The organism is Holdemania sp. (assembly GCF_986127675.1).
Genome location: NZ_CFQZWI010000003.1, coordinates 1 through 57,671 on the forward strand (window position 1 = coordinate 1; position 57,671 = coordinate 57,671).

Below are 57,671 nucleotides of genomic sequence, written 5' to 3' on the forward strand. Positions count from 1 at the left end.
GTGCTCTTCCGATCTTCGCTTTTTCCACTTTTATGGAGATGTCCGCATCATTCCGGGGACGTTGACGCTTTTTATTCTTATAGGAATGTCGATTCTGGGAGCGGTCTTATTTATCCTCAGCGATTCCATACACGCTTTGGCAGGATTCGCTGCGGGATTGGTATTGGAGCTCGTTTTATTAACGGTGGCAGTCTACGATGATGGACTTTTAGGTGCTCTTCTGATCTGTACCTTACCAGCACTTCCTTATTTGATAATTTTAAAGATCATTAAAGTGATTACCGGTCTTATCATCCCCATTTCAGCGGTCACAGGAATTCTATTTTTACTTCAGTTTGTTTTGATTGGGCTGAGTTTCAAATATATTAAAAAGCTCCATTGGGGATGTATCGCATCCCGGCTGGTGGTGATCAGCGGTTATGCGCTGTTCTGTTTTTACGACAATGTCCTTGAAACCTGGATGCTCAGCTTCTTCAGCATGCTGACGCTGGTCAGACTGGCGGAAATTCCGTGGATTTGGGTGGACACTCCTGCAAAGCGGAGTTTGAAAGCAGAAAAGGGATCAACAGATGAATAATTCGCGATACAGAATGATCTTATACCGGGCGGGCAGCTGGCTGCTGATCTATTTGTCGCTGTCGCTGGGCTATTGGCTGAGCTGGGGACCGGAACTTCATTCCCTGCGATTCTATGGCGAGCCGTGGGTTCAGCCGGGGATTTCTTTTATCATGATTTCGGTCGGGTTGATGATCGTGGGCCTTTATTTATTCTGGATCAGCGATGCAAAATACCACATCGCAAGCTTTGCGGCTGGACTGGCAGTTCTCCTGTTTTTAATGACGCTGATGCCGCTGGATGACGGTTATTTTGCGGCGTCGCTGCTGCTGGAGATCCCCGGAATTCCACATACGCTGATTCTGAAATTTTTGAAGAGAATGCTGGGCCTTGCATTGCCGATCGGACTTGTGCAGTCCGCCGCGTTTCTTTTTCAGGCAGGATTGGCGGCGTTGTATTTAAACAAGGCAAAAAACATCCGCTGGGGATTTGTTGCGGTCAAGCTGGCAATCGTCAGCGTTTATGGGCTATTCGTTTTTTATCCTGAATTAAACGGCGAATGGATGCTTAGCTTTTTCGATCTGCTCAATCTGATCTGGCTGGCGGAGCTTCCCTGGCTGGGACTGGACTTCTCCGCAAACCCAAAGCCGTAAAAAACCAGCGCCCAACTTAATCACTGCTTTATAACGCCTTTTTCAAGCCTTTTCATGATACAATCAAAACGAGGTGATCGTCGTGAAAAACGGTTGGTTTACGATCAAGGAAGTTTCCGATTTGTTTGATAATACGCGCGGAGCCATTCGCTTTTATGAAGAGAAAGGCTTGATTCATCCGCGTCGGGACGAACATGATTTCCGCTGGTACAGCGTCGACGATATCTTTCAGCTGTTCTATTTAAGACGTTATGCGTTGATGTCGTTTTCGCTGGATGAAACATTGCATACCTTTGTCAAAGAAGCCCAACTGACGCTGCCGGAAATTCAGGCTCAGATCACGAAACGCGAACAGGAACTGGATGTGCAGATTGAACGGCTGATGCGTCAGCGGGAAGAGCTGCGAAAATACCAGCGGGTTCTCCGGGAGTGCCAATTCCCGCGCACGGTGATTGAGGAATGTCCGAATTATTATGTTCTGAGCGCGGATGCTTTCGCAAAGATGACAGCTGCCGATCTGCCGACGCTCAAAGCGCTGATCGCGGCAATGCCTCTGACCAGCGTGCATGCCGATCTGATCGAAGGACCTTCCGGCTGGCGGTCAGTCACCAGTCTGGGGATCATCGAAGCCAATGCCCGGGCGGCAGGGATTCCATTGCATCCGAAAATGCGCAAGCTGCAAGCCTCAAAAGCAGCGGTTCGCTGCGTGTGCTGCGAATGGGACGCGATGCCGGGGCAGCTGATCGAAAAAGCGCTGGCGTTTCGGGACGAGGTGATCGCCTCCGGCAAGACGGTGCATTCGTTTGTCAGCACCAGTCTGATTCTGGTCCATACCCAGGAGGGCAAGACCATCGAATATCACAAATGTTACGTTCCGTTTCAGGATTGTTAAAAATATCACTTGCCTGTACAGTACCTGTATACCCTACAATGGTTCCAGAAACGTTAGGAGGGAATCAGAGATGAACTTATCTCGCAGAGAGTTTCTGAAAAGCTCCCTGGCCGCGGCCGCGGGCATGGGCGCACTGGGGTTGCTGGGGGCTTGCAGCACCAATGAAAACACAACATCGACACCATCGCCGGAAGCCACGGGGGACACCATCGCCACTGCATTAGATGCGCCATATACCGCACTGTCCGCGGATGCGATCACAGAGAAAACCGTGGATTTTGTGATTGTCGGAGCCGGGCCGGCCGGCCTGTGCGCCGCCGTGAAAGCTGCGGAAAACGGCCTGTCCGTCGCTGTGGTAGAGAAAACCGGCGCGACCGGAGGCTGTGCAAAATTCGGCATGGGCATCCTCGCGATCGGCACTGAGCTGCAGAAAGCGCAGGGAGAAGAACTGGATCTGGACGCGATGTACAACATGTTCACGGAGTACACGCACTACCGCACCGACTGCGTGCTGATGCGCCGGTACTTCGAGGAATCGAAGGAAACGCTGGAATGGATCGAATCAATGGGCGTCGAATTTGAAGAAGCTGCGCGTTATTTTGAAAAATCCTATCCGACCTGGCACATTGTCAAATCGGAAACGGGTGTGATCGGCGGCGGTCAGGCGAAGACCATGACCGATCATCTGGAAGCTCGGGCCCGCGAACTGGGCGTGGAGTTCTACCTGGAAACCCCGGCCTGCCGTCTGGAAACGGAAAACGGCAAGGTCAGCGGCGTCTGCGCCGTCAGCACGGATGGCAAGCAAGGCTATCATTTCCTGTGCAATGCGGCCTTGATCGCCACCGGCGGCTTTGGCAACAACGAAGAATGGGTTAAGGAACAATTCGCTTTGAATCTCGATCAGGACTTCTTCGGCATGCGCTTCCCGGGACATGAAGGCGACGGCATCCAGATGGCGTGGAATGCCGGCGTGAAGCAATCGGAGATGATCGAGGAAATGATCTTCGATATCTTCCAGCCAGGCTCGACCGGAGCTTATACCAACGATATCAAGCTTGTCATGCAGCAGCCGAACCTGATGGTCAATCAACAAGGCAAGCGGTTCTTCAACGAGGAACAGGTGCAGAACACGACCTATACCGGCAACTCGCTGCGCAATCAGACGGGCAACACCGGCTTCATGATTCTTGACGAGGCGATCAAACAGAGCTATGTCGAAGCGAATCGCGTCGATTTTACCAGCCGTGTATGGAATACCGATGACTTCACGCAGTTTGACGCGAACTTCAAGACGATGGAAGAATCCGGTTACACGGCGATCGTCAAAGCTGATACGTTGGAAGAACTGGCGAACAAGATGGGCATTGATCCGCAGGGCTTAGCGGCAACGGTTGCGGAATACAACCAGCTGTGCGCCGACGGTTACGATCCGTTAGGCAAGGGTGCGGCGTATCTCAAGCCGATCACGACCGCTCCGTTCTATGCGGCGCAGTATTATCCATCCAGCTATGGCACGCTGGGCGGCATCAAGGTCAATTCCAATCTGGAAGTGCTCGATCAGAACGATCAGGTCATCACTGGTCTGTATTCGGCGGGCACCGATTCCTGTACGGTTTACGGCGACAGCTACATGTTCCTGCTTCCAGGCAACACGATGGGCTATTCCGTCAACACTGGCAAGTTTGTCGGCGAAGCGGTCAGCGAACTGCTGAAAAAATAAGTGTTATCCCAATGATCAAACGAACTGGAGTCCATGTGATTCCAGTTTTTATTTTATCTTTCCGTGAATTTTGTTTGTCTAAATGCTCCCTCTCTTGCTTTCCTTGCGTTTCCCATCCCAATCAGATCAAACAGGCTGATGTTGATCTGATCGGATATCCCATGTCCCTCAGGCTGGGCAAGCTGCGATCTTTTTGCGGCCGAAACGAAAACCCGGGGGACATCAGTGCCCACAGCCAGCTGCGTATAAGCGGAAATCGCTGAAAAAAAGTTGGATTCCGTGAGAAATCCAACCGGTAAAATCGGGAGCGGAGAGGGTTGTGATCAAGCCGGCATCCTGTTTTGAAGCTTACGGATGCGATTAATCCAGCTTGTCGATCTGACGTATAGCGGCACAGAGAACATCGGCTCCTTTGGCCAGATTTCCATAGTCTGTCCATTCTTTCGGGCAGTGGGTCAGTCCGTTATGGCTCGGCACAAAGATCATGGCCGCAGGCCAATGTTTGGCGAAGATCATCGCGTCATGGCCTGCTCCGGAATCCATCCTGAGCGTGCTGAAATGCAGGGCTGCCGCCTGTTCTTCCAAGATCTTTGAAAATTCTGCGCAGCAAGGCGTCGGCGGAACGTCCGAATACAGCGTCAGCTCCGTTTTAACGCGGAACCGGGATTCCATCGCTTTGAGCTTCTCTTTTAACAAAGCTTCCAGTTCATTTAGAATTTCCGGTTTTCCACTGCGGAAATCAACGGAGAACACAGTGCGTCCGGGCACGGCATTGATCTCGTTTGGATGATTTTCAAATTTTCCGAAGGTGACCGTCGCCCGGTTTGGATAATGTTCTTCAACCAGCGCGGCCAGTTCGCTGATCAAGGTGCAGGCGGCGATGCCCGCATCTTTTCTTAAATTCATCGGAGTAGAAGGGTGAGAAGTCGCACCGTTCACCGCGACTGTGAACCAGCGGCAGCCATAGATCGTTTCCACGATGCCCAGATCGGTGTGCGTGCTTTCCAATCGAATTCCCTGTTCGAGATGCAGCTCCAAAAATGCCTTGATCGAATCCGCTTTTCTGCAAGTCATTTCCAGATTGCCTGAAAAGCCGCATTGCCGGATTGCTTCCCGCAGTGTAACGCCATCCTGATCCCGCAAGGTATCCAGCTGAGCTTCGCCATTTTCACCGGCGATATAGCGGCTGCCGGTCAGATTCGGGAACCGGGCGCCTTCCTCCATGATTGTCGCCAGAACCTGAAAGGAGCTTCTTAACGGTTTTCCGCTTTCCTTCAACATTCTTGCGGCTTCCAAAGCACAGACGATGCCGGCCTGACCGTCGAAATAACCGGAACAGCGGACGGTATCGAGATGGGAACCGGAGAGAATTACCGGGGCGGTTTCATCGGTTCCCTTCAATTCGCCATAGACGTTGCCGACGCCATCTTCCCAGGTCCGCAATCCGGCAGCTTCCATTTCTTTTTTCAGATAATCGACGGCCTGCCGGTAAGCCGGGGTATAGCTCAGCCGGGTCGTCCCTTCCTCACCCGGTGCGCTGAAATCACGGAGTGTTTCCAGATTGTTTTGAATACGGAATCGATCAGCCATAGATAAACCTCCTGTTTTTATGATAATGTCAAGAAAAAATTGACAATATCAACTTTTGGTTTTATTATAACGATAAGCCCAGGGAAAGTCAATGTCGTTTATCAGCCCTGGAACAAGGATAAAGATTTGAAGATGAGGTGTGTTATGAATCAGGAGAATGGCAAGACGATTCAGTCCGTTGAACGGGCGCTGAGCATCATTCAGTGCATTGATCAATCCGCCAACGGATTGACGTTGACAGAATTAAGTGAAATGTTGAATCTGAACGTCGGCACGGTGCGGGGTCTGGTGATGACGCTGCTGAATAACGGTTATCTGATCAAGAGTGAGAAGAACAACCGCTTTTTCCTCGGTTATGAATTTCTGATGAAGGCCAATCGGGTCAGCGAAGGTTATGTCCGTTATCTCAGGACCTGTGCGTTTCCATATATGGATCGCATCGCGGCAAAGCATCAGATGAATATCTGGCTTCAGATTGTTCTGCACAACCGGATCTATACGGTAGACGTCGTGGAACCAACCCAAACGTTTTATACTTACAGTCCTAAAATGGGGGCAGATATTCCGCTGCACGCTTCAGTGTCCGGCAAGCTGTACGTCGCATCGCTGGCGGAAGCGGAACGGAATCTTCTGGTTTCGGCGCTGGATCTCAGAGCGATTGTGCCGAATACAATCACGGACCGCGCGGTTTTCCGGCAGGAAATCGAGAAGATAGTCCGTCAGGGCTATGCGACGGTCAATGAGGAAACCGATATCGGCATGAGCGCTGTGGGCGTACCGATCATCACGGCGAGGCAGCATCTGGCGGGGACGCTGAGCACGGTGGCGCCGACACCGCTGTTACGGATGAAGCAGGAAGACGTTTTGCTGGAGCTGCTCGCTGCGTGTCAGGCGATCGCTGCTCATCTCTCGCAACAGGAAGTTGATTCGTTATTTTAATCCATAAGGATGAGCTTTCTTTTATAAAAGGAAAAGAAAGAAAAACCGTCAGATTCGAATGAAACATCAATTCAAAGTCTTGTGTTTAAGCCAGCCCAACAGGCGGGGCAAAGAATAAACAGGAGCAGAAAGTGGGAAAGCAAAGCCACTTAGCTTGCTTTCATGCAATATTTGCAACCGCATTATGCGCGGTAATGGAGGTAATCATGAAAAAAGAAGATTTTCTGTGGGGATCCGCAACTGCGGCCTATCAATGTGAAGGCGCGGAACGAAGGAGGAAAAGGGGAAAGCAACTGGGACGCGTTTGTCCACGATCCGGATAAAAATCCCAAAGGCATCACCGGCGACGTCGCCAATGATTTTTATCATCGCTATAAGGAAGACATCGAACTGCTGGCAAAGGGAAATCAGAACACCTTCCGTTTCTCCCTGTCCTGGAGCCGGATCATCCCGTCGTCAAATTGGCAGATCAATCCTCAAGGCGTGGCGTTTTACCGCAGCGTGCTGGAAGAATGCCGCAAGCACGGCATTGCCGCCAATGTGACACTGCTGCACTACGATATTCCGCAATGGATCGAGGCGGAAGGCGGATATCTCAACGATCAGTTCCCGGCCTATTTCGCCCGCTATGCCGGGATGGTTTTCGATCTGTTCGGCGATTCCATTCCGTATTACGTCACGATCAACGAAATAACGCACAATGCGAACTGTGCTTATCTGCAGGGAAAGTATCCGCCGAATCATCACAGCGTGCAGGAGCTTTGCCACGTCGGCTACAATCTGGTGATCGCGCATGCCCGGGCGGTTGCGGAATTCAGAAAACGGAAGCTGAACTCTAAAATCGGCATAGTGCATACGACCAATACCGTTCAGACGCTGCTGGACACCGAGGAATATCGGATTGCCCGTCATCGCGGCGACCTGTTTAAAAATCTGTGGGTGACCGATCCGGCGATTCTGGGACATTTCCCGGAAGATTTACCTGGTTTGTTAGAGGAAGCGGGCATTGATCTGAGCTTTGTTAAAGCGGAAGACCTGAAACTTCTCAGCGAGAACACGATTGACTTTCTGGGTCAGAACTGTTATACCCGGACGCTGGTTAAGCCGTATGTCAGCGGCGAAACGAACTATTACCGCGATTATGAAGGAAAAGGCGAAGTGCTGGAAAGACTGGTTGTCAAAAACTGGTTTGAAAGCGACTATGATTTCTCTCTGCCGCGGGATGAATGGGGCCGGGAAATCTATCATAAAACGGTCTATGACATGCTTAAGGGGATTCAGAAGCGGTATGGCGATATTCCGGTATTCATCACGGAAAACGGCTGCGCGCTGTACGACGAGGTCGATGAAAACGGCGAGATCCACGATGACAAGCGAATCGATTTCATGAAAAATGTTTTCCATTGGATGTTGAAGGCCCGGGAGGAAGGCTGCAATGTGATCGGCTATTATGCCTGGAGCAACGTCGATGTGTACAGCTGGATTAACGGTTATAAAAAGCGGTATGGTCTGGTCTATGTCGATTTTGATCACGATCTGAAGCGGATTCCAAAGAAAAGCTGGTTTTGGTACCGCGACTTTATCGCTCACAGCGACCGGGATTAACGCTGCAATTCGCCGTGTCCAGCGGCAAGCAACCGGCTATTTGCAGGGATCGGCGTGCGGATTCAGAAAGCAATGGGTTTGCGGCGCTGTCCAAGACGGATTAGACCCAGCTCATTTCCGGGCACCTTGAGAAATCAGGCGGATGCCAGAAGCCGTAAAGGATTTCGGGCAGTATCAGGCAAGCGTGGCGAAGGACTCTGAAAATGGCCGGCGCTCTGCCTGAAAATCATTTCACGTCATTCAAAACGGTCAGTACCTGAGACGGCAGGGGATTGACCGTTTTCTTTTGCACAGAAGGAAGAAACATCCCCGGTGTTGTGCGGAAACGGCGCGGCGTCTTTTCAAACAGAAGGATTTCAGGGAATGACGATTCGCCCCCATTGTTTTGTAAAAAGTGAATATTTTGGTCTTCAGACTCAGCCGGACAAAGAGGGAATGGAATCTTAAAAAGTTCTTAAATCGTCGGAAATAATTTCCAAAAGATCTTAAGAATCCCTTATTTTAAAGGGAGATTGAAGGATTTCACTAGGCAAATCCAAAAAATATGGTAAACTGTACCATGAACATTTCGGAGGTGAGAGAATGCTGAACGATACGATAGCGGCGATCTCTACCGCATTGCAGGACGGCGCGATTTCGGTGATCCGGATCAGCGGCCCGGACAGTCTGGCGATTGCCGGACGACTGTTCAGCCGCCGGGTGGACGATCAGCCGACACATACCGTCCGGTATGGCTATATCATTGATCCCATCAGTAAGGAAGCTGTCGACGAGGTGCTGCTGACGGTTTTCCGTGCACCGAAAACCTTTACACGCGAAGACGTTGTGGAAATCAGCGGGCATGGCGGACGCTACATCACCCGGCGGATTCTGGCGCTGGTACTGGCGGAGGGTGCACGGCTGGCTGAGCCGGGTGAGTTCACCCGCCGGGCCTTCTTAAACGGCCGCATTGATCTGACGCAGGCCGAAGCGGTCATGGATATGATCGACGCCGATTCTTCCCAACAGGCGCAGCTGGCGATTCAGGGCATCCGCGGCAGTATCCGCCGTCTGATCGAGCCGCTGAGCGAAGCGCTGCTCAATATCATCGCCAACATCGAGGTCAATATCGACTATCCGGAATACGAGGATGCCGAACAATTAACCTGGGAAAGCGTTCTGCCCCAGGCGCGGTCCTGGTTAATCCGGATGGATGAAATCCTGCAGCGCGCCGAGAGCGGCCGCATCATGAAAAAAGGCGTAAAGACGGTCATTCTGGGCAAGCCAAACGTCGGCAAGTCGAGTCTGCTCAACGCCCTGTTGGAGGAAGACAAGGCGATTGTGACTGAGATCGCCGGGACGACCCGCGACCTGGTTGAAGGGGAAATCCATCTGCGCAACGTCACGCTTCATCTGATCGACACCGCCGGAATTCACCAAACCGAGGATCGTGTGGAACAGATCGGGATCGAACGTTCCATGAAGGCGCTGGAGGAAGCGGAACTGATCCTGATCGTGCTGGACGCCAGCCGCCCGCAGGACGACGAGGACCGCCGCCTGCTGGATCTGACCGAGGGCCGCAACCGGATCGTCGTTGTTAATAAAAAAGATCTCGCGCCGCAGGCGGAGGATCGTTCGGGTACAATTTCTATCTGTGCCGCGCAAAATCAGATTGAACCGTTGATCGATCAGATCAACCAACGCTACGAACACCATCACGCGATGCTGGAGCTGCCGTCGCTGGCGAATGAGCGTCAGATCGCGCTGGCCCGTCAGGCCCGTCAGTCCATGGCGCAGGCCGTCAACGCGCTGCAGGAAGGCGCGGAACTGGATTTAGTGACAATCGACCTGCAGGCCGCCTATATGGCGCTCAAAGAAATCGTCGGTGAAGCCAGCCGGGAAGACCTGCTGGATGCGCTGTTCTCCAAGTTTTGTTTAGGAAAGTGAGGAATCATTCATGAAATTATTTATCAACCGTGTTATCGCTTTGATTATCGACAGTCTGTTGATCGGAATTCCGGTCGGCATTATCGAAATGGCGTTCTCCTTAATCCGCTGGATTTTAAGCTGGCTGCCGTTTCTCCATCATTTCCGATTCCTGTTTTCGACATCGTTTTTGTTCGTGATTGTCTATGCTTTGTATGAGGCGGCGATGGTTTACTTCGCCGGCGGTACCGTTGGCAAGCTGATCATGAAGCTGGAAGTCGAGAAGGAACAGGGGTCGCTGTCCTTCGGCGACTGCCTGATCCGCGGGGTGATGAAGGCGTTCTCGCTGCAGATCTGGATTCTGGGTTTGTTCTCCGCGATTCTCGCGTATTCCGATCAGCACAGCTCGCTGCATGACCGGATGGCAGGCACCTCGGTATGGGAAAAGCTTTAGGCTGGATAGATTCGCACTGTCATCTGACCTGCGCGGATCTGATCGGCGAGGCTCAGGATGTTCGCCAGCGGGCGCTGGATGCCGGCGTCGCGCGGATGATGATCGTCTGCTGCCGGCTGGAAGAAGCGGAAGCCGCCTTGAAAATGAAGGCCGAAGACGCGCGTTTTGACGTCGCGGTGGGCTTTCATCCCAGTGATTTGCGCGATTTTACGGAAGAAGACTGGCATAAACTCGAAACTCTGGTCTATAATGAGAATGTCACGGCCGTCGGTGAGATCGGCCTGGACTATTATTGGGATAAAGACAATCATCCTCAGCAGCAGGCGGCGTTTATCCGTCAGATCGAGCTGGCGAACCGGGTCAACAAACCGATTCTGGTCCACAGCCGCGACGCGATCGGCGATACGCTGGCCCTTCTGCGCGAGCATCCCGTTACTCGCCGCGGGATCATCCATTGCTTCAGCTCCAGCCGGGAAATGGCCAGGGAATTTGTCAAGCTCGGCTACATGATCGGTCTGGGCGGACCGGTCACGTTCAAAAACGCCAAGACCCCGAAAGAGGTGGCGGCGGACGTGGATCTGGCACATTTGCAGATTGAAACCGATTGTCCTTATCTGACGCCCGTTCCTTACCGGGGAAAACGGAACGAGCCGATGTATCTTCCGCTGACTGCCAAAACCATTATGGAATTGCGCGGGATGGAGGAAGAGGCGTTAAAACAGAGTCTTTGGGATAACTATCAAGCTTTATTCCACCCGCAAGACGAACTCTGAAAAAAAGAGAAGAGTCTACGATCTCTGGTGAAAGGAGGAAAATAAAATGAAAAAAGCAGTGCTTTTTGGAATTTTAGTATGCTTGGGTCTGGGCATGACCGCATTGATCATGATCCCGGAAGAAGTCAAGACACCACTGATCCTGCAGACCTTTAGTTATTCGCGAGCCGCGAGTGAAGAAACGCTTCCGTATCGGACGGCGCAGGAGACGATCACGACCTTTCTGGAAGCGCAGGATACCGTATTTGTCCATCCCGAGGAAATTCCGGAAAACGGCGTTTCCTGGATGATCTCCAAAACGGACGACGGAAGTCCGAAGGTTCAAAACGATACCTATGAAATGACCTACGACCAGGAGGGCAACTTGTTGTCGCGTGTCCTGGTACCCTATTCCACAGAAGTCATCGAAGCCCGGCCGATCGTTATGAGCTATGGCTCCGAGGTCAAAGAGGAAGCGTATTTCTATTCCAGCCGCGTGACTTCCTATGGGGCGGATTGCGTCGGGTGCGGCGGGGGAACGCCGGCCGGCATCGCGATCAGCACAACCGGGGTGCGTCAGTCTGACGGCACATGGAAAGACGGGATTACTTACGACGGCTATTATCTGATCGCCGCATCCTCAACGCTGCCGTTATGCACGTTAGTGGAAATCAGCGATCACAAGTTCAACGGTCAGGGGCTGACGCCGGGAGAACCTTTCCTGGCAGTGGTGGCCGACCGGGGCGGCGCGGTGCAGGGATCGACGATCGACCTGTTCACCGGATCAGAATATTATCCAAGCGTGCGCAACGGGAAACGCTCCAACGTCAAAGTTTCGATCGTGGACTTCGGCCGCAAACGGGCCAACGGCTGCCGCTTCAACTGAGAGCGTTGAAGGCAGGCGCGGGCGCGGCTAAATAAAATCAAACCAGGCATAAGAGAACGAGGGCATTCTGCGGGGCAGGATGTCTTTTTTATTTTTTGCAAAGCGATTTTTATTTTCCTTCTTCATTATCCTTATTTTATACTTTTGTATGAAGCAATGGGAATTTTAAGGAATTTTGTTAAAAGGAATTAAGTTGAATACAGAAGAAAGATTTGCATCAGGGGGAATACCGTTGAATTTTCAAGCCGATATTCTGGGGTGTCTATTGCAAATCAACTGTGTCTATTCTATAATAACAGTGGAGGAAGAACGATGCGCATATTTCTGAATTCCAGCTCAAATGATCCGAATTATCTGCAGATCGAAAACGCGATTCGATCGGCAATTTGTCAGGGACAGCTGCGTCCGCAGGATCAGCTGCCTTCGATCCGCCAGCTGGCGAAACAGCTGCAGGTGGCGATCATCACCGTAAAGCGGGCGTATGATGATTTGGAACAAGCGGGGATGATTGAGACACGTCAGGGCAAGGGCTGTTTCGTTTGTCCGCTGGATGTTCAACGGGTACAGGAACAGGCGGGAGCACAGCTGATCGAAGAATTCCAGGCGACACTGGATAAGGGATTGAAGCTGGGACTTACGCTGCCGCAGATCCAGACCTTGTTTGATCAGGCACAAAAAACTGTCATTCAGGAAAAGAGGGAGAAGTTATGACTGAAAACGCGATTTCCGCAGAGAATCTGCGGGTGCATTATCCGGACTTTGATCTTTTCATTGATCATTTTGACTTGCCATGCGGTTATGTCATGGGCTTGATCGGCCGCAATGGAGCGGGAAAAACGACGCTGATTGAAGCGTTGCTGGACAGTACGCCCGCACGTGCTCAGCATTGCGCGCTGCTGGGGATGCGGATGGATCAGAACGAGCGGCAGATTAAAAATCAGCTGGGCGTAGTCAGCGACCGGTTTGTATTTCCGGATTCCTACCATGCGATGAAGCTGATGCGCCGGATCGGACCGTTTTACGATCAGTTTGACGAAGTTCTGTATCATACGCTGCTCAACCGGTTCCGCTTGCCGTTAGGCAAACCGTTCGGCGAATTCTCAGCGGGGATGAAAGTGAAGCTTTCGATTATCTTCGCTTTATCGCATCATCCCAAGCTGATGATTCTGGATGAGCCGACGGCGAATCTTGATCCGGTGTCGCGGCGGGAAGTGCTGGATCTGTTATATGAGTTCATGCAGCAGGAGGATCATTCGTTATTATTTTCCACGCACAATACAGCGGATCTGGATAAAATCGCGGATTATGTGACCTGTCTGGAAAACGGCCATGTGAAGTTCTCCGCGTCCAGGGAAATTTTGATGGAGAATTGGCAGCATTTCCGCTGCGAAGGAAAAATGCCGAAGGAAATGAAGGATTTTGTGCTGAAACCGAAACCGACGGAGACCGGCTGGGAAGGCATGTGTACCCAGGCGGCGCAGCTGCGGCATCTTCCGGTAGTCTTTACCCCCGCGACACTGGAAGAAATCATGTTGGCGCAGGATCTGACGTATGAAGAATTCTGATCGGCTGCATCTGGCCTGGGGGTATTGGTTTCAATGCAACGGCGGTCTGTTGGGGATGGTCATCTTCTCCCTGATTCTGACTTCGGGGAGTGTTGCGCTTGCCCTGTTTCCGTTGTTGTTCGGCGCGATCATTTTTACCAATAAAATGCTGGACTGGCGTGATGGCGAGGAGGAAGCCAGCGGAAGGATGCTGGAGACGCTGCCGCTTTCCAACCGGGATCGCAAGATCATTCTGCTTGTTACAGTAACGATGACCTGGATCGGCTTAGTCGGCGGCTGCGGTCTGGTGATGAATATGCGCCGTCCGGGATTGACCGGTGTCTTGGCGTGGATCGCCGTTGTTTTCTGGGCGATGTATGGCTGGATTGTCCTGCGTTGGGAGAAAGAAAAACAAGCGCTCAGTACCTGGAAAACCGCGATGATTTACAATGCGCTTATTTTAATCGTTGTCATCGGTGCGCTGGAAATCAGTAATAAAGCGTTGTCTTTATCGTTAATCCTGGCTGCGGCGGTCGTGCTGGCTCTGACAATCGGATTAACCCGCATCGAATTGATGGGAAAAGAGAAGCAGGATTCCTTCGACAAGCTGGAATTTCCGGGTATTTCTGAACCACTGCGCGGGATTCTGGATTTGGCGGAAATCAGGCTGCATGGCAAAAATCAACGCCGGCGCACCCGGGATCAGGGTCTTCAACTCTTGGTGGCCTTGCTCTTCCTGATCTTTCTGAACGGAAGCTATGTCTATCTGGTGTTCTTTGTCGGCGACTTTGCGGCCAGCTGGCAGCTGACGAAAAAGTTTCAAAGCGGAGGTTATGCGTTGAACCTGATCCCGGCCTCGCGGAAAAAAAGGCTGGCAGGTCAGCTGATCGCGCAGGGCTTCGTGCTTGGAAGTCTGTGGATTATGGATCTGATCATCCTGGGAACGCAGCTGTTCATTCCCTTCGGCAGCCTGGCTCTGCCGCTGACCTGGAAGGCCGTCGGGATTTCGCTTTGCGCCACACTGGCGTTTGTCGCGTATAGTTTGACGTTTGGGTCTGAATATGACCTGGATAAGGGATCGATCTGTTATTTCTTCGGATTCTTTGCGGTCAACCTCGGTGCGGCTGGGGCATCGGCGGGAGCCCTGTTATTTTTGCATTCGGGCTGGTTCTGGACAGGCTTGTTGCTTATCAGTCTGATTCTGATTGGAAGATGGCTTGGAATTCAGGCCAGACGGGGTGCGCTTTAGTTTTGCCGAAGTTTTTAAAGTGAAGAAGTTTTCTGCGGATCAAAAATCCCGGGAAACTTCTTTTGTTTGTTCAGCATCTATTTTCCTCTTTTTGGAACATCACGAATAAGGAAACAGTCTTACGGTTTTTCTGATCGGAGATTTTCAGATCAGGTTTGACGGAGATTGAGAGAGAATTCAAGGTGAAAGTCGGAATTTTAGGATAAAATGACTGTTTTTCCACATGGTAAAGCGCTTACATTTCACATAAAATGAAGTCAAAGGAACGTAAAGGAGGAAATATGAAAAAACTGATTGCGATTCTATGTGCTCTACTTGTATTAGGCGGATGTAGTTCTACTCCCAAGACTGATAATCCAAACACCGGTGAAACCAAAAGTAATAAACTGGTTTTATACACACCAACCGCTCAGGATAATCTGGATGTCATGATTCCAGCTTTCGAAGAGAAATATGGAATTGAAGTAGAAACGGTAACAGCGAGTTCAGGCGAAATCTATTCCCGTATTCAGGCGGAAAAAGATAATCCCTATGCCGATGTGACATGGCTTGGCGAATATTACGTCGTCAGCGATACCAGTTATTTTGAAGAATATATTTCTGAAAATGACAAGGATATGGGCGATTTCAAGAATGCAACCGGTTATGCTACGATTGTTGACTACAATGTTCCAGTTATTCTTTATAATAAGAATCTGGTCAGCTTTGAAATCAAAGGCTATGCCGATCTGTTGAATCCGGAGCTCAAAGGTAAGATTGCCATGGGGAATTCCGCAAACTCATCTTCTGCTTACAATCATCTGGAAAACATGCTTCTTGCGATGGGAAAAGGCTCGACTAATGATGAATTGGTAGAATCACAGGAAGGCTGGGATTATGTTGAACAATTTTTAACCCAGCTGGATGGAAAAATTATTGATAGTTCCGGAACCATTCATAAAGGTGTAGTCTCTGGCGAATACGCTGTAGGATTAACCTGGGATACACCGGCACAGACCTATTTATCGCAGGGAATTGACAATATCGGTGTTGTTTATATGGAAGAAGGCGTTGTTCCTAAAATGAGCTGCGTCGCAGTAATCAAAGGCGCAAAGAACATGGAAAATGCCAAGCTGTTTGTTGATTTTATGTCCAGTGAATATGGTCAGTCATTAATGGGGACAGAAGTAACAGGGGCCAATGCGGTTCGTCCAGGTGTGAAACTGGCAGATTACAAGCAGGATATCACGAAAGTAAAAACAATTAAAATTACCAGTCAGTGGTCTTCTGAAGCAAAAGAAAAAATTGTTGAACGATATACTGATTTATATACTTCTATTTTTGAATAATCAAGACCTTGAATCATTACCGATGGGAAATAAGGAATCGAATGGGAGTTCAATTCCTTATTTTAAATAAGGAGAACAACGATGAGTGTAGCTATAAATATCGAACATGCTGTAAAACGTTTCGGCGATAAAACAATCATTCCTGACCTCTGCCTGCATGTCAAAGAAGGCGAATTTTTTACACTGCTGGGATCCAGCGGCTGCGGCAAAACAACCTTGCTCCGGATGATCGCCGGGTTTAATACTATTGAAGGCGGAGATTTTTACTTTAATGATAAGCGAATTAACGATCTCCCACCGCATACGCGCAATATTGGGATGGTTTTCCAGAACTATGCAATCTTTCCGCACATGAGCGCGGGGAAGAATGTAGGATATGGCTTAAAACAAAGAAAAGTGAAAGAACCAGAGCTGTCCCGAAGGGTGGACGAAATGTTAAACGTCGTGCAAATTTCGGATTTGAAAGACCGGATGCCTTCGAATATGTCTGGCGGTCAGCAGCAACGAATTGCGCTGGCAAGAGCGATTGTCATCCAACCGGATGTCCTGTTAATGGACGAACCACTGTCCAATCTGGACGCCAAGCTGCGGATTGAGATGCGCTCAGCAATCAAGGAAATTCAACATCAATATAAAATTACGACGATTTATGTTACACATGATCAAGAAGAAGCTTTGTCCATGTCAGATCGCATTGCGGTCATGAAGCACGGCGTTATCCAGCAAATTGGCACACCTGTAGAAATTTATGCCCATCCGAAGAATTTATTCGTCGCGACGTTTATCGGACAAAGTAATTTATTGAATGGAAAAATCGTGATACGGCAGAATGAAAAACAGGTAATGTTGGAAGATGGCGAAATTCTTGCGACTAATCGTCTGATTGATGCCTGCAAAGAAGCGCAATCCGTTCGAGTTTGTGTGCGCCCTAATGAAATGGATTTCAGTAATAGCGGAGTTAAAGGGACGATAATGGATCGGACATTTTTAGGGACGACAATGAAATACGATATCCAATTACCCAACCAACAGGTGATAGAGGTATCGAAAGATGCGCGTGAGAAGATCCACGAAATTGGCGAAGATGTCCGGCTTGCGTTTGATCCTCACCATGTCAATATCTTTGATCAGGAAACTGAACTTTCCTTAATGAAAGAAGCGGTGTAGAATATGCGCACCCGGAAATGGAAAATTGACGGCTGGACGCTGATCACATTACTTTGCTTCGCCTATTTTGCGTTTTTCTTCATTTATCCAATTTCCCGTATTTTTATTGGCAGCATTTATGACTTTGATACGGGTGTTTTTTCATTGGCAGCATTCCAAAAGTTTTTTTCAAAAAGTTACTATACAAATACAATAATCAACAGTGCCAAGGTTACAACGACCGTAACCCTGTTAACAGTGATCTTTGGTTCGGCACTGGCTTACATTACACGCACGGTCAAGATTCGATTTAAAGGCGCGCTGGATATCGCAATGATCATCTCTGTCCTGTCCCCTCCTTTCATTGGCGCCTATGCCTGGATCGTCTTGCTGGGGCGGGCCGGAGTTGTAACAAAGGTATTCAATCAATTCTTTCATGTGACGCTGCCGGGTATTTATGGTTTTTCAGGAATCCTGCTGGTATTTACGATCAAAATGATTCCGCTGGTTTATTTGTATGTAACGGGGGCTTTAAAAAATATGGATAATTCCTTAAATGAAGCCGCTGAAAGTCTGGGATGTGTTGGGATCCGGAAAATATTTCAGATTGTTATTCCGCTGATTTTGCCGACGATGCTGGCATCAGGCTTACTTGTGTTTATGCGGGTGCTGGCGGATTTCGGAACACCGATGCTGATTGGAGAAGGTTATCGTACACTGCCGGTTTTAATCTATAATTCGTTTGTTGGCGAAATGGGAAGGGATAAAGCATTTGCGGCCGCAATCAGCGTGATTATCGTTATTTTTACGACAATCATTTTCCTGCTCCAACAGTATATTTCCAACCGAAAGACAATAGAGATGTCGGCGCTGCGTCCGATTGAGCCTCGCCCTGCTCGTGGAATAAAGAATGTCCTGTCACATTTGTTTGCCTACTTATGTGCTTTTCTGGCAGTCCTTCCGATCTTTGTTGTATTGGTCAATTCTTTCCAGAATACCAACGGCATGTTATTCGTGGAAGGATATTCGTTCAACAGTTACCGTAAAGCATTCTCGTCGATGGGAAATGCGATCCGCAATACTTATGTATTCTCTACAGCCGCGATCATTCTGATTGTGATTATGGGTGTGCTGATTGCCTATACTTCCGTACGCCGCAAAAGCAAACTGACAAAAGTATTGGATACAATTACAATGTTCCCGTATATTATACCGGGTTCTGTTATGGGCATTGCCTTGCTTCTGGCCTTTAACAAAAAACCTTTTTTACTCAGCGGATCCGCAATGATTATTATCGCAGCCTACGTCATTCGGCGACTGCCTTATACAATCCGTTCCAGCAGTGCGATTCTTCATCAGATTAATTTGAATGTTGAAGAAGCTTCGCAAAGTTTAGGTGCCAACCGATTTGAAACTTTTATCAAGGTTACGCTGCCCATGATGTTCTCCGGTGTTATGTCTGGTGCGCTGATGAGCTGGGTATCCATCATCAGTGAGCTGAGTGCATCAATTATGTTATATGTAGGCGGAACAAAAACGATGACCATTGCGATTTATACGGAAGTTATTCGTGGTAATTACGGTGTTGCCAGCGCGCTTTCTACAATTTTGATTTCTTCCACTATTGTTGTTTTACTGCTGGTGTTTAAAATTACCGGTAAGCGTGAGATTGAACTGTAAATGATTTGATATAATGAAAACATAGTAAGGAGGAGCTGTATGGAAGAAATCTGCTTTCCTTATCATAAAGTGATTCAACAGAAGCTGGTTAGATCCATTTTGATCCCGGTGGCAATATCGGGATTCTGCCTGTTGGTTTTCACTCCTTTTCTGTTGATTTTTCTGATGACAAATCAGACAGCTGACGAAGCCAGACAGGCTTCAGAACAACTTACAGAGAATTTTCAGGCTTACCGTCAGGGAATGGAAGACATCCGCAAGGAACCCCATATCCGATCTTTTTTAAAAGAAGGAAAAGATGCTATCGAAGTATATCAGATTTTATATTCTCTGCGTAACCGTCTTCCGCTTGAGGCCTATTTTGATCTGGAAAGTCGGGATGGGCAAGTGCTTGCGACTCACAAATCACCGATCCCGGATAATCGGGGAAATCCCGTCCTGCACTATGAAATTGATGAACATTCAGGGATTATTGGAAGTACAACGAATTCCGGAATGATGACGACGGATCCGATTGTTTTTACACTGGCTTGCAGTATCAGGGATGATGAACAAACTTTGGGATATCTGTTTTATCACTTCACACAGAGGCAGCTGAGTTCAATTTTAAGTCGTGTCAGTTCCGATTTTGTCTTAATTAATCGAAGCAAGCGTGTCCTGCTCAGCGAAGATCAGAAATTCATCCCCTATCAGCGATTGGATGAAAAACCACTCTTCTGGAAGTTGGTGCAAATACAGGGACAGACAATGCTTAAACAACAGATTGAGCTTCCTCTGTTTGGGTTATCGCTCTGCATCCTTAAACCGCTGGAATCCGTTTATGCTTTAATGCGGATGGAATTAATTGTATACTTACTGGTATTTGCGTTATGTGCGATATTCATCAATAAGATCAGTCGGATGACGGCGCGGACGAGTCTGAGGAGTGTTGATAACCTCTTCCTTTCTTTGCAAAATTACGCGCAAAGTGGCAAACTGGAATATCTGCCGGTAGAGGAAAATGAAATGCGTCCGATCGCTCAACAGTATAATCGCATTCTTGATGAGGTTAAGCAGTTGATTGATCAAAATGATGAATTGCAGAAGCAGACGCGGATTGCACAAATCAGACAGCTGCAATCTCAATTTAATCCTCACTTTATTTTCAATACGCTTGATACGATTAAATATATGATTATGTTTGATCAGGATAAAGCGGAAGATATGATTGTCAGATTATCGAAATTACTACGCTACTCGCTTGATGCCTCCGAGGATTCTATGGTTGATCTGGATCAGGACCTTGCCTATATTGAGGACTATCTGCAGCTGCAGAAAATCCGTCTTGGCGATTCGTTCCTTTATACAATTCAAGCTCCAATCCACTCGAATCTGAGGATTCCAAAGATGGTGATCCAGCCCATGATTGAAAACAGCTTGTCCCATGGATTTGTTCAGGATAGACCATTTCATCTGGATATTCAGATCGTACAAAAAGCGGAAAAATTACAAGTCATCGTTAAAGATAATGGCGAAGGCATGGACGCTGCCCAGCTTATGCGAATTCGTGAAAATCTTGATTCGCTGCATGAGGATTACCGACATATCGGAATTATGAACAGTCACAAACGAATTCGACTGCATTTTGGAAACGGCTGCGGAGTACAGGTCGACAGTCGGCTGCATGAAGGAACAACGATAACAATGACCATGCGTGCAGTGGGAGGAAAAAAGGATGATTAAAATTTTAATCGTAGAGGATGAAATTATTTTGCGTCAGGGTTTTCGTCAATCTTTGGATTTTTCCCGTTTAGGTTGTCAGATATGCGCCGAGGCACGGAATGGAAAAGAGGGATTGGAAAAGATTTATCAGTATCATCCTGACATTGTTTTTACAGATTTAAAGATGCCGGTGATGGATGGATTGGAAATGTTGCGTTTATCAAAAGAACAAGAACAATATGAAGCTGTGATTTTAACAGGATATGGAGAATTCAGTTATGCGCAGGAGGCGATTTCGTTACAGGTTGCAGAATATCTTTTAAAGCCATTCAACAGGAAAGAACTGGAGAGCGTTCTGATCAAACTGATAGATCGGATCCATAAAAAACAGACGGAAACAGGAGCTTCGCTGCCTCAGTCTGTACTTGAACTGATGACGATTCCAGAGGGGTGTTCAGATTATGTTTGTCGAGCTGCTCAATGGATTCAGGATCATTTTGCATCGCGTCTGCGGGATGAGGAAGTAGCAGAACGCATGGGTGTCTCTGCTGATTATCTTAATCGGTTATTCCGTCAGGAAACCGGTCTGACATTGCATCGCTACCTCATTCATTATCGCATCGCTCAAGCTTGTTTGCGGATTCTTGAAGGAAAAGATAAAATTTATGAGGTTGCCGAGCAAGTTGGGTTTAATGATTATAAATATTTCTTCCAAGTCTTTACACGATTAATTGGTGTTTCGCCAACGCAATATAAGAAGAATCATCCGTAGACATTTGATTAATAAATAATCATACTTTAAAACCGCCGATAGTTCAGGCGGTTTTTTTGATGACGCAAGAATTTGAACTTAAAACTGAGAAATATCAAATAAATAGCGGGTATTTCTTTATCATCTGGGAAAAACGGAATGACTTTTGATTCTTGATTTGGTGGTTATCCCAGACTATGATAAAATAAAGATCGGAATGAGGAACAGATATGAAGATCAAGGAAATTATCGTCGTTGAAGGAAAAAAAGATACGGCTAATTTAAAACGCTGGCTGGATGTGGACACGCTGGAAACCAGCGGCACCGGTCTGAGTGAAGCGACGCTGGAACAGATCCGCCAGTGGGCAACGACCCGCGGCGTGATCATCTTTACCGATCCGGATACCCCGGGCGATCAGATTCGCCAGCGCATCAACAATGCGGTTCCCGGCTGCAAGAATGCTTTTCTGCCCTCGGGTAAGGCGTGGGAAATCGTGCGCGGAAAACGGAAGGTCGGTGTGGAACATGCCGGGAAACAGGAAATTCTGGCCGCTTTGGAGCATTGCCTGACTTATGAAGCGGATGGGGAAAATACGCTGAGCTGGTCGGAGTTTGTAGAGCTGGGATTAACCGGCCTGCCGGACAGCGCTCTGCGGCGCAGGGAAGTTGGAAACCGATGGCATGTCGGTGAAGCCAATGCCAAGACGTTGTGGAAGCGTCTGAATATGCTGAAAATCACAAAAGCGATGTTGGAAGAACGGAGGGACGCCGGTGAATAAGCCCATTGCTACAATGGCCAGAACGAATGAAATCTTAGCGAAATATGACCTGTACGCAAAAAAGAATTTTGGTCAGAACTTTATTATCGAACCGGGAATCGTGGAAAAGATCGCGCGGTTATCCCAGGCGGATGCGCGCAGCGCCGTGATCGAGATTGGTCCGGGGATCGGCGCTCTGACGGAACAGTTAGCGAGAGTGGCCGGACAGGTGCTGGCGTTTGAGATCGACGACCGCCTGATCGAGGTGCTGGCCGATACGCTTTCCGATTACCCGAACGTTGAGGTCAAACATCAGGACTTTCTGGAAGCAGACCTGAATGCGACGGTGGCGAAGCTGAAAACGCAGTCGGATCAGGTTCTGGTCTGCGCCAATTTACCGTATTATATTACGACTCCCATCTTATTTAAAATCTTTGAAAGTAAGGCGGATATCCCGGTGATCACCGTGATGATGCAGAAGGAAGTCGCCGACCGCTTCACCGCCGCGGTTTCGACGAAGGATTACAATGCACTGAGCGTGATCGTGCAGTATCAGTATCAGGTTCAGACAGTGATGAAGATTCCCAAGACGATTTTCAATCCCCGCCCGGCGGTGGACTCGGCCGTCGTGCAGTTTACCCGCAAACTGCCCCAGCGTGCAGCACGGGATGAAGCACAGTTCTTCGCGCTGGTCAAAGGGTGCTTCAAACAGCGCCGCAAGACGCTTTACAACAACTTCCGCGAATATCTGCAGGATAAGGATGAAGCTGCCCGACTGTTGAAGGAAGCTGGCTTACAACCTTCGCTGCGGGCGGAAACGATGACGCTGGATCAATTTCTCGATCTGTATGAGGTGACGTATGAAACAAAGAGCTTACGCGAAAATTAACCTCTGCCTGGACGTCGTGCGCCGGCGAGAGGATGGGTATCATGAACTGGAAATGATCATGGCCCCAGTGAATCTCTACGATACGCTGAACTTTGAATTCAGCGACGAGCTGCGTTTACAAAGCAATGTGCCCTATCTTCCGTTAGACCGGCGGAATACGATTGTGAAAGCGATCGAGCTGCTTCGTGAGGAATATGGTTTCAAGGAGAACTTTGAGATCACGCTGCAGAAGCACATTCCGACGCAGGCCGGCATGGCCGGGGGCAGCACGGATGGTGCGGCGGCGATCCGGGCGCTGAACAAGATGCTTCAGCTGGGAATGGATAATGACAAGATGGTGGAAATCGCCAAGAAGGTTGGAGCGGACGTGCCGTTCTGCCTGCGCAGCCGCCCGGCGTTTGTGACGGGCATCGGCGAGAATCTGGAACATTTCCGCGTGCATACGCCGTTTTATCTCTTGTTAGTGAAACCATATAAGGGCGTGTCCACGAAGGTGGCCTTTGAAACGCTCGATTTCAGCTGTGCCGAACATCCTGACTGCCGCAGGATGCGCGAAGCGTTGATCGGCAACGACTATGACGGTGTGCTTCAATCGCTGGGCAACACGCTGGAACAGAGCGCGTTTAAGCTGGTGCCGCAGATCGCGACGATCAAGCAGGAGCTGTTGGCGCTGGGCTTCGACGGGGCGCTGATGTCGGGCAGCGGATCGACGGTGTTCGCGCTGACGCGGGATTTGGAGCTGTTGGAAAAAGGAGCGGCGGCAATGCGGAAGAAAGCGGCGTTTATCCGTAAGACGGAGCTGCGGCCGCAGGAAGAATTTCCATACAAGCGTTATGACAGGTAAATTCAAAAGAAAAGAATGATTGTTTATTACCGAACTATGTATGATTGATCACAGAAGTTGGAAAAGGAAATAAACAGGAGTGATGCGGATTTTCAAATCTGCTTTTCTTTTTGTCCTCTGCTGCCGAGAAAAAGTATGCTAAAATGAAACAAAAGGGGTGGATTGAGGATGGATTCAGAGAAATTATGGATAGAAATGATTCATCGGATGAGCAGAACGGAACAGGCTGTGAATATCCGGAAGCTGGCAAAAGAATTAAATATCAGTCCGCAGGAAATTCAGCGGTTGATTCATTCCCATGAAGCCGAGCAGCGGGATTATGGTTTTCATTGGATTTGCCGATTAGGAAAAGTTCAGCTGATCGTAGACCGGCTGGACTTATTCACCCAGCTGAATCTGATCGAACCTGAAATGGCTGATGAAAATCAAATGCGAATAGATGCGATTCTGACAACGCTGATTCAGAAAAAAGATTATGTGCGAATCGAAGACCTCGCAGCGCAACTGTATGTCAGCCGCGCGACGATCGACCGGTTGATGAAACAGATTAAATTAACAGCGCAGGAATATGGTCTGCAGGTTGTAAGCCGTCCTAAATACGGGATTATGTTAATCGGGAACGAAGTCGCAAAACGCTTGTGCTTCGCTCATCACTATGCGAAAAAAGTCAATAAACCGAAGGATGACGTGATTGTTGAACAAGTGCAGCGAATTCTATGGCAGGTTATGAAAAAATATCAGCTTCATCTCAACGACATCAATTTTTATAATTTGAGTTACCACTGCGTTATTGCCCTGCGCCGGATCGTAGGCGGAAATCAAGTCCCGCAGCCCCTGCTTTTGGAACAAACCGAAGGGATGGAGCGAGAATGGCAAGCGGCCCAGGAAATCGTTGCCTGTTTTGAAGAAGAATTTTCAATCCATGTAGAGATGAATGAAACTCAGTATATCATGATGCATTTGCTCGGTAAACGGATTATTGAAAATGATCAGAATATTTCTCAGGAAGTCTGGGAGTGTGTTGAAGAGGTAATCAAGCGGATTTGGCAGGTAAAACAGATTGATTTCCGGGAGGATGCGGATCTCAAAACGGTCTTAGCATTGCATTTTCAGCCGATGATGACAAGACTGCGCTATAATCTGCCGCAAAGCAATCCGCTGTTGAGTCAGATCAAGCGGGACATGAGTCCTGGCTATGAGCTTGCGTTATGTGCCGCAGAAGTTCTTGAAAATCAATATCATTTGTCTATGGATGAAAATGAAGCTGGATTTCTTGCGCTGCATTTTGCGTTAGCCCTTGAAAAAAAGAAAAATTTTGTCCGGTCCCGGAAAATAGCGATTGTCTGCGCTTCCGGGAGAGGGACTGCCCGTTTGATTCAGTATAAAATGATGCAGCGTTATCAATACCAGGAAGAGAATATGACATTGGTATCACTCTTTGATTTGAAAACCTTAGATCCGGAGGTCTTTTCCTGTATTCTCAGTACGGTTCCCATTAATGAATCATTGTCCATCCCGATTGTGTATGTTGATCTGACTATGGATGAAACCAGTTTGAGAAAAGTGAGTCCCTATATCACAGCCGAGTCCGCCGAAACTGCTTATGTGCCAATCCAGGTGTCTTTGATATTCTTAAATATGGAAATGAAAGATAAAGAAGAAGCTTTAACTTTTTTATGCAATGCCGCTGCCGCCGAGGCCAACCTGGCTGTCAATCCGCTGGAACAGGTCATGAAGCGGGAAGCGCTGAGCGCGACGGAAATCGGTTTGGAAACGGCCCTGCCGCATCCCTTTGACTATGATGCAAAAAATCCATGCCTGGCACTGATGACACTGAAAAAATCGATTCTGTGGAAAAAAACACGTGTCAGAATGATTCTTTTGATGATTCTTCCGAAACAAGAAACATCTCAATCCCAGCATCTCAACGATGGAATCGCGCAGCTTGTCAGCGATCCTGGATCTGTCCGGGAACTTTTAGCCTGTCTTAGTAAAGAGGAGGCGTTGGCATGTCTGAATCGATTTCTGCAATAAATGTCCTGTTGGTTTGTGTCGGCGGCATTACGACCAATGTCCTCGCAAAACGCCTTCAGCAACAGCTTTTATTACAAGGTTATAAAGACCATATAGAAGCGACAGGTATTTTTAATCTGGAAGATAAGGCAAAACAATGTGATTTGATTTTAGTTGCGCCACAGGCACAGGTTTTTTATCCGCAGATCCGTGCGATTGCGGATAATCTGGCAATTCCGATTGAGCATGTGGATGAAGAAGCCCTGACACAAGAAAATATTTCTGGGGTGATAGAAAAAATAATGAAGTACCATCGCGGATCTTGCAAAATAAGACGCAGTGAGGCAACACCTAAAGTTAAGTTCACACCTGTGATTTTCATGGATATTATAAAATCGAGTTTGAAAGATATGGTCCTTATATTGGTTTTAGCTGGAATTGTCTGGGGACTAAAAACGGTTATGGATTGGAAACCGATCGAATGGTTAAATCTGGCACTGATGAAAATGATCGGGTTTTATCTTATTTTTTCGATTGGCTATCATTACGCCTTAAAATTAAATCGGCAGCCAATGGCTTGTGTTGTCTTATGTGTCGTCAGCTGTTTTATGCTTCTACCAGTAAATGATGCGGGAAATGAAACTGTAACCCTGCTTTTCCGCAATAATCTGGCCTGGATTCCCATCGAGGCTTTGAGTTTAAGAATGTGTCCGTTTTTATTTGCGATCTGCTGCCTGGCAATGATTCTGGATCAAGGCATGCGCCGGTTAATTCCGATAGACCTCGATTCTCGTTATATTCCTTTTAGCTTGACTGATACGTTATATATCAGCCTTGTTATTTGTCTGTTTTTTATCTTGAGAATGGTACTTAGTCTCTTTCTTTAGCAATAAGGCCTTCAAAAATGAGCTTGTAATGATAATGAAAGCACCGCGGAAATGCGATAAAGTGAAGCCAGAAAGAAAGGGGAACCTCACATGGACAAATTTTTAGAAAAAATTGTCGGCTTCACTCAGAAAAGATACATGAAGGTGCTGATGGATGGCTTTATGAGCATCGCGGCAGTTTCAATCGCCGGATCGCTTTTCAATTTAATTAAATCGATCCCGATCGGCGCCTGGCAGACTTTTCTGGCAACCAGCGGATTAGGAACATTACTTTCTATTCCGGTATCCATTACATCCGATCTGATGGCGATTTACGTAGTGTTTGCGATGGCCTATTGCCTGGCAAAAAGCTTTAACCGCGATGGCTTTGCGGCAGGAATCATTGCTTTCGGCTCGTTTATGATTCTTACACCGCTCACAGCCTCGAGCACAGCGGTTGACCCTGCTACCGGGGAACGACTGGTAACTACGGTTCAGAATGCGATTTCATTGAGTGCGGTCGGTTCCCAAGGCATTTTCCTGGCGATTATTGTTGGCTTACTGTCAGCACGGTTATACGTTTTCTTTTTAGACCGCGGCTGGAAAATAAAAATGCCTGATTCCGTTCCGTCAAATGTTGCTTCTATGTTTGAGAACATGCTTCCGGGCGGCGCAACCTTTATTGTTTTTTTAGCGATACGATATGGGATGTCGTTGACTTCCTTTGGAACAGCACAAGCGTTGATCTACGGGATTTTGCAGGCACCATTAATGAAGGTGGGCGGCGGCTTTGGCGGCTTGCTGATCTACATGGTGATGATTAAAATATTCTGGCTGTTCGGTATTCACGGCGGCATGCTTGTCAACAGCGCGATGTATCCGATTATGGCTGCAGCCACGGCGGCCAATCAGTCAGCCTTTGCGGCGGGTTTGCCGGCTCCCTATCCAGAATGGGCCTATGGCAGTGCTGTCTGTGCTGGGATCGGCTTGTTAGCCTTGAACTTACTGATGTTCATCGCCAAGTCGAAGCAATTCAAAGCTCTGGCTAAAATTGCCTTGCCAACCTCGTTATTTAATATTACTGAACCGATGATGTTCGGAACACCGATGATTATGAATGTCATTCTGGGCATTCCCTTCATTTTATCCCCGGTCATCAGCGTGTTGCTGACCCGCCTGGTCATGACGATCGGACTGGTTGCCTGGCCTACTGGTGCATCGAGCAATATGTTTATTCCTAGCCCGATCGGCATGGCTTTGCTGAACGCTCACTGGACAGGCTTTGTCTGGGGTTTAGTCCTGATTGTGATCAATATGGCATTATACTACCCGTTCTTCCTGGTTGCTGATAAACGGGCGCTGGCTCAGGAAAAAGAATCAGAAGCAGCGGAATAAAAAAGTTGGAATAACCAAACCAACAGAGGGATAAAGGAGAAATTATGAAACAGAATATTGTTTATTTCGCGGCCGATCAGATGCGTGCTGACACATTGCATCACTTAGGCAATCCCGCTTCGCACACACCCCATTTGGATGCCTTGGCTCAGGAAGGCGTTTCATTTTCCAACGCTTTCTGCCAGAATCCAGTTTGTGTTCCGTCTCGCTGCAGTTTTTTAAGCGGCTTGTATCCGCATACGCTGGGTCATCGGACGATGCATTTTTTACAGAATGAAGACGAACCGAACCTGCTGCGGATCATGAAAGAAAATGGCTATGAGGTGATCTGGTGCGGCCGCAATGATGTGATTCCCTCCGACCGCGACAAAACAGTGTATTGCGATGAATACTTTTCCGGGATGGACCCGGAGATCTTGCGTCAATATGCCAAGCATATGAAAACACAAGAATCAAATAAAAAAAGCGCGGATTTTTCAACTGATGGTTATTATTCGTTTTATATGGGGGATGTCACCGGGAAACCGGGTATGGAATCAATGGATGATCTGATTGTTGCGTATGCCTTAAAATATCTGGAACGGAAGCGTACAGAGGATAACAGGAAACCATTTTTCCTGTATGTCAGTCTGGGCTTTCCACATCCGCCATATGGCTGCGCCCGTCCTTTCTATGGGCTAACGGATCGCAGAGCGTTAAGTCCAAGACGGCCGGATTTATCAAAAACACACGGAAAACCAAGCATGCTTCAGGGAATTCATGAGAAGCAGCAGCTTGGGCAGTGGGATGAGGAACGCTGGAATGAACTGCGGGCAACCTATCTGGATATGACCGCTAAGTTTGACGCACTGTTCGGCAAGTTGAAAGCCAAGCTGACCGAAACTGGTTTAGATGCGCAGACAAATATCTTTGTATTCAGTGATCATGGTGACTACACCGGGGATTATGGCATTGCGGAAAAAGTGCAGAATTGTTTTGATGATCCGGTATGCCATGTGCCGCTGATCATCCGTCCCGCGCAAAGCCTGGAAAGCAAGCCGCGGATTACGCCGGCTTTGGCGGAGTTGACAGATCTGACTGCGACCGTGGCGGAGTTAACGGGCATTGATTTGAATTATACGCAATTTGGCAAATCATTGGTTCCGGTATTGCGGGGATGTGATACGCACCGCAGCGAAGTTCATTGCGAAGGCGGGCGGATCCATGGTGAAGAACAATGTATGGAAAAGGGACATGGCCCACAATCGCAGTATTGGCCGCGGCTCTCCACTCAAGCCAGTGAAGGACCTGAACACACCAAAGCACTGATGTTGAGAAATCAACACTATAAATATGTAAAACGATTGTATGAAGAGGATGAACTTTATGATTTACAAAAAGATCCGATGGAATTGAATAATGTGATTCATGATCCGAAGTATTCAAAAGTGATCCTTGAATTCGAGCGAAAGGCTTTGATATTTATGATGAGCACTGCGGATTATGTACCGAACAGAAAGGATAAGAGATAAGATGAGTTTTCCAAAGAACTTTTTATGGGGTGGGGCCACCGCCGCAAACCAATGCGAGGGGGCATGGAATGTTGGGGGCAAGGGCGAAAGCTGTGCCGATCATATGACTTCCGGCAATCGGCAATCGCCACGCAGAGTTACCCGCAACATAGAACCGGGGGTTCATTACCCATCCCATGAAGCCATTGATTTCTATCATCATTACAAGGAAGATATCGCTCTGTTTGCCGAAATGGGATTCAAGGTCTACCGGATGTCGATTAACTGGACCCGGATTTATCCTCAAGGGGATGAAAGTACTCCGAATCCGGAAGGACTGGAATTTTACCGACGTGTATTTGAGGAATGTCATAAACATGGAATTGAACCGCTGGTCACGCTGAGTCATTATGAGATGCCGTTTGCACTGGCGGAGCGATATGGCGGCTGGACAAACCGACAGTGTATTGATTTCTTTCTGAATTATTGCCGTACCGTGTTTACAGAATATCGCGATCTGGTTAGTTACTGGCTGACCTTCAACGAGATCAATATCTTAGCCAGCAGCTTTGGCGGATATATGGGCGGCGGAATTCTGCCGGAAGCGGACAGCTTAATGTTTGGCGCCGGGGAGGAATCCAAAGTAGTCCGCTCCGCTCGCTTTCAGGCGCTGCATCATCAGTTTGTCGCCAGTGCGAAGGCTGTGATTTTAGCGCATGAGATCAATCCCGACAACCAGATCGGCTGTATGATCGCCGGCAATGCCTGTTATCCACTGACCTGTCAGCCGGAGGATCTGTTAGCGGCGCAGAAACGGATGCAAATGAGTAATTATTTCTGCGGTGATGTTCAGGTTCGTGGCGAATATCCGCATTTTGCCCGTCGATTCTTTCAAGAAAACGGAATCGAAATTCATCAGGAAAAAGAAGATGCCGCGCTGCTCAAGCAAGGACATGTGGATTTTTACAGCTTCAGCTATTACATGAGCAGCTGTGCTTCGAGCGATTCGGAACATGCGCAAAGCGCCGGGAATATGATGAGCGGTGTTCGGAATCCTTATCTTCAGACTTCCGACTGGGGCTGGCAGATCGATCCGAAAGGTCTGCGGTGGTATCTGAACGAAATTTACGGACGATATCATATTCCGCTGATGATCGTAGAAAACGGGCTGGGCGCGGTGGATAAGATCAGCGAAGATGGAAAAATTCATGATCCTTACCGCATCGCTTATCTGCGCGAGCATATTCAGCAGATGCAGCAGGCACTGGAGGACGGCGTCGATTTGATCGGCTACACACCGTGGGGATGTATTGACCTGGTCAGCGCATCGACCGGCGAAATGGAAAAACGATACGGATTCATTTATGTAGACAAGGATAACGAGGGGCAGGGTACGCTGAAACGGATAAAAAAAGATAGTTTTGACTGGTACAAAAAAGTCATTGCCACACAAGGCGAAGATTTAGATTAGGGTGAAAGGAGAAAATAATGCGAAAAATTGTTTTGTTATGCGCGGCTGGGATGAGCACAAGCGCGCTAGTTAAGAAAATGCAAGCTGCCGCTGAAGCAGAAAATTATGCATGTGATATCGCAGCTTATCCGGTGGCGGAGGCTAAGGTTCGCGGCGAGGACGCGGATATTGTTTTACTGGGTCCGCAGGTGCGGTTTAATGTCGAAAAAGTCCGTCAGCAGGTCAGCTGTCCGGTGGAAGCAATTGAAATGCGCGCTTACGGCATGATGGATGGCAAAGCGGTCATCAAACGGGTAAAAGAGGTATTAAAAGACTAATGGAAGGCTTAGAACTGATTAGTTTCCAGATTATCAGCGCGGTTGGTACCGCCCGGTCTTCCTATATAGAAGCGATTCATGCGGCGAAAGCCGGGCGTTTTGAAGAAGCGGAAGCCTTGATTAAACAGGGTCAGGAAATTTTTATCGAGGGTCATCATGCCCATGCTTCTTTGATCCAGCAGGAAGCGAACGGCGAGCCGATTCCGTTCACGTTGTTATTGATGCATGCGGAAGACCAGCTGATGAGTGCGGAAGCGTTTGGAATCCTGGCTGAGGAATTCGTTGCGGTCTATCAAAAGATGGAATAGGCGGCAAAATGAAATTAGTTATAAACGCTGATGATTTCGGCTATACGCCGGCTGTCAGCGCGGGGATTGTTGAAGGCGTTCGTCAGGGGATTATCCGCTCAACGACTGTTCTGTGCAATATGCCGGATCTCGAGACGACGCGGGAGCTTGCGAGGACTTGTCCTAAATTGAGACTTGGCGTGCATTTGACACTAACCTTGGGGACCAGTTTGACAGGTGGAGCGAGTTTTACCGATGCCGAGGGCAGATTTCTTTCGCGGGCGGATATTGTGTCCCAGCCCCTGGATGAACATGAAGTCTACACGGAGTGGAAAGCGCAGATCGATCGGTTTATCGACGTCTTCAATACCCAACCCACGCATCTGGATTCTCATCACAGCGTGCATGATATGAACGAGGCGATGCTGCGGATCACGCAGAAACTGGCACAGGAATATGAATTGCCTGTCCGCCGGGGAAGCGCCTATCGATTCGTTACGGGATTTTTTGGACCATCCGCAACACGCGAAACTCTAATCCAGATCTTGTCTGAGCATTTGAATGAAGATATCGAGATCATGACACATCCCGGTTTCTGCGATCTGAAGTTATACCGTGAAAGCTCGTACAACTGGCAGCGGCTGCAGGAACTGGATGTTCTCTGCTCATCGGAAGTCCAGTCCTTCATTTCGAAGCAGGGTATTGATCTTGCGCATTATTAAGGCCGGGATAGATCCAATGGCTATCATAAAACAGACAAAAAGGATGCAGGATTTCGCTGCGTTCTTTTTCGTATCAGATCGATTTACCTGAACGATTTTCAGGTATCCTTTCAGCCAGGAAAGATCTCTAAAGCACAATGTAAGCCCCTTCATTCAGAAACCGGAGACTGGAATTAAGGAAACAGGCTGGGAATAACTGTAAAAAACAGGAAATCCAGGGAAAAAACATCACTTTAGGCTTTTTTTAAAGGGCGAGTTTGAGTAAAATAGACTATGGAGGACGATGGATAATGAAATCTGCAATTATTATGGCGGCGGGCAAGGGTACACGCATGCACTCTGAGCTGCCGAAGGTGATGCACCCGGTCTGCCAGAAACCGATGCTGGGGCATATCCTTGACAATCTGAAAAAAATTCAGGTCGATAAGATTGTAACCGTTGTTGGTTTTGGCCACGAACAGGTGGAAGCTGCAATGAGCGGGCAGTGTGAGTTTGTGCTTCAATCCCCTCAGTTGGGAACCGGCCACGCGGTCATGCAGGCGGCGCCGATTCTAAGCCAGGCAGAAGGAAAAACCTTAGTCGTCAATGGGGATTGTCCCTGCATTCAAAGCGCAACCTATCAGGGGATGCTGGACGCCCTGGATCAGTGCGGCATGGTCGTGTTAACGGCAGTGCTGGACGATCCGAAACAGTACGGCCGGATTATCCGCAACGCTGAAGGCATGATTGAGAAGATCGTGGAATTCAAAGACTGCACAGAGGAACAGCGGAAAATCACGGAAATCAACACCGGCATCTATTGCTTCGACAATCAGGCTTTGTTTGAGCATCTCAAAGAAATCCGTAATGACAACGCGCAGCAGGAGTATTACATTACGGATTTAGTTGAAATTTTCAACCGCCATGGGTTAGGCGTGAAGGCCAAGATTGTGGAAGACAGCTTTGAAGCCAGCGGCGTCAATGACAAAAAAGAGCTGGCGCAGGCAACCCGCTGGATGCAGAAGCGGATCAACGAGCATTGGATGGAGGAAGGCGTCACGCTGATCAATCCGGACAGCACGTATATCGGACCGGACGTCGTCTTGGGCAAAGACGTCACATTGTATCCGAACGTCTATCTGGAAGGCAACACTGTGATCAACGACGGGACGACAATCCTTCCGCAGTCGTTTCTGGTTAACGCCGTGATCGGAAAGAACTGCACGGTCGACAGCTCGCGCATTACCGACAGCATCGTTCATGACGAAGTTAAAATTGGTCCTTACGCTCATCTGCGGATGAACTGCGAGGTTGACAGTAAGAACCGGATTGGCAATTTCGTCGAATTCAAAAACACCAAGTTCGGCTTCGACAGCCGCTGTGCGCATCTGACGTATCTGGGCGACAGCGAGATCGGATCGAAAGTCAACATTGGCTGCGGCGTCATCACCGTCAACTACGACGGGAAAAACAAGTTCCACACAGTTGTCAAGGACGGAGCCTTCATTGGCAGCAACGTCAATTTGATCGCGCCGGTGACGGTCGGCGAAAATGCCGTCGTCGCTGCGGGATCGACTGCGACTCAGGATGTGCCGGATGGGGATATGGCCATCGGTCGCGTACGCCAGGAAAACAAGCCGGGTTATGGTCTTATCTACAAAAACAAAGAGAAAAAATAAAAGGAGAAAACATGATCGAGAATGCAATTGTCTTCGCACTGTCCAGCAGTGTTGAACTGGCTCAGGAAATCGTAGAATACCTGGGCTTACCAATGGGAAAGATTTCTGTTAAGCATTTTGCCGATGGAGAAATTATGGTGGAGCCGGAGGAAACAGTTCGCGGCCGTTCCGTTTATATCGTCCAGTCGACATGTTCGCCGGTTTCCGACCGTCTGATGGAAGTGCTGATCGCGATCGACGCCTGCAAGCGCGCCAGCTCAGGGGAAATCACCGTCATCATGCCGTATTACGGGTATGCGCGCCAGGACCGCAAAGCGCGTGCGCGCCAGCCGATCACCGCGAAGCTGGTTGCGGATCTGCTTCAGACTGCTGGGGCGAACCGCGTCGTGACGATTGACCTGCATGCGACCCAGATTCAGGGCTTCTTCAATATTCCAATCGACGATCTGAGCGCCGTTTCGATGATCGGCCAGTATTTCCGTTCCAAGAATCTGGAGAATGTCGTCGTCGTTTCGCCGGACCATGGCGGAACCACTCGGGCGCGCCGTCTGGCCGACTGCCTGAACGCGCCGATGGCAATTATTGACAAGCGTCGGCCGAAACCGAATGTCGCGGAAGCGATGAACGTGATCGGCGAGGTTGAAGGCAAGACCGCGATCATCGTCGACGATATGGCGGATACCTGCGGCACGCTGATTGCCGGCGTCAACATCCTGAAGGAAAAAGGCGCGAAGGAAATTTACTTCGCCTGCACGCACGGTTTGTTAAGCGGACCGGCGATCGAACGGATTCAGAATTCCTACATTAAGGAAATGGTCATCACCAACACGATTCCGTTAAGCGAAGAAAAGAAGAACGGCACGGATAAGATCACGCTGCTGTCCGTCGGCTACATGCTGGCGAAGACGATCGAAGCGATCCAGCTGAAGAATCCGGTCAGCGCCGTTTACGATCTGTTCAACGACTAAACTGATTTCTCAAAAACGGGAATTTCCGAAAACGACGCGCCCTTGTGCAAAACGGGGCCGCGGGTTCAGGAAACGCCCGTTTTTTCTTTGGTCAAACGCAAAAGCGTCAGCGTGAGGAAAGCGGACGTGGTATAATGAAAGCGACAGAAACCGACAGAGTTCGACGCAGGTTGTCGATTCCGGGCTGGAGGCAGGTTCATGAGTAAAAAACAAAATCAGTCGATCATCCGCAAGATGATCAGCATCACTATCGTCGCTTTGATTCTGGGGGCAGTTTGCTTCTTAGGCGGCGTCCTGCTGGCGCAGCGCAGTCATTCCGGCAAGACGACGGTGACCAGCGACACCTTGTTTCAGCAGCTGCGTTCCGTCAGTCAGCTGACAACGGTGGAATATCATTACACGAATATGGGTAAATTTGAAAAAAACGCTGATCTCAACGGCTGGACGATTCCGCTGACCAAAGCCAGCTTTATTTTGGCGTATGACGGTAAAATTACAGCCGGGGTGCGGCTGGACGACGTTCAGATCGACGTTGTGGACAAGACGATCACGATCACACTGCCGCCGGCTCAGATTTTAAGCCATGAGGTCGACGAGGCGAGCATTGAGGTCTACGATGAATCTAACAATCTCTTCAATCCGATCAGTATTTCGGATTACGCCGCATTCTCGAAGCAGCAGAAAATCGTCATGGAAGACAAGGTGATTGACGGCGGTCTGCTTGAGGAAGCGCGAAAAAAAGCAGGCGAGGTGATCAGCCAGCTGTTGACAACGGCCAATCCGGAATATACGATTCAGGTTCAGGAAGCGAAAGCGGCGTGAGGTACAGCTTCAAATAGCGGCATCCAAAAGGGTAAAGATAAAAAGAAGCAAGGTTTCCCTGTGAAGTGGGGAACCTTTTTTTTGTTTGAATTTCGCTTTTGAAAGAGTGCATAAACACGAAGGACGTTTCTGGTTATGGAAAAAATACCACTTTTTTCACGGCAGTTTCCGTGTCATGATGAAGTTTAACGTCGAAGAAGCACCAAAATTGTCCGGGAAACCGCGACATGTTTTGGTATGGTTTCTTGTTTGGACTTTGATTATGATGAAACCGAAGAAAGGAAATGCCTATGGAAGATCTCAATGAACGCCAAATTCAGATTTTGAGATTGCTGGCGGGGCAGACGGAACCGCTGCGGAATCCAGAACTGGCCCGGCGCTTTGGGTGTTCGATCAAAACGATCCAGCGGGATTTCAAGCGCATTGAAATTCTGGGGTTGTCGCTGGGATATACGCTCTTACGCAGCAGTCAGGGAATTGTGCTGGACTGCGGCAATGCGGATCGCGGCCGACTGAACCGCTGGATTTACGGCGGGGATCGGCTGAGCGCGGGAGATTCCGTGGAAGACCGGCGACGCCGGATTTATCTGGGTTTGCTTCTCAACGCGCCTCAGCCCACGACAATCCGCAGCCTTTCGGAAGCATATTATGTCGGAAGCAGTTCGATTGTGAACGATCTGGCCGCCATTGAGCAGCGGATCCGCGAAGCCGGACTGACGCTGAACCGCACGCGCGAGGGAACGTACATCACCGGAGGCGAGTTGACGATCCGCAATGAAGTTGCGGAGGTGCTGAACCAAAGCCGCCATTTCCAACTGCTGCCGCCAAGCGGACTGCCAACACGCCTGAACGAGGAAAACCGGATGGTGCTGAGCGGAATCTACGGCGCTCAATCGCTGCGTCAGGTAGAACAGTGCGTGGGTGAGATCGAGGAAGCGATCGGCGTGATTCTCGGCGATATTTACTATATCAATATTGTTACGCACATCCTGATCGCGATGGAACGGATGCGCAGCCGGCGCTACATCAATCCCGGCGGCGTGATGAATCCGAAGCTGATCAATCCGCTGATTTATGAAAAGATTGCCGCATGCATCCAGAATTTCTCGCAAGCAGTACAGATTACGTTTCCCCCTAACGAGCTGTTATATATTTACACCCATTTCATGGGCTGCGGGGTCGGTGAGCTGCCGCAGCGGGAAGTGATCGGTCAGACGCTGCAAGGCTCCCAGCCGGAAGTTCTTGCATTCTGCGAGGAACTGATTCAGCGGATGGAAGCGGAAACGCAGGTTCAGTTTTCACAGGACGCGAATCTGTTTTACAGCCTGCTTCTGCATATCAATTCGATGATCACGCGAATTCAGTACAACGTCCGGATCGTCTGTCTGTTAAAAGAGAAGACGATCGCGGAATTTCCGCAGATGTACGCGCAGGTGAAAACCGCGGTGCTGGAGCTTAAGCAAAAGTATTATCCAAAACATTTTATTTCTGAGGATGAGCTGTGTTATCTCTGCCTGTATTTCCAGCTGGCGCTGGAGCCGAAGACACCGCGGCAGCGGGTACTGTTAGTATGTTCGACCGGTATCGGCACATCACATTTGTTGAAGAAACGGGTAGCGACCGTCTTTCCGGAATTGGAGATCGTCGATGTGATCTCGCTGCGGCAGCTGAAGCACCGAAAGGCAGCCGATCTGGATTTCATCTTAACGACCGTCGGTATTGATTTTGAAATTTCCTGTCCGAGCGTGACGGTATCCGCGCTGCTGGATTCCAAGGATATCGAGGAAGTCCGGCGCTTGCTGAACGGATAAAGAAAGGGACTCTTATGTTGGATATCAGAGAAGTATTAATGGAAGAAAACGTCAATCTGGAACTGGAAGCCAGAACCAAGGAGGAAGTGTTCACGCAGATGACGCGCATGCTTTATGAAAACGGCGCGATCCGGGAGGAACAGCCGTTCATCGACGAGCTGGTTCACCGCGAAGCGGAAGGCGTGACGGGAATTGGCGAGGGGATCGCGATTCCTCATGGCCGTTCCGCTGTCGTGAACCGCAGCGTCATTGCGATCGGACGCACCCGTGCCGACGTCAGCTGGGAAACGTTTGACGACAAACCGGTTCGCTGCATTATTATGTTTGCGATTCGCGATGTGGATATGTCGCAGCATATCATGCTTCTGTCCCATGTCGCCCAGCTGTTATTGGATAAGGACGTGATTGACACACTTCATCACGCCCATACGGTTGAGGAAATCGTCACTGTTTTAAGAAAGGAGGAATCGGAATGAAGATCGTCGGAATTACTGCCTGTCCAACAGGGATTGCGCACACTTACATCACGAAGAAGAAAATTATCGAAGCGGCGAAAGTTTGCGGCTATCCCTGCCGGATTGAAACGCAGGGGTCGATCGGCGCGGAAGACGAGCTGACGGCGCAGGAAATTGCGGAGGCCGACGTCGTGCTGCTAGCGGTCGACGTCAAGATTACCGGGGAAGAACGCTTTAAAGGCAAACCGGTCGTGCGCTGCCGGACGGAAGACGTCATGCGCAACACGGAAGGCTTCTTAAAGAAGATCGAAGCGACGTTGAAAAACCATCGCTGAGATCCATGGCGGCGGATCATCGCCGTGGAAAGTCCGGGACAGGAACACTTGTCCCCACAGGATCATGAAGCGATTGGCGTAACGGACTTCACGGTGGTCCGGCCTTGTCAGAAAACAATACAGTTAAAAGAAAAGAGGGAGAGTTTAATGAATTGGAAAATCATCAAGAAACACATCATGACCGGGATTTCGTTTATGGTTCCGGTCGTCGTCGGCGCCGGGCTTTGCCAGGCACTGGGCGTTATTCTCGGCGGTCCGAATGTCAAGGACGCCGTCGGCAGTTTCGCTTACATCATCTACAAGGTCGGCAATCTGGGGATGTCCACGATGATCATTCCGGTCATCTGCGCCGCGATATCCTATTCCATCGCGGATAAGCCGGGCATTGCGCCGGGGCTGGTCGTCGGTTTGGTGAGCGCGGAAATCAAGGCAGGCTTCTTAGGCGGATTGGTCGGCGCGTTTTTAGTCGGATATGTCGTCAACGCCATGAAAAAATATATTCATCTGCCGGATTCGATGAAGGGACTGATGCCGATTCTGATCATTCCGTTCTTCGCTTCGCTGATCTGCGGCGTGCTGATGTTTACGGTGCTGGGGACGCCGATCGCGTATTTCATGGAGGCGATGACGCAGTTTCTGGCGAATCTGTCAACCGGTTCCAAGTTTGTCTACGGCTTCGTCATGTCGGCCGGTTCGGCGTTCGACTTCGGCGGTCCGGTCAACAAGACGGTTTCCTTATATACGACAGCGATGTTGGCGGATGGAATTTATGGGCCGAAGGCGTGCCACATGGTCGCGTGCATGATTCCGCCGATGGGCGTGCTGATCGCCTGGGGATTAGCGAAGATTTTCCGCAAGCCGATTTATACGAATGATGAGAAGGAAAATCTGAAGGCCTGCTTCCCGATGGGGGTATGTATGATTACCGAATGCGTTATCCCGTTGGCGATGAACGATCTGTGGCGGGTGGTGCTGTCCAGTGTTCTGGGCGGTTCGATTGCGGGTGGTCTGTGCATGGTATGGGGCGTCGAGAGTCCGGTCGCTCATGGCGGCTGGTTCGTCATTCCGACCTTTACCAATCCGCTGGGGTTCGTCGCGGCTTTAGTGATCGGCAGCATCATCATGGGCGTCGCATTGTTTGTTCTCAAGCGTCGTTTAACACCGAGTCAGGAAGCTTACGGTATTGATTATACGCAGGCTGACGACGGCGAAGTCGCCGAAGTCAACATCACGTTTTGATCAGAAACAGGAGGGATTTATCATGTTAATGAACATGCAGGAATTTTTAGCCGTCGCAGAAGAACATCACTTCGCGGCCGGCGCCTTCAATGTTACCGAGGTCGCGAATTTCCGCTGCGTCATGGAAGAAGCAGAAGCGCAGAAAGCGCCGACGATCATCGCGATCGCCGTCAATGAGCTTGACTTCTGCGGCCCTGAATTTTACAGCTATGTCCGCACGCGGCTGTTGGAAAGTCCGATTCCGTTTGTGCTGCATCTGGATCACGGCCGCACGCTGCAGGATATTCTGCGGGCGATTCAGGCCGGATTCACTTCCGTTATGTTCGACGGTTCCGAGCTGCCGTATGAGGAGAATATCCGCCAGACGAAAGCGGTTGTCGATCTCGCCCATCTAGTCGGCGTTTCCGTCGAAGGGGAAGTCGGAACGATCGGGATTATGAACTATTCCGATGAAGGGGGAGTCGATCATATCATCTACACCCGGCCAGAAGAAGTCATTGATTTCACAGCGAAAACCGGCGTCGACAGTCTGGCGGTCGCGATCGGGACTTCGCATGGCTTATATCCGGAAGGCTTCGTGCCGAAACTGCAGCTGGACTTGTTGAAAGAATTGAAACAGGTCAGTCCGGTGCCGTTGGTGCTGCACGGTGGTTCAGATAATCCGGATGAGGAAATCCGTCAGGCATGTCAGATCGGTATCCGCAAGGTCAACATTGCCAGCGATTACAAGGCAGCCTATTCACGGAAACTGAACGAAATCATGAATGAAACCGGCGAATTCAAGTTCTCAACCTTGATGCCGAAGGGTTTTGAAGCGGCGCGCGCGGTCATCCGGCACAAGATGGAGCTGTTCGGCAGCGTCGGCAAAGCGTCTGCTTATTGGGAGAAATTTCTATGAAAAAGATGGCGATCATCCATACCAGCGCCGTGTCGCTGCAGGATCTGACAGCCTTGTGTCAAGAGATCATGCCGGAGGTGGAAATCATCAACATCATCGACGATAGTTTGTTAGCGGAGGTCAAGCGGAACACCGGGATCACCCCGGCTGTGATCAGCCGGATGTGCCGTTATGTTCAGTCGGCGGAATCATTAGGTGTTGATTTGATCTTCAATCAGTGTTCCTCGGTCGGGGAAGCCTTTGCGATTGCCAGCCGGTGTACGGCGATTCCCACGCTGAGAGTCGACGAACCGATGGCGGAAAAGGCAGTGAGTCTGGGTGCGCGGATCGGCGTAATCGCGACGGTGGCGTCGACGGTAAAACCCAGCTGCGATCTGATCCGGACGACTGCCCAACGGCTGGGCAAGGAAGTGGCCGTGCAGGAATATCTGGCGGCGGAAGCGCTGGACATTCTGATGAAAGAAAAGGATGTGGATAAGCATAACCGGATTGTTCTGGCGATGATTCAGCGGGCAGCGGCAGAAAACGACGTCGTTGTGCTGGCGCAGGGCAGCATGATCACCTTGCTTCCTTATTTAAATGAAATGACCATACCAGTGCTGACCAGCCCGCGCTCAGGCATCGAGCGCGCCTGGTCGATGCTGCAGGAGAAAGAGTGAAGTCCATGGAAGAAAAAACTTATTTTCACAGAGTGAATGAACTGACGCCGACGCGGTTCTGGATCAATAATGTGACGCAGGAAGAGGCGAAGCGGGCCTTGGCGGAAGGGGCGTGCGGCTGTACGCAGAATCCGGCGTATGTCTGGAAGATGATGCAGCGGGAAAGCGAGCTGCCGGAAATCCAACAGTTAATAATGCGGCTGCGGGATCAAGGCGTCGCCCGGGATCAGATTTTGATCGCCGTGCAGCGGGAGCTGGTCGGCCGCATCGCCAAACTCTTTTTACCGCTTTATCAACAGTCGCAGGGGCGATGGGGATATGTCAGTATTCAGGGGGATCCGTTCCATGAGGATTGCGATTCGATTGTAAAGACCGGGTTGTTCAATCGGGAAGCGGGCGAGAATATTATGATTAAGATTCCTGTTACGGAAGAAGGGTTAAAAGCCATCAGTATTCTGGCGGCTCAGGGCGTACCGATCAATGCGACGGAGGTGATGTCGGTTCGTCAGGCCATGGATGTCGGTCGGGTATATGCGGAAGCGACAAGCCATTGCGTCAGGAAGGCACCAATCTATTACTCGCACATCACGGGAATTCTGGACGAATATCTGTATAAAACAGTACAGGAAACGGAGGTCGCCATCGCCTCAGATGTGTTGTTTCAGGCCGGTATTGCGGCTACGAAAAAGACCTATGCGATGACCCGGACCCAATATCCGGATGTCGGCTTCATCGGCGGCGGTGCGCGGGGACTGCATCATTTCACAGAGATGGTAGGCGCTCAGGCTTGCGTTACGATCAACTGGAAGGGGACTGCCGATCAGTTGATAGATCAGAATCCGCCGGTGATCGAGCGGTTTGCCCAGCCAACGCCGCCCGCCGTGCTGGATGAGCTGCTTGAGAAGCTCCCGGATTTCCGTAAGAGTTATTGCCTGCATGCGATCGAACCTTCGGAATACGAAGCTTTCGGACCGGTCGTCCTGTTCCGTTCGTCATTTGAATCGGCGTGGAAACAGGCGCAGTCCTTGATTGACAGTTTAATCGGCTAATTTGATTATCCCTGGCTGAAAACAGTCAGGGTTTTTTGAATGATTCCCCCGGAAATCAACGATCAACGACGAATTTCAGCGCAATCGTTCAAAATCGTGCGAAGAATTAAAAATATGTTATAATATTAGCTTTTATTTTTGCGCTTAATTTTGAATGATAATCTTGAAAATCGGCGATAAACGATGAAATTCAGAGTTATCATTCAAAAACGTGCACGAATTAGAAAAAGTGATATACTATTTGGCTTTTTTATGAATGCTTGGATTAAAAATCAACGATAAACAATGAATTTCTCAGTGATCATTTAAAATTAAAAAACAGTTACCATTTCATGGTATAATTTATTTTTATGATCAATGTGGCTCTGATAAAAGAGTATTTTTGATGATCCGCAGGGTGAAGGCTGGTATTCTTTCAGCTTAAACGACCCGGGAGGAAACGATCCTTAAGCATTGAGCGTCATGGAGTGAATTGGGAAAAATTGTGATTTGTTCCCATGAGTTTAATTTTAAGAAGATGAAAAAAAGCGAAGCTGGATGATCAGATCGCTTTTTCTTTGGGTTCGGTTTTTACGCAGCTGCCAATTCAGCTTCAGGCGTCATTTCGATGAACTGATCAAGATCAAATGAGTACAGATAGGCGCGGATTCTTTTGTCCGGAATCATTTCGCGCAGACAGCGCAGATAAATTGAAATCTGCCGGGCATACAACATTTTTAACTGGTCGGCCTGGGCATGACGATCACTCTTGAAATCAATCAGTATAACTTCATTTTCATCCTGTGCGACATAGTCCATCTGCCCCTGAATTAATTCGTTGCCGGAAAGGACGGCGAAGGAGAATTCCTTTTCAACGGACATTGTTTGACAGTGCTGAAATAACGGCTGTTTGTTCAGCTGAAGCAAAAGAAGGATGTCAGAACGTCTTATTTCCGGAAGCAGGCCGCGGATCTGACTTTCCGTCCAATCTCCTTCCGGCAGGTGTTCCACCGCTTCATGCAGCTGGATGCCCCGCTGAGCTGGCCGGACAGCTTTACTTTTTGGAAACAGCGCAGGAATATATGCGGTCTGTTCTGTTTCCGACGGCGTCAGGGTGACCGGTAAGGGCTTTTCTTCCGTATAGCGCGGCAGGGAGATGACCGCTTTGCGGCGGTGCTGAAGCTGCTGGACCTCCCAGCGATCTTCAATCGTCCGGACTTTCCAGAAGCTGGAGTTACTTTCGCACATCGCGGATAAAATCAGGTCCGTCGTCCCTTTGCGTTCCAGCAGCGTGTTCATCGTTACCGGTTTATGCGGCAGCTCGCCTTTGATCGTATCGACCAGAATCATCTGATTCTGCGCCCGGGTCAGGGCGACGTAGAGAATCCGGATATTTTCTTCCAATTCTTCCAGCGTGATTTTATATTCGATCGCCTGCCGGATCGCGGTCGGCCGCTTAAACCGCCATGGCAGCTCCAGCGCCGGCAGGCCGATCCCCAGATCCGCATCCGCAATGCACGTTTCTTTTTTATCCATAATGTCGATCCGGCTGCTCGCCCAGTAAAAGACGACAGGAAACTGAAGACCTTTGGATTGGTGAATGGTCATCACTTTGACAACGTCGTCCTCATTGCCAACGGGAATGGCTTCGGAGGTTTTTTCCTCGCTCACCTGGTCGATCATCGCGAGAAAGCCGGTCAGCGAATCGGAATGCTCGGCGCTGTATTGTTCCGCTTTCTGGCGAAGCAGGTCACAGTTGGTCCGCTGCTGAGCGGTACAATGCTCTTCATAAAAGTGATGAATCTGAAACAGCGCGTCAAGCAAAGCGCACAATCCCAGCTTTTGTGCGATGTCGTTTAACCGCTGCCGGTCAGCGACCAGCGGATGATGTTCTTCTTTCAGGATATCGAAGATCGGCCGGCGCTCCCGCTTCATTGCCAGACGTGCCAATTCCTCGTCATCCGCCTGATAAAAGTCAGAGGATAACACGGCGGTTAACGATAAATTATCGGCCGGATTGATCAGAATTCGAAACCAGGAAAGCAGAATCTGCATTGCTTCCGATTGATAGAACCCTGCTTTCGCGTCGATGTAATAAGGAATGCCTGCCTGATCGAAAGCTTGCTTCAAATGGGATTTAACCGCATGGGAACGCACGAGCACGACGTAATCTTTCCATTGCCGGAAGTCTGAGGTTTCGTGCATCGTTAAGATCTGTTGGGCGATGTACTGCGCTTTGATCTGATTGGCGGCGAGATTTTCCGCCCCCTCATCCTGATCCTTCAGCGCTTTGGTCATCAGCGCATGGAATTCAACCGGATAGTTGTCCTGCTTCTGAGCCGGAGCGCCGGTTTTTACGCAGTCGTGATCGGTGTATTGATCGGAACAGCCGGGAATGTTCATCAGCCGCAGAAACAGATCATTGTTGAAATCGACGATCATCTGCTTGGAACGGTAATTGCTGGAAAGGTGAATAAAACAATTTTCCGGCCGGGCGTCGTTCATCAAATTGCGCATGATCTGCGGCTTTCCGCCGCGGAACCGGTAAATCGACTGCTTGACGTCGCCGACGCGGAAGACGTTTGCGCCGCGGGAAATCAGATTGATGATCGCATTCTGCAGATCATTGGAATCCTGGAATTCGTCGACCATGATTTCATCAAAGCGCTCCTGATACCGCTTCGCGGCCAGATTGTTTTCCGCGGTTAAAATCTGATAGGCGAAATGTTCCATATCATCGAAGTCGATCCCTTCCTGCGCTTCCTTCAGCTGTGCATACAGCGCAAGGTAGTCGAGCGTCAGCGCCGTTAACGGCTTTATGATCGCATAGGTCAATGTCAGGTCGGAAAGCAGGGTTTCCTCGGTATAGGTCCGGCTGACAAGATCCTTTGCCAGCGCGTTGAGCTGTTTGCGCAGCGCGTTGAAATCCAGCGCGTCTTTCAGCGTACTGATCTTGGTCTGGATCGCGCCGAACAACGCGCGGCGGTATTCCCGGTAATCGTAATTTTTCGCAGCTTGAATCGCCGGCGCCAGCTTGCCAAGGAATAGAAGAACCTCGTTGGCCTGCTTTTCTTTGTCGGGATACGCGTCGAATAATATCCGCTGCATCTGGACGGCGCAGTCTTCCAGCCGTCCCGCTTCTACGGCGCAGCTTTCAAAGAAAGCTTCTTTTGCCGGGGAAGGCAGCTGATCGAGACGGGCGATCGGCGCGTAAGCTTCCGCTGCCGTTCGGATCCAGGCTTGCGGATCCTGCGACCCGGACGCTTTGGCCGAGATCGTCAGCACCGCTTTCTTCAGCTCGGATACATCCTCACTGCGGCTGGAAAATGTTTGCAGCAGTGTCGTAAACTGCCCGGGATCCTGCGCCATCTGCTTCCGGCAGGCGTGGGTAAACGCCTGCTCCTTCATCTGCGCTACTGCCGCATCGTCAAAAATCCGCTGGATGCGGGCCGGGTTTAGTCCGATCAGGGCGTAGTCGGCTTGAATGATCGACAGACAGAACGAGTGAATCGTGCTGATATGCGCGCTTTGCAGCAGGATCAGCTGCTGGCGGCAATATTGCGCTTCCTCTTCGTCCAGATCGGGTTCCTGCAGCTTGTCGTTCAGACTTTGCAGCAGTCGTTTTTTCATTTCGCTGGCTGCTGCTTCGGTGAAGGTCATCGCGACGATGCGGTCGATGCTGATGTGGTCTTCGAGCATCCGTTTCATTAACCGCGCGACCAGGACGGTTGTCTTGCCCGCTCCGGCTGAAGCAGAAACCAGAATGTTATGATCGGTCGTATGAATCGCCTTGAGCTGTTCCTCACTCCATTGAATCGCCATCCCGCACCTCCTTTCCTTCTTCTTTGCCAACCAGCGCCGCCGGTTTTTTCGGCGCTTTGCGCAGCCGGCAGACAGGTTTGAAATCACAGAATAAACATGCGCCTTCAACCGGATCCAGCTCTATCCGGCCTGCGCTGAGCTGTTGGACCAACAGCTGGTAAAGTTCCAGAATCAGTGCCTGGACATTGTCGAAGTCTTTCAGGCTTCGGACTTTGACCTGACCGTCTTTACAGGTTAGTCCCTGTACGTGCGTGCCGTCGTAATCCAAACCTTCGCACTCCTTCATCGTCCAGCCCTTGAGCTGATGGCTGCTTTGCAATTCGCTCATCCATTCATCGCGGTCAACGTCTTCAATTTCCATACGCCGGCCGTTCAGCGAAGCTTCGCTGACGCTGATCGTTTCATTTTTTAAGGAACAGTAATACGCGCCGGCCGGTTGCAGCCCGAGCTTGCGGACGGCAATGATCAGGTAGGTTAACAGCTGCAGCTGGAGTCCGGCTTTGACCCTGGCTTCGCTGAGTGTTTTGGCGGAGCTTTTGTAATCCAGAATCCGCAAGTCGTTGAGGCAGGTGTCAATGCGGTCGATAATTCCATTTAAGCGCACGGTGACGCCGCCGGTTTCAAGCAGATCTTCTTCAAAGCGGAGTTCCTGAAAGGCGGGTGCAAACGAAGTGTTTTCCTCCATGGCGGCCAGCGCCTGAAGCAGCTGCTTTAAATTCAGCTGCATCCGCCGCTGAATCTGGTCGATTTCGGCATGTTGATCAGGAAACAGAGCGTCGAGCTGCTGGAAATAAGGATTCAGGATCGCGTTTATTTCTGTTTCGCTGAGGCTGGCGTAAGCCTTGCCCTGAGACCGGATACCCTGTTCCAGCAGCGCGTGCTGGATCGTACCGGTTATGGCGGCATCTACCGTTGTCAAACTGCCTCTGGATAAGCGCAGACCGCTTTTGAGGAAGTAGGCATAAGGACATTGGAAATAAGTTTCAAAGGAAGAAATACTGCCGCGCAGCACATGATCCGGGGCAAACAGACGGCGGGCGGTATCCGGCGATAGCTGATGCCGCTGATCGGAATAGACCTCGTTTTGAACCAGCGGCCACAGCACGGCGCGGGTGGCCGCGCGCTGTTCAATTTCAAACGCGACGTCCCAGCTCTTGCCTTCGTAGTTGCCGGCAGCGTAAGAATAGATCAGGCAGTGGGATGCGCTGGTGTAGATCCATTCCAGCTGGCGAGTGTAATGATCGTAGCGCTCAGCCTGGGATGGCATCGAAGTGGTCTTCAGATAATCCTCGTCAAAGATCCCGGTGGCTGCGATATTTCCCGGGAAACTATTCTGATCCGCGCCGAAAAGAATTGTCAGCGGCCGGCAGGGAAGCGGATGCTTCAGATCGGTGATCGCGATTCGGCCGTCGACTTCTTCGCTGATTTCCAGCTTTTTCTGCGCAAGCAGCGCCATGAACATGTCGAGAGCTCCCGGCTGTTCCAGCAGATCCCAGCAATCCTCCAGCGTGGTCTTCAGATTTAATAACGCCCGCCGTTCCAATTCGTCATTTAAGCAAGAATGCTGACGAAGCAGTTCATAGCAGCGGGTGAGCTTTTCGCTCAGCGGGACATCCTCCAGCAGCGGAAGCAGCCAGGGAAGCAGCTGTTCATGCACGCTCTGAGCCTGCGATTCCAGCCGCAGCAGATTTTCTTTTTCAATGATATTGAGCAGTGTGTTGCTTTCCAGCGCCTGCTGTACATGCGTGAAAACCGGCTTGCACAGATCGTTCAGGTCAAAAACAAACTGTGTCAGATACTGAACATACGCCTCGGAAATCAACGTCGGATAGGTTTTCAGCTGCAGCGTTGTCAGAACCGCCGCGATTGACGGCGCGCGGGTCAGCGACACCAAAGCGTCAAAGCAGCGCAGGATTTTCGATGGTTTCTGATAAGCAACCTGGGCCGCCGGCAGCTGGTAACGGGTCAGTACGGAGCGGACCAGCCCGCCGTCGCGCTGACTGTTGCACAGAATGATCATGACTTCCTCCGGCTTCCATTGCTCGCGCAGCAAAAGCTGGGCCAGCCCCTCTGCTTCCTGCCGGGAATTCAGCGCCTTGTAAAACCGCGTTGTCCGCGGCTGCGCCTGCTTCAGCGGCTTGAACCGCAGCCCCTGCGCCTTCAAAGCATCAAGTAAACGCTGCTGATGCAGATCCTCGATCCAGCCGGGCGTGCACTCGGCCCCGCTGAAATCGAGCGTCTGGATTTCGGCGAGAAAACGTTCTTCCTGCAAATGTGTAAAAGGAAGATCGGCGATCAAGGCCAATAACGCCTTCAATTCCCGCTGCCCTTCGCTCTTTTCCGGCAGCTCAGCCAACGTCAGCCCGTAATCCTGCATCAGTCGCCGAAACGCAATCAGCTGGCGATGAAAATCAGGATAACGCACCATTTTGCGATAGACCCGGCAAACGCTCTCTGCCCCCTGAATCCGCATCGACGCCATCAGACTGTCCCGCGTCGCGTTTTCATTTGCCATCGCCTGCGCACGGATCAGTCCGGATACCGTCCCGAGGGCATAATGCGTCAGAAACCGCCCGTTCTGTTCCTGAATCTTCGCTTTGATCAACAGGCTGTGCAAATACCCCGGCGCCAGTAAATTTGGAATTTTCATGATGATCGCCTCCGCTGTTTTCAATATGCTTCATTTTATCATAGAAGCCCGTCCGCGGCAAAAGCCAGAACTTGCCTGAAAACGCAAAAACAGACGAATTTCAGGTTCGTCTGTCAGCGATTAATCAACAAAAGTGTCTGATTCTCGTCCATCGCCAGTTTTTCAAGCGTCGGATGCGAAGCTTCAACGATCAATGGGGCCGATCGCATGCCATCGTCGTCCATTGTATATGTTTTTCCTTCCCGCATGCCCCGCAGAAGAATCTTCAGCGCCGTGCGGAATTTGTCCGAACTGCCGTGAATCGCAACGATATTGACGGTTTTAACATATTCGTAATTCGGCGGATTAAGCTGGTCGTTATAGCGTGGTTCATACTCGCCCGGCGGCAGGATCAGCTGCAAACTGCCGTAGCCCAGCTTTGGATTCTCGCGGAAAACGATCTCGTCAAAAGCAAACGATAAATAAACTCTGTCCAGATCATCCGTTTCCATCAGATGGATGATTTGCGGCTGAAACAATTCCGGGAAATCCTGGCGGATCGGAACCTCTTTAAAACTGGAGAATTCGACCATCGTCAAGGGGACGCCAATGCCTGTGATCACCACGCTGATGATCAGCGCGATCAACAGCGGCCGTTTTTTCGTCGCCGGATGCACGATCCGCCACAAGGCGGCGACCGCCGTCTGGAAAATCCCGATCAAACCCAGACAGATCAACATGAGGCCCCACAGCTTCGCGCCTTGAAATAACAGGAAAACCAACAAGCCGAAGGCAAAGCAGAACGCAAACTCGCCCAGTCCCAGCGGAATCAGAATCATCAGCGTGATCAGCTGGACGATCCCGATCATCAGCCGGGCGGCAATTTTTCCAATCCCCCAGCCCTGCTTTTCAGCCGTTTTTTCCTCATTATTATAATAAGGGTAACGGCCGCGCGGCTGAATCAGCGGATCGATCGGATCTTCCAGAATCCGCGGTTCGTCGAATTCCTGACTGAACGCCTCGTCGATTTCCGCTGCGATCTGCTCTTCCGTCTTCGCCGCCGTTTCCGCCTGGGCAAAGGCTTCTTCCTCTTTGCGCTGCTGCGCTGCTTCGTTTTCCGTCTTCGCAAGATTTGAATTTACAGTTTGCGGGACGCCGATTTGGGGAGAGCAGGCGTCGTCATGGCGCCTGCCGAAATTGAACCGGAGCGGTTTTTCAAACAAATCCCGAAGGGTGACCGGCTTGTTTTCCAAACCCTGAGAAATAAAGCTCGCCATCAGCAGGACGACCAGGCAGAGATAAATCAGGTTGATCGCCAGACGAACGAAGAAGTTCAAAGCTGCCGCTAAAAAGCCCGGCAGGATGGCGCGCAGAAGACTGACGATCAGGGCTTCCAGCAGGGAAAACGGGATTTTCATCAAACCGACGATCACCAGTGCGATCAATACCAGCGCGATCAGCCGGATCATGGCCTCGACGCTGAGGGTGTTGAAGTGTCCGGCGAAGTAGCTGACCACGGAGTCGATCCCCTGGGTCATCACGTCCACCACATTGTCGATGATATCCCGGCTTGAATCGCGGGTGTACTTTTCGTTGATTTTGTACGCGCTGAGAATTTCCCGCGCCAGATCGTCGAGGTTGCCGAAGTCGGCGACCGCTTCATCCTCGGTTTTGCCTTCCTGCAGCTTGTTGTCGATATACCCGGAATACTCGTCCAGAATATCCTGGATTTCATCGCGTTTCAGCAGATGCAGCTTGTGTTCTAATTTATCAAGAAATTCCTTCTTGGTCATCGTGATTTCCCCCTTCCAGGAATAGATTTAATTGCTTGGAAAATGCCAGCCATTCCGTTTTGAGCTGATTCATCGTTGTCAATCCCAGCGCGGTGATGCGGTAATACTTGCGCGGCGGTCCTTCGGTAGATTCCACCAGGTAGGTTTCGAAATACTTTTCGTTGGTCATCCGCTTGAGCAGCGGATAAATCGTGCCTTCGTTGACTTCGACGACTTCGCAGACCCGCTTGACCAATTCGTAGCCATAGATGTCGTGCTGACTGACGACAACCATGACGACCAGATCGAGCACGCCTTTTTTAAATTGTGCGTTCATGGCGATCCTTCCTTCTGATTACCATGCTAAACCCACTACTTTGCATTGTCAAGTAGCTAAACAAGATAATTTTGCCAGTTTTTACGGCTTGGGGACAAATTTTACTTTTTTTTATTGCCTGATTGTGATAAAACAGATATAGAAGAAACGAAACAGGGGGACCAAACGAAATGGCAATTTATCAAATCTTAGAAGAAATTAAAGATGTCAGAAAAGAAGGAGAGCTGTGCGAGTTCAACGGCTACCTGGAAGATTACCTGGAAGTCATTGATTCTTCCGAAGATCAGCCGATGAAGGATATCCTGCACGCACTGTTTGAAGAAAATCATGATTTGAAGATCTGCGTGAATCTGCGCGCCGATATCAACCGGCAGGTGATTTCCAATCAGATCATCCGGTATAAAGATGCATTTAAGCTGCAGGGGCATCCGGTGATCTGCCCGATCATCGTTTATGGCAAGCAGGACGATGCCGAACGCGCGCTGATCTTAGTCAAGCACAGCGACCGCAGCTATCTGTATGCCAAGGGTCTCTATTATACGCTGACGGAGCCATACAGCTTCCTGGCCGACTGCAAGAACGAGCTGGTCGCAGTGACCGCCGAGAGTGTCGACGGCGTTCTGGCGACGTTCCGCAAGCTGTTCAGCGTCAAGGCCGGCGCACTGCAGCGGGAAGCGGACCGCAGCCGTTTCTCCAACTATGAACAGCTGAAGAAGGATGCGCTGGACGAAGCGGAAGCCGTCAGGGAAAATGCGGAAACCGAGCTGCACGAAGCGGAAGACAAAGAAGCGGCGATCTATTCGCTGGTTGTTCGTTGGTTCTTGTTGAAAAAAGTGGTTTACGTTCAGTACATGGTCAATAAAGACATGCTTCAGAACGTTCATGAAGGCAACATCAAGAAACAGCGCAATCAGGCGAAGATCAACGCTGACGAAATCCCGTTCATCTCTTACAGCGAACTGTGGAGAAGCATCTAATCCAGTAAATCAAGCGGCAGTCATGGGAAAATCACTCATGACTGTCTTTTTTTTGTGTTTCGGCATTTTTCATTGAGCAATCGCTTAAAAAATCCGGAATAAGTAGAAAATCTAACCAAAAAATAACCTCGCTTTGATAGGATATAACCATCAGGAGGTGCATCGAGTGCAAAAAGAACGGGTATTCTGGTTCTTAAACCGAATGATCTTTCCCCTTCCCGGGAAATCTGATCAAAAAATGACGCTGCGGCAGTCCGCGCAGAGGTCCAGGATGAACTTCCGTAACGGACTGACAGAGAAGAATCCGCCAGGACCGGTATCCTGAGTGCAAAGGATTCGGATTCCACGGTATAAAAGTTTCAAATATTCTGAGAGGAGCAGGAAAATGCAAAGAAGTCTACAAAATCTGATGAATAAGCTGTTGAAAACCGGCGTAGCCATGATGTTGGCTCTGACCGCAATAAACTATCAGTCCGTCATGGCGGAAGGCGCTGAGCCGAAACAGCCGGGCGAAGGGAATACGGAAATGCGGGAGGGTCAGAATAATGATCAGGAATCGGAAGCCGGGAACACTCCGGCGACGGCTGATCCGGTGAATTCGCCGACGCCGACCCCGGAAGTCGCGCCTACGGCAACCCCGGAAGTCATGCCGACCTCGACTCCGGAGGCCACCCCGGCAACAACGCCGACTTCGACGCCGGAAGCCACCCCGGAAGTCACCGACTTCGACGCCGGCGGGCGATGAAATCCTGAATCCCGATCTTGAAAATTCACAAACATTCGATTACAAGATCACCTATGTGATCGAGCCGGAAGCAGCGGCAATGATCGAAGGCCCATCCGGCATGAATGCGGAAGACGAAGCTGTCTTCACGGTTGAACCGGCTCAGGGATATCAGATCGTCAGCGTCATGGTGAACGATGAACTGACAGAGCCGATGAATACGGCGGATGAAACAGAAACAGACGGCGCTGAAAAAGTAGCCGTGCAATATTCCATTGCCTCAGCGCAAGACGATGTCACTGTCGTCGTAGCACTGGAAAAAGAGGAAACCCGCATGCCTGCCGCCGTCTATACCGCTGAAACGGAAGACGCAATCATCACGGTATCCGCACCGGAAGGCGCATTTAGTGAAGAAGTCCGGCTGCAGGCTGAAAAGATTACGCAGCCGGAGGCACTGGAAGCCGTGGCCGATCAGGTTGAAGACGCGCTGGATGAAACGCAGCTCCTCGTCGCTCTGGCCGCTTATGATCTTACATTTTACGCGGTGAACAGTGGGGAAGAAGTGGAGCCGGACAGCGGTGTTTCCGTCAATATCAGCTTGAAAGCGCCGCTGACGGAAACCCTTTCAGAAGTTGCTCAGGAGTCGGAAGTGCAGGTTGTGCACGTGCCGGACGACGCGGCGGCTGAAGTCGTCGCCTCTGCGCAAAATGCCAAAACTACTGAAATTACCTTTGAAACAGAAAGCTTTTCCACCTATGTCATCACGATGACGACGAAGGCGGCAGCCGGGTATAACGATAACGTTTACGCGACGCTGCAGGCGGCCATCAACGCCGCCGCGCAGGCAAACGATGCCAATCCGGTGATCGAGCTTCAAACTGACGTTGCCGAAAGCGTGACCGTACCGAAGGCGAAATTTGCGCAGCTGACGATTCATTTGAACGAAAAGACCTGGACGACAAACGGCGCATCGGCGATCACCGTCGGCAGCGGTTCCCTGAAAATTGAAAACGGAACGATGGAGGCGGCGGATGTTTACCGTCTGATTACCGCCAACGAAGCCGATGTATCGGTAACGAACGTTACATTTCTGGGCGGATACAACATTGACAACGAAGAAACAATCTTGATCAACAGCAACCGAAAATCCGCAGGCGGCATGGTGCTGGTGGTTAACGGAAATCTGACCGTGGACGCCTGTACGTTTGACGGCGCAGCCAAAGGAATGGTGAGTGACGTCGTTTACGGCGGCGCGGTCGCCATGATCTCCGACGACGCCGATCAAACGCTGGCGTTCTCATTGACCAATTCAACGTTCAGGGGAAATCTGGCGCAGTATGGCGGCGCAGCAGCCCTGATCATCGACGGTCAGGCCGCTGGCAGAACGATTGATCTGACAGTTGAAAATTGCGAGTTTGCCGATAACCGGTATCTGTCTAACGGCGGCGCGCTCTACGCCACAATCAATAACGCCAACTCCAACCCGACCTTCAACGTCACGATCAACGGCGGGCAGTTTGCAAACAATAAACCGCTGGCCAACAGAGGCAACGGCGGTGCGCTGAGTATCCAGGGACAGACAAACGCTGACGCTTCGCTGAAGATTGCCGGCACGACAATCACCGGTTCGCAAGCCTTGAGCAGCTATGGCGCAGCGATCTCTGCCGAGAAAATTCCGGTGACGTTAACAAACGTTAAAATCAACGACAATATGACCTCAGGCAATGGTACGGTCTACGTAACCGAGAGCAGTCTGGTAGTGAAGGATTCCGAATTCAAACAAAATTCCGCGTCCAGCGGCGGTGCGATTTATCTGAATAAACCGACGGCAGACTGCCTGTTCCAGAACACGCTCTTTGACGGGAACCAGTCGACCGCGACGTCGAAGTTCGCAACCAACGGCGGCGGCGCCGTATTGATCAACGCCATCCCGAATAACCGGAATCTTCAATTCGAGAACATCACGGCGATCAACAACAGTGCCAAATACAATGGCGGCGCGCTCTCGTTGAATGCCAGCGGCGCCAACGAGATTCACGTCGAGATCAGCGGCCGGATTGAAAACAACACGGCGGAAAATAACGGCGGCGGGATTTATCTCAATAAGATCAAAACGACGACACTGGCGGATGTGATCATTACCGGCAATACCGCGAACAAGACGTTTCAAGGCGTTGGCGGCGGCCTGTTTCTGGCGCCGGTCTCCGGAGCCGTTCTGAACTTGAACGACGGCACGCGGATCTACAAGAACTTTACGCCGCACGATACAATGGTCAACAGTCAGGCCGGCGCTGTCGGCGCTTCCTCTGAAATTCTGGCGGCGAACACCGCGTCCGCCAAAGCGACCATCAACATCGCGGAATCGGCCTTGAAAACGGAAACGGAAGACGCGATCTATACGCTGAACCTCTATACGCAGAAAAATTTAAAGGACTTGTATCAGGGCTATTACAGTCTGGTGGAAGTACCGAAGCGAATTTATTTAGCAGCCGACGAAACCTTCCATACCGGCGAAAACGACCAGGTAACCCGGACGTTGGCGGAAGCGGCGCAGGCAGCGCAGGATCAGGGACTGAATAAAATTTATGTCTGCACTACTGTCACGGTCACGGCGGCCGATGAGGAAATTCTGAATCAGCGCGGACTGACGCTGGTCCGCTGCAGCGAGCACCACGACTCCTCTTTGCTTGAGATCAAAGGCGAAGTGACGCTGGACGGCGCGCATCTGGACGGCGCCAGCATTGAAAGCCGGAATTCGCTGATTTCGGTCGGCAGCAACGCCAAATTGAACATCACTGGAACGACGCTGATTGAAAACGGCGTTGCGGACTACGGCGGCGGAATTATCGTGAATCAGGGCCTGCTGAACATGACCGGCGGTACAATCCGCGGCAATCATGCGACAAAGCTGGGCGGCGGCGTTTATGTCCAGGGATATAAGGCGGTCGTTAACTTTGACGGCGGCACGATTATCGGCAACCATTCCGCGGTTTATGGCGGCGGCGTCAACGTAAGCGATAAAGGAACGGTGAACTTCGGTCTGTATGACGGCCGGACGCTTGTTACCCAGAATACCAGCGTCAGCGAAGGCGGCGGTATTTGTTACGAATATTCGTCGCAGGGCAAGATCTATCTTGCGACCTTTACCGACAATGAATCCACGGCCAATTCCATGTATGTCAGCGGCGGTGCGATCTCGATCCAGCAGAACGCTTCGGTAGAAATGAAGAACCTGTATGCGAGCGGCAACCGCTCGACCAGCGGTTATGCGCACTATGGCGCGCTGTATACCTGCCCGACTGGGGAAACGGCGATCTTTGAGATCAACGGCGCACTGATCATCGACAACAAAGATAAGAACAATTACAGAACTACGGATATTTATCACAACAGCGGCCGGGACGGCAATCGAGTTTACGTTTCCGACGTAGCGCCGGGCGGCGGCGAGATCACATTTGTCCGCAGCAGCAATCCGGATGAAGTGCTCGACCGCAGCGCTTACCAGTATACGTCAAATTCCTTTTCGATGATCAGCCAGGCTTCCGAGCAGACCCGACAATGGGCTAAAGAAGCGGCCGAAGCGCACGGCGTCGTCGTGACCGGAAACCGGGGCGGCGGCCCGGGCTTCGCGATCGCCAACAACGGTCATTTACAGATCGGCTCCGATACCGAGGCATTGCAGGTGATCAAGACCTGGACTGACGCCAATGGCAAACCGTTAAAAGAACATCCGGATCAGGTGCTGGTCTACCTCATGCGCGATGGCGTATCGATCGATGAAACGACCCGCAAAGACGCCTCGGTCATCCTGTCCGAGGACAATAACTGGAATTATATCTGGACGAATCTGGAACCTGGCCATGACTGGACGATCGTGGAAGCGGGAATCGACGGATACTCGGCGATCATCAGCGAAAAGGTCAAGGCCGACGCACCGTTCAACGGCGAATTCGAAGTTGAAAATTTCTATCAGGTCAAACTGGATAACCGCAAGGATGCGCAGGTCAAAAACTATACCCTCTCTGTTGGAAAAACGGTGATCGAGCCGCAGCCTTCCGACGCGGTGTTTGAATTTACAGTCAAGCTGGGTCCGACAAAAAACAAGTTGTCCTATTATATCACGTCGGCCGACGGCCAGAAAGGCAAGCTGAAGCCGGTCTACGATTCGGAAAACCTGACGATCGTCTTAAAAGGCGGCGAGCAGTTTACGTTAACAGGTCTTACGCAGGGAACGGAATATTCCATCGAAGAAGCCAAAGGTGATTATCTTGTCTACATTGACGAGGTCTTCACGGAAGACCGCACGGCCTCCGGCGTCGTGATGAACAAGGCGATCGAGATTGCCTACACAAACATTGCCAAGGTCAACCTGGCGATTGAGAAACAGCTGCAGCGTTACAGCGAAACGTACAAAGGCGCAACCTTCGTTTTTGAAATCACCGGCACACCGGAGGATGAAAACAATCCGGCAGGAGCCTATAACAACATCGTCGCGCTCACTTTCAACAGCGCGGGTTCTGAAACCGTGGAAATCAACGATCTCCCTTACGGACTGAACTACACAGTGAAAGAAATTTACAGCGGCAGCGTGTATGATGCCGCAGGGGCGGATACCTTCCAGCTGCCGGTCTCGCTCTGGAGCGCGTCGGCGGATCAGATGCCGGAAGGCGTTACGCTGATGAGTGATGAAAACGGACGCCGGCTGGGCTTGAAGGTGACGGCCGTCAACGATTTCAACGAAAATCAGAACAGCGGCAGCGGCGTGATCAACAAGTATGCCGTTGACAACGGAAAGATCGAAGTCACGCCGGTTTACGAGAAGGCTGAATAAGGAGGAGTACCAATGAAAAAGAATTTCTGGAAAAAGCCCTACGGAGCAATCGCCTTGATCATGGCACTCGTTCTGGGCTTCGCCGTCAATCCGTCGCTGGCTTATTTCACGGATTATACGACGGCTGCCGGCACCGCTCCGGTTGCGCTGGAGCCTTCCCATACGGAGATCATCGAGATCTTAAACGGATTGGATAAACAGATTCAAATTAAAAATACCGGAACGTTGGAAGCGTTTGTCCGGCTGCGGATTTTCTATCCTGCGCTGGACAATCTGGATGTCAAGATCACTGCCGGCGCCGGCT

The 57,671-nt window shown here is 50.2% G+C and carries 48 protein-coding genes (1 of these 48 running past the window's edge); 43 read left to right on the top strand and 5 right to left on the bottom strand.

Translation table 11 applies throughout. The features are described from left to right. The 4 genes from AC5OW4_RS00905 to AC5OW4_RS00920 all read left to right on the top strand — a co-directional run. A partial coding sequence (locus tag AC5OW4_RS00905; RefSeq protein WP_493676553.1) for a hypothetical protein occupies positions 1-577 on the top strand: 577 nt, incomplete at its 5' end. Continuing rightward, complete coding sequence (locus tag AC5OW4_RS00910; protein WP_493676554.1) at positions 570-1,208, top strand: hypothetical protein; 639 nt, start codon at positions 570-572, stop codon at positions 1,206-1,208. The genes AC5OW4_RS00905 and AC5OW4_RS00910, both read left to right, overlap by 8 nt. 82 nt (positions 1,209-1,290) lie before the next feature. Further along, on the top strand, positions 1,291-2,100 hold the full coding sequence (locus AC5OW4_RS00915) for a MerR family transcriptional regulator (protein ID WP_493676555.1): 810 nt from the start codon (positions 1,291-1,293) through the stop codon (positions 2,098-2,100). A 70-nt stretch (positions 2,101-2,170) separates the two neighbouring features. Further along, positions 2,171-3,820, top strand: coding sequence for an FAD-dependent oxidoreductase (locus AC5OW4_RS00920; protein WP_493676556.1), 1,650 nt, complete (start codon positions 2,171-2,173; stop codon positions 3,818-3,820). A 360-nt stretch (positions 3,821-4,180) separates the two neighbouring features. Here AC5OW4_RS00920 and AC5OW4_RS00925 read toward each other — a convergent pair whose 3' ends face one another. Further along, the gene (locus AC5OW4_RS00925; protein ID WP_493676557.1) at positions 4,181-5,410 is read right to left on the bottom strand and encodes a M20 family metallo-hydrolase; all 1,230 of its coding nucleotides are present in this window, start codon (positions 5,408-5,410) and stop codon (positions 4,181-4,183) included. Positions 5,411-5,554: 144 nt separating this feature from the next. On the opposite strand from AC5OW4_RS00925, the gene AC5OW4_RS00930 reads away from it, so the two are divergent. The 35 genes from AC5OW4_RS00930 (at position 5,555) to AC5OW4_RS01100 (ending at position 42,296) form a co-directional block, all read left to right on the top strand. Then, positions 5,555-6,349 (top strand): IclR family transcriptional regulator, encoded by a 795-nt coding sequence (locus AC5OW4_RS00930; RefSeq protein WP_195395532.1) that lies wholly within the window; start codon positions 5,555-5,557, stop codon positions 6,347-6,349. Positions 6,350-6,604: 255 nt separating this feature from the next. Continuing rightward, positions 6,605-7,954: a glycoside hydrolase family 1 protein gene (locus AC5OW4_RS00935; RefSeq protein WP_295769670.1), complete on the top strand. Its 1,350-nt coding sequence runs from the start codon at positions 6,605-6,607 to the stop codon at positions 7,952-7,954. Between the two features lie 582 nt (positions 7,955-8,536). Next, the gene (mnmE, locus tag AC5OW4_RS00940) at positions 8,537-9,880 is read left to right on the top strand and encodes a tRNA uridine-5-carboxymethylaminomethyl(34) synthesis GTPase MnmE (protein WP_493676558.1); all 1,344 of its coding nucleotides are present in this window, start codon (positions 8,537-8,539) and stop codon (positions 9,878-9,880) included. A 10-nt stretch (positions 9,881-9,890) separates the two neighbouring features. Beyond that, positions 9,891-10,313 (top strand): RDD family protein, encoded by a 423-nt coding sequence (locus AC5OW4_RS00945; protein ID WP_072685118.1) that lies wholly within the window; start codon positions 9,891-9,893, stop codon positions 10,311-10,313. Next, on the top strand, positions 10,298-11,086 hold the full coding sequence (locus tag AC5OW4_RS00950; RefSeq protein WP_308559809.1) for a TatD family hydrolase: 789 nt from the start codon (positions 10,298-10,300) through the stop codon (positions 11,084-11,086). Before AC5OW4_RS00945 ends, AC5OW4_RS00950 begins: the two co-directional genes overlap by 16 nt. A gap of 46 nt (positions 11,087-11,132) precedes the next feature. Beyond that, positions 11,133-11,951 (top strand): RlpA-like double-psi beta-barrel domain-containing protein, encoded by an 819-nt coding sequence (locus AC5OW4_RS00955; RefSeq protein WP_072685116.1) that lies wholly within the window; start codon positions 11,133-11,135, stop codon positions 11,949-11,951. A gap of 312 nt (positions 11,952-12,263) precedes the next feature. After that, a complete protein-coding gene (locus AC5OW4_RS00960; RefSeq protein WP_195395535.1) occupies positions 12,264-12,662 on the top strand; it encodes a GntR family transcriptional regulator in 399 nt (132 codons plus the stop codon). Further along, complete coding sequence (locus AC5OW4_RS00965) at positions 12,659-13,516, top strand: ATP-binding cassette domain-containing protein (RefSeq protein ID WP_195395536.1); 858 nt, start codon at positions 12,659-12,661, stop codon at positions 13,514-13,516. The genes AC5OW4_RS00960 and AC5OW4_RS00965 overlap by 4 nt, the downstream gene beginning before the upstream one ends. Beyond that, entirely contained in the window at positions 13,503-14,744 is a 1,242-nt protein-coding gene (locus AC5OW4_RS00970; protein ID WP_295767629.1) for a hypothetical protein, read from the top strand. Before AC5OW4_RS00965 ends, AC5OW4_RS00970 begins: the two co-directional genes overlap by 14 nt. Before the next feature lie 281 nt (positions 14,745-15,025). Then, on the top strand, positions 15,026-16,072 hold the full coding sequence (locus tag AC5OW4_RS00975; protein WP_072685112.1) for an extracellular solute-binding protein: 1,047 nt from the start codon (positions 15,026-15,028) through the stop codon (positions 16,070-16,072). A gap of 81 nt (positions 16,073-16,153) precedes the next feature. After that, positions 16,154-17,239, top strand: a complete 1,086-nt coding sequence (locus tag AC5OW4_RS00980) for an ABC transporter ATP-binding protein (RefSeq protein WP_072685111.1) — start codon at positions 16,154-16,156, stop codon at positions 17,237-17,239. A 3-nt stretch (positions 17,240-17,242) separates the two neighbouring features. After that, positions 17,243-18,898, top strand: a complete 1,656-nt coding sequence (locus AC5OW4_RS00985; RefSeq protein WP_072685110.1) for an ABC transporter permease — start codon at positions 17,243-17,245, stop codon at positions 18,896-18,898. Between the two features lie 39 nt (positions 18,899-18,937). After that, complete coding sequence (locus AC5OW4_RS00990) at positions 18,938-20,620, top strand: sensor histidine kinase (protein ID WP_072685109.1); 1,683 nt, start codon at positions 18,938-18,940, stop codon at positions 20,618-20,620. Next, on the top strand, positions 20,613-21,371 hold the full coding sequence (locus tag AC5OW4_RS00995; protein ID WP_072685108.1) for a response regulator transcription factor: 759 nt from the start codon (positions 20,613-20,615) through the stop codon (positions 21,369-21,371). Before AC5OW4_RS00990 ends, AC5OW4_RS00995 begins: the two co-directional genes overlap by 8 nt. A 209-nt stretch (positions 21,372-21,580) precedes the next feature. Then, positions 21,581-22,129, top strand: coding sequence for a ribonuclease M5 (gene rnmV, locus AC5OW4_RS01000; protein WP_072685107.1), 549 nt, complete (start codon positions 21,581-21,583; stop codon positions 22,127-22,129). Then, positions 22,122-22,997 carry a 16S rRNA (adenine(1518)-N(6)/adenine(1519)-N(6))-dimethyltransferase RsmA gene (gene rsmA / locus AC5OW4_RS01005; protein WP_072685106.1) on the top strand — a complete coding sequence of 292 codons (876 nt, stop codon included), beginning with the start codon at positions 22,122-22,124 and terminating at the stop codon, positions 22,995-22,997. Before rnmV ends, rsmA begins: the two co-directional genes overlap by 8 nt. Further along, the gene (locus tag AC5OW4_RS01010; RefSeq protein ID WP_195395538.1) at positions 22,969-23,841 is read left to right on the top strand and encodes a 4-(cytidine 5'-diphospho)-2-C-methyl-D-erythritol kinase; all 873 of its coding nucleotides are present in this window, start codon (positions 22,969-22,971) and stop codon (positions 23,839-23,841) included. The genes rsmA and AC5OW4_RS01010 overlap by 29 nt, the downstream gene beginning before the upstream one ends. Before the next feature lie 168 nt (positions 23,842-24,009). After that, the gene (locus AC5OW4_RS01015) at positions 24,010-25,875 is read left to right on the top strand and encodes a BglG family transcription antiterminator (RefSeq protein WP_195395539.1); all 1,866 of its coding nucleotides are present in this window, start codon (positions 24,010-24,012) and stop codon (positions 25,873-25,875) included. Continuing rightward, complete coding sequence (locus AC5OW4_RS01020) at positions 25,851-26,741, top strand: PTS sugar transporter subunit IIB (RefSeq protein ID WP_195395540.1); 891 nt, start codon at positions 25,851-25,853, stop codon at positions 26,739-26,741. Before AC5OW4_RS01015 ends, AC5OW4_RS01020 begins: the two co-directional genes overlap by 25 nt. A gap of 90 nt (positions 26,742-26,831) precedes the next feature. Then, positions 26,832-28,115 carry a PTS sugar transporter subunit IIC gene (locus AC5OW4_RS01025; RefSeq protein ID WP_195395541.1) on the top strand — a complete coding sequence of 428 codons (1,284 nt, stop codon included), beginning with the start codon at positions 26,832-26,834 and terminating at the stop codon, positions 28,113-28,115. 44 nt (positions 28,116-28,159) lie between these two features. Beyond that, positions 28,160-29,626, top strand: coding sequence for a sulfatase family protein (locus tag AC5OW4_RS01030; protein WP_295767639.1), 1,467 nt, complete (start codon positions 28,160-28,162; stop codon positions 29,624-29,626). A gap of 1 nt (position 29,627) precedes the next feature. Beyond that, the gene (locus tag AC5OW4_RS01035; RefSeq protein WP_195395543.1) at positions 29,628-31,076 is read left to right on the top strand and encodes a glycoside hydrolase family 1 protein; all 1,449 of its coding nucleotides are present in this window, start codon (positions 29,628-29,630) and stop codon (positions 31,074-31,076) included. Between the two features lie 17 nt (positions 31,077-31,093). After that, positions 31,094-31,393: a PTS sugar transporter subunit IIB gene (locus AC5OW4_RS01040; protein WP_195395544.1), complete on the top strand. Its 300-nt coding sequence runs from the start codon at positions 31,094-31,096 to the stop codon at positions 31,391-31,393. Further along, a complete protein-coding gene (locus tag AC5OW4_RS01045) occupies positions 31,393-31,701 on the top strand; it encodes a PTS sugar transporter subunit IIA (protein ID WP_195395545.1) in 309 nt (102 codons plus the stop codon). Before AC5OW4_RS01040 ends, AC5OW4_RS01045 begins: the two co-directional genes overlap by 1 nt. An 8-nt stretch (positions 31,702-31,709) precedes the next feature. Then, positions 31,710-32,402 (top strand): ChbG/HpnK family deacetylase, encoded by a 693-nt coding sequence (locus tag AC5OW4_RS01050; protein WP_195395546.1) that lies wholly within the window; start codon positions 31,710-31,712, stop codon positions 32,400-32,402. A 290-nt stretch (positions 32,403-32,692) separates the two neighbouring features. Further along, a complete protein-coding gene (gene glmU / locus AC5OW4_RS01055; RefSeq protein WP_195395547.1) occupies positions 32,693-34,060 on the top strand; it encodes a bifunctional UDP-N-acetylglucosamine diphosphorylase/glucosamine-1-phosphate N-acetyltransferase GlmU in 1,368 nt (455 codons plus the stop codon). Between the two features lie 11 nt (positions 34,061-34,071). Then, positions 34,072-35,028, top strand: a complete 957-nt coding sequence (locus AC5OW4_RS01060) for a ribose-phosphate diphosphokinase (protein WP_006058059.1) — start codon at positions 34,072-34,074, stop codon at positions 35,026-35,028. A gap of 198 nt (positions 35,029-35,226) precedes the next feature. Then, complete coding sequence (locus AC5OW4_RS01065) at positions 35,227-35,850, top strand: DUF4230 domain-containing protein (protein ID WP_072685103.1); 624 nt, start codon at positions 35,227-35,229, stop codon at positions 35,848-35,850. Between the two features lie 290 nt (positions 35,851-36,140). Beyond that, the gene (locus AC5OW4_RS01070) at positions 36,141-37,661 is read left to right on the top strand and encodes a BglG family transcription antiterminator (RefSeq protein WP_308559804.1); all 1,521 of its coding nucleotides are present in this window, start codon (positions 36,141-36,143) and stop codon (positions 37,659-37,661) included. 14 nt (positions 37,662-37,675) lie between these two features. Next, on the top strand, positions 37,676-38,137 hold the full coding sequence (locus tag AC5OW4_RS01075) for a PTS sugar transporter subunit IIA (protein WP_072685101.1): 462 nt from the start codon (positions 37,676-37,678) through the stop codon (positions 38,135-38,137). Beyond that, positions 38,134-38,451, top strand: coding sequence for a PTS fructose transporter subunit IIB (locus tag AC5OW4_RS01080; protein WP_072685100.1), 318 nt, complete (start codon positions 38,134-38,136; stop codon positions 38,449-38,451). The genes AC5OW4_RS01075 and AC5OW4_RS01080 overlap by 4 nt, the downstream gene beginning before the upstream one ends. Before the next feature lie 147 nt (positions 38,452-38,598). Then, positions 38,599-39,690 (top strand): PTS fructose transporter subunit IIC, encoded by a 1,092-nt coding sequence (locus tag AC5OW4_RS01085; protein WP_493676559.1) that lies wholly within the window; start codon positions 38,599-38,601, stop codon positions 39,688-39,690. Between the two features lie 22 nt (positions 39,691-39,712). After that, on the top strand, positions 39,713-40,588 hold the full coding sequence (locus AC5OW4_RS01090) for a ketose-bisphosphate aldolase (protein ID WP_195395551.1): 876 nt from the start codon (positions 39,713-39,715) through the stop codon (positions 40,586-40,588). After that, on the top strand, positions 40,585-41,247 hold the full coding sequence (locus AC5OW4_RS01095; protein ID WP_195395552.1) for an aspartate/glutamate racemase family protein: 663 nt from the start codon (positions 40,585-40,587) through the stop codon (positions 41,245-41,247). Before AC5OW4_RS01090 ends, AC5OW4_RS01095 begins: the two co-directional genes overlap by 4 nt. A gap of 5 nt (positions 41,248-41,252) precedes the next feature. After that, positions 41,253-42,296 (top strand): transaldolase family protein, encoded by a 1,044-nt coding sequence (locus tag AC5OW4_RS01100; protein WP_072685096.1) that lies wholly within the window; start codon positions 41,253-41,255, stop codon positions 42,294-42,296. 570 nt (positions 42,297-42,866) lie between these two features. On the opposite strand, the gene AC5OW4_RS01105 is transcribed toward AC5OW4_RS01100, so the two are convergent. From AC5OW4_RS01105 to AC5OW4_RS01120, 4 genes are all read right to left on the bottom strand, one after another. Then, positions 42,867-46,097 carry a UvrD-helicase domain-containing protein gene (locus AC5OW4_RS01105; protein ID WP_195548087.1) on the bottom strand — a complete coding sequence of 1,077 codons (3,231 nt, stop codon included), beginning with the start codon at positions 46,095-46,097 and terminating at the stop codon, positions 42,867-42,869. Continuing rightward, positions 46,078-48,747 carry a PD-(D/E)XK nuclease family protein gene (locus tag AC5OW4_RS01110; protein WP_072685094.1) on the bottom strand — a complete coding sequence of 890 codons (2,670 nt, stop codon included), beginning with the start codon at positions 48,745-48,747 and terminating at the stop codon, positions 46,078-46,080. The genes AC5OW4_RS01105 and AC5OW4_RS01110 overlap by 20 nt, the downstream gene beginning before the upstream one ends. Positions 48,748-48,860: 113 nt before the next feature. Further along, on the bottom strand, positions 48,861-50,519 hold the full coding sequence (locus AC5OW4_RS01115) for a DUF1700 domain-containing protein (protein ID WP_493676560.1): 1,659 nt from the start codon (positions 50,517-50,519) through the stop codon (positions 48,861-48,863). Beyond that, positions 50,497-50,835 (bottom strand): PadR family transcriptional regulator, encoded by a 339-nt coding sequence (locus AC5OW4_RS01120; RefSeq protein ID WP_072685092.1) that lies wholly within the window; start codon positions 50,833-50,835, stop codon positions 50,497-50,499. Before AC5OW4_RS01120 ends, AC5OW4_RS01115 begins: the two co-directional genes overlap by 23 nt. A 170-nt stretch (positions 50,836-51,005) precedes the next feature. Here AC5OW4_RS01120 and AC5OW4_RS01125 point away from each other — a divergent pair, with 170 nt between their 5' ends. From AC5OW4_RS01125 to AC5OW4_RS01140, 4 genes are all read left to right on the top strand, one after another. Then, entirely contained in the window at positions 51,006-51,812 is an 807-nt protein-coding gene (locus AC5OW4_RS01125; RefSeq protein WP_072685091.1) for a hypothetical protein, read from the top strand. 385 nt (positions 51,813-52,197) lie between these two features. Then, the gene (locus AC5OW4_RS01130; RefSeq protein ID WP_072685090.1) at positions 52,198-52,557 is read left to right on the top strand and encodes a hypothetical protein; all 360 of its coding nucleotides are present in this window, start codon (positions 52,198-52,200) and stop codon (positions 52,555-52,557) included. Between the two features lie 79 nt (positions 52,558-52,636). Continuing rightward, the gene (locus tag AC5OW4_RS01135) at positions 52,637-57,367 is read left to right on the top strand and encodes a DUF7601 domain-containing protein (protein WP_072685089.1); all 4,731 of its coding nucleotides are present in this window, start codon (positions 52,637-52,639) and stop codon (positions 57,365-57,367) included. 12 nt (positions 57,368-57,379) lie between these two features. Further along, positions 57,380-57,671 carry the 5' portion of a hypothetical protein gene (locus AC5OW4_RS01140; protein ID WP_195548089.1) on the top strand. Its footprint extends 221 nt past the window's final position, so 292 of the gene's 513 nt are visible here — the first part of the coding sequence; its start codon is at positions 57,380-57,382; its stop codon lies off the right edge, out of view.

Coding starts and splice junctions, on each gene's coding strand:
- AC5OW4_RS00950 (WP_308559809.1), top strand. CDS start 10,298: ATGGGAAAAGCTTTAGGCTGGATAGATTCGCACTGTCATCTGACCTGC.
- AC5OW4_RS01070 (WP_308559804.1), top strand. CDS start 36,141: ATGGAAGATCTCAATGAACGCCAAATTCAGATTTTGAGATTGCTGGCG.
- glmU (WP_195395547.1), top strand. CDS start 32,693: ATGAAATCTGCAATTATTATGGCGGCGGGCAAGGGTACACGCATGCAC.
- AC5OW4_RS00980 (WP_072685111.1), top strand. CDS start 16,154: ATGAGTGTAGCTATAAATATCGAACATGCTGTAAAACGTTTCGGCGAT.
- AC5OW4_RS00930 (WP_195395532.1), top strand. CDS start 5,555: ATGAATCAGGAGAATGGCAAGACGATTCAGTCCGTTGAACGGGCGCTG.
- AC5OW4_RS01010 (WP_195395538.1), top strand. CDS start 22,969: ATGAAACAAAGAGCTTACGCGAAAATTAACCTCTGCCTGGACGTCGTG.
- AC5OW4_RS00970 (WP_295767629.1), top strand. CDS start 13,503: ATGAAGAATTCTGATCGGCTGCATCTGGCCTGGGGGTATTGGTTTCAA.
- AC5OW4_RS01110 (WP_072685094.1), bottom strand. CDS start 48,747: ATGAAAATTCCAAATTTACTGGCGCCGGGGTATTTGCACAGCCTGTTG.
- AC5OW4_RS01130 (WP_072685090.1), top strand. CDS start 52,198: ATGCAAAGAAGTCTACAAAATCTGATGAATAAGCTGTTGAAAACCGGC.
- AC5OW4_RS01125 (WP_072685091.1), top strand. CDS start 51,006: ATGGCAATTTATCAAATCTTAGAAGAAATTAAAGATGTCAGAAAAGAA.
- AC5OW4_RS01075 (WP_072685101.1), top strand. CDS start 37,676: ATGTTGGATATCAGAGAAGTATTAATGGAAGAAAACGTCAATCTGGAA.
- AC5OW4_RS01115 (WP_493676560.1), bottom strand. CDS start 50,519: ATGACCAAGAAGGAATTTCTTGATAAATTAGAACACAAGCTGCATCTG.
- AC5OW4_RS00975 (WP_072685112.1), top strand. CDS start 15,026: ATGAAAAAACTGATTGCGATTCTATGTGCTCTACTTGTATTAGGCGGA.
- AC5OW4_RS01090 (WP_195395551.1), top strand. CDS start 39,713: ATGTTAATGAACATGCAGGAATTTTTAGCCGTCGCAGAAGAACATCAC.
- AC5OW4_RS01085 (WP_493676559.1), top strand. CDS start 38,599: ATGAATTGGAAAATCATCAAGAAACACATCATGACCGGGATTTCGTTT.
- AC5OW4_RS00985 (WP_072685110.1), top strand. CDS start 17,243: ATGCGCACCCGGAAATGGAAAATTGACGGCTGGACGCTGATCACATTA.
- AC5OW4_RS01040 (WP_195395544.1), top strand. CDS start 31,094: ATGCGAAAAATTGTTTTGTTATGCGCGGCTGGGATGAGCACAAGCGCG.
- AC5OW4_RS01050 (WP_195395546.1), top strand. CDS start 31,710: ATGAAATTAGTTATAAACGCTGATGATTTCGGCTATACGCCGGCTGTC.
- AC5OW4_RS01020 (WP_195395540.1), top strand. CDS start 25,851: ATGTCTGAATCGATTTCTGCAATAAATGTCCTGTTGGTTTGTGTCGGC.
- mnmE (WP_493676558.1), top strand. CDS start 8,537: ATGCTGAACGATACGATAGCGGCGATCTCTACCGCATTGCAGGACGGC.
- AC5OW4_RS00925 (WP_493676557.1), bottom strand. CDS start 5,410: ATGGCTGATCGATTCCGTATTCAAAACAATCTGGAAACACTCCGTGAT.
- AC5OW4_RS00960 (WP_195395535.1), top strand. CDS start 12,264: ATGCGCATATTTCTGAATTCCAGCTCAAATGATCCGAATTATCTGCAG.
- AC5OW4_RS00955 (WP_072685116.1), top strand. CDS start 11,133: ATGAAAAAAGCAGTGCTTTTTGGAATTTTAGTATGCTTGGGTCTGGGC.
- AC5OW4_RS01045 (WP_195395545.1), top strand. CDS start 31,393: ATGGAAGGCTTAGAACTGATTAGTTTCCAGATTATCAGCGCGGTTGGT.
- AC5OW4_RS00990 (WP_072685109.1), top strand. CDS start 18,938: ATGGAAGAAATCTGCTTTCCTTATCATAAAGTGATTCAACAGAAGCTG.
- AC5OW4_RS01030 (WP_295767639.1), top strand. CDS start 28,160: ATGAAACAGAATATTGTTTATTTCGCGGCCGATCAGATGCGTGCTGAC.
- AC5OW4_RS01095 (WP_195395552.1), top strand. CDS start 40,585: ATGAAAAAGATGGCGATCATCCATACCAGCGCCGTGTCGCTGCAGGAT.
- AC5OW4_RS01060 (WP_006058059.1), top strand. CDS start 34,072: ATGATCGAGAATGCAATTGTCTTCGCACTGTCCAGCAGTGTTGAACTG.
- AC5OW4_RS00945 (WP_072685118.1), top strand. CDS start 9,891: ATGAAATTATTTATCAACCGTGTTATCGCTTTGATTATCGACAGTCTG.
- AC5OW4_RS01035 (WP_195395543.1), top strand. CDS start 29,628: ATGAGTTTTCCAAAGAACTTTTTATGGGGTGGGGCCACCGCCGCAAAC.
- AC5OW4_RS00995 (WP_072685108.1), top strand. CDS start 20,613: ATGATTAAAATTTTAATCGTAGAGGATGAAATTATTTTGCGTCAGGGT.
- AC5OW4_RS00910 (WP_493676554.1), top strand. CDS start 570: ATGAATAATTCGCGATACAGAATGATCTTATACCGGGCGGGCAGCTGG.
- rnmV (WP_072685107.1), top strand. CDS start 21,581: ATGAAGATCAAGGAAATTATCGTCGTTGAAGGAAAAAAAGATACGGCT.
- AC5OW4_RS01135 (WP_072685089.1), top strand. CDS start 52,637: ATGATCGAAGGCCCATCCGGCATGAATGCGGAAGACGAAGCTGTCTTC.
- AC5OW4_RS01105 (WP_195548087.1), bottom strand. CDS start 46,097: ATGGCGATTCAATGGAGTGAGGAACAGCTCAAGGCGATTCATACGACC.
- AC5OW4_RS01080 (WP_072685100.1), top strand. CDS start 38,134: ATGAAGATCGTCGGAATTACTGCCTGTCCAACAGGGATTGCGCACACT.
- AC5OW4_RS00965 (WP_195395536.1), top strand. CDS start 12,659: ATGACTGAAAACGCGATTTCCGCAGAGAATCTGCGGGTGCATTATCCG.
- AC5OW4_RS01065 (WP_072685103.1), top strand. CDS start 35,227: ATGAGTAAAAAACAAAATCAGTCGATCATCCGCAAGATGATCAGCATC.
- AC5OW4_RS01015 (WP_195395539.1), top strand. CDS start 24,010: ATGGATTCAGAGAAATTATGGATAGAAATGATTCATCGGATGAGCAGA.
- AC5OW4_RS01025 (WP_195395541.1), top strand. CDS start 26,832: ATGGACAAATTTTTAGAAAAAATTGTCGGCTTCACTCAGAAAAGATAC.
- AC5OW4_RS01100 (WP_072685096.1), top strand. CDS start 41,253: ATGGAAGAAAAAACTTATTTTCACAGAGTGAATGAACTGACGCCGACG.
- AC5OW4_RS01120 (WP_072685092.1), bottom strand. CDS start 50,835: ATGAACGCACAATTTAAAAAAGGCGTGCTCGATCTGGTCGTCATGGTT.
- AC5OW4_RS00920 (WP_493676556.1), top strand. CDS start 2,171: ATGAACTTATCTCGCAGAGAGTTTCTGAAAAGCTCCCTGGCCGCGGCC.